Raw genomic sequence first — 56,082 nt, forward strand, 5'->3', positions numbered from 1 at the left:
TCCTCGTCGTAGCCGTAAAACGGCGAGTAGTCCTCGCCGATCATCCCCGCCGCAAAGGAGTGGCCCATCTCGGGTAACTCCTCGAAGTGCGTGTGAACGCGCTCTGCGAGCCCGCCGTAGGGACCCTCGTCCCAGTGCCAGATCTCGGAGATCAGCCCGCCTTCGATCGCCGACTGGTGGGTCGTCGAGATGTGGTAGTCGTCTCCACCGAAGTTCTCACAGGGCTGCTTCCAGTCGACCGGCAGCACGTAGCGGTACGGTTCCCCGTAGACCTCCATGCCGTTGGTGGGGAATTTGAAGTTCATGTCGATGTACCACTTCATATCCCCGAGATGCTCCTCGAGCGAGGGGGAGTCGGGGTTCATCGTCGCGAAGACGAGTCCAGCGTAGCTGTCGACTTTCGCCGGCTTCGGCAGCTTCCACTCGTCGGGATCGATCTCCTTGTACGCCTCGTGTTTGAACGTGACCCCGACTAGCTCTCCCTTGTTGTTGTACGTCCACCCGTGGTAGGGACACCGGAAGTGGGAGGTGTTACCCTGCTCGGCGCGACAGAGCTTGGTGCCGCGGTGTCCGCAGCTGTCGAACAGCACCTGAACGTTCCCGTCCTCGTCTCGCGTGAAGATGAACGGATCGGAGCCGCCGATGTACCGCCGCGCGTAATCACCAGGCTCGGGAATCTCGGATTCGTGTCCGATGAAGACCCAGTTGTCGTTGAACACTCGGTCCTGTTCGAGTTCGAACACTGCCTCGTCGTTGCGCAACCGGATCGGGTATCTCCCGTCCATGAGGGACTGATCGAGCTGTTCGATCATTTCCTTGGTTTCGGTCGAGAGGTTTGTTGCTGCCATCTCAACTGATCCTAGCAGGCAGTAATAAAAAATCCTTATGCTCTTGTCGGCTCCGGGGAATTCCTCTCTCTGTTCAGCGCCATCCCAGCGGCCGTAACCGTCGTCGAATCGTTCGGAGCCGTCCGAGTTACAAGGAGTCGACGGTCACCCGCCGAAAAAACTGCTGGCGATCGAGCGCGCCGTGAGTTACTTGAAGAGACTTCGGACGCGATTCCGGTATCCATCCGACTGCGATTCGTCCGATTCCGGCTGGAGTCGCGACTCGAGGTCGCTGAAGAAGCGGTTGACGACCCTGTTCGCGACGGGCGTGATCAGCCGCTGTCCCATCCGCGCCAGCCTGCCGAAGACGTCCGTTTCGGTCCACCAGTCGATACGAACGCCGGTTTCGGTTTCGTGGAGTTCCATTCCCGACTCCATCTCGAACGAACTGTCGCTGGCCGATCCCTCGCCGGCCGCGTTCATGACCGGGAACTCCCGGTCGGTGATCGTGACGATCGTCTCGAAGGAGGGTTTGACGCTTCCGACGCCGAGTTCGATCAGAGCCGCGTACTGGCCTCCGTCCTCGAACGCTCGCTCGGCGACGACTTCGGGATCGGCGTTCGGTAACAAGTCCTCTTCGTCCGGGCCGTCGTCCGCCTGGGCGGCGAGCTCGTCGAAATCGGGGTCATCGCCGTCGACCTGAACGAGAAACTGACAGCCCGGCAACGCTGCCTCGATCATCCTCGGATCCGAGAGTGCGAGCCAGGCTTCTTCGATGCTGACGTCCTCCAGTTCGAACGAACCATTGAACTCCATCTGACGAATCGAACTGGGGTTGCGCCCGGTAAAAATATTGCTATACCGCGGTTCTTCACCCCTGAATCACGACGGCGATCCGCTCTCCCGATCAGAAACTCGGCATAACCTCGTCGCGAACGGTCTCGATGAACCGTTCCTGGTCGGGACTCGCGCTGTGGAAGACGACCCGGTCGAAGCCGGCATCGTTCCACTCGTCGACGATGTCGATCAGATCGGCGGGATCAGTGGTGATCGTGAACGAGTCCGCGAGCTGCTCTTCGCCGACGAGATCGCCGTGTTTCTGGAGGTAGCGGGGATCGGAAACCGCGTGTTCGAACATCATCGGGAGCAATAGGACGCGCCAGGGCTTGATCGAGCGCATCGCTTCGTTTTCGGTTTCGCCGTACGAGACGAGGACGTTGACCGATCGTTCGATTTCGTCCGGATCCTCGTTGTGTGCGGACTTCTCGACGCCCCGTTCGATGCCCGGGAACAGGTCCCCGGCGAGCGACTCCGGATCGGCCTCCGGAACGGTGAACAGCCCGTCCCCGAGATCCCCGGCCATCCGCGCCGACATCGGGCCGTTCGCCGCGACGTGGATCGGCGGCGCTTCGTTCGGCCCGTTGTACAGGTGTGCGGAGTTAAGCTGCCAGAAGTTTCCGTCGAAGTCGACGTAGTCCTCCTCGAAAAGTTTCCGTACGATGCGAATCGCCTCCGCGGTGCGCCGAGCCCGCTCACCGTACTCCGGCCATGGAAATCCGAGCGGATCCTCGTTCAACGGCGCGCCGGTTCCGATACCGAAGACGAGCCGATCGGGGTACAGCTCCGCGATCGTCGCCATGTGGTGTGCGAGGTTCGCGGGGTGATGGCGGTTCAGTACCGCGGTTACCCCCGGCCCGATCGTGATATCATCCGTCCGCTCCAGCGCGACCGGCATCCACGTCCAGCAGTCGCCCCCGTTCGCCTCGGATCCGTCCCCGACGCGGTCGAACCAGGGGTGGAAGTGGTCGTTCACCCAGACGCTCTCGAAGCCAGCCTCCTCTGCCAGCACGGTCTGTTCGAGACACTCCGCCGGAGAGAACTGCTCCAGCGACGCGTACAGGCCAATATCTACCATCGTCCTCGATTTGGGACGCCCCCTAGTTATAGTTTGGCGACCCGACGATGTCGCGTGGTATCGTCCGTTCCCCGTCCGACCGTCTCACGGGGAATCGTACGTTCCACGACCGACGGTGAATCCCTCTTCGTGTTTGATCACCTCCGGATTGACGACGTGTCGGAGCCGCTTGCCACACAGCGCGCGGCTGATCTCGTCGCGTCCCATCTCGATCGCGCGTTCGGTGGTCTCGACCGTGTCGCCGCCGTGGTGGGGCGAACAGACGATCCCCTCACACGAGAGCACCGCCCCCTCCGGCGGCTCCGTCTCGAAGACGTCCAACCCCGCTCCTGCGAGTCTGTCCTCCGTGACTGCCGCGACGAGCGCGTCCTCGTCGACGACCGGCCCGCGGGCCGTGTTGATCAGGATTGCATCGTCGTCGAGTCGCTCGAGCGCCTGCTCGTCGAACAGGTGGTGCGTTTCCGCGGTTAGCTGGCAGTGGATACTCACCGCGTCGGCTCGCGACAGGAGTTCGTCGAACCCGACGCGCTCGACGCCCAGTCGATCGAAGAGGTCGCTCGGAACGTACGGATCGAAGGCGATCACTTCGAGGCCGAGCGCCGCCGCCTTCTCCGCGAACGTCCGCCCGACCTGACCGAAGCCGACGATCCCGACCGTTTCGCCCGCGACCGACCTGACGTACGTCCGGTCTCCCCATCCCGGTTCGGAGCGCATCTGGCGATCGCAGTAGGCGACGTCACGGGCGACCGCGAGCAACAGCGCGATCGCGTGTTCGGCCAGCTCGTCGTTCATGTATCCCCTGAGCGCGGAGACGGCCACCCCGAGTCGGTTCGCGGCCGCGACGTCGATCGTGTCGTACCCTGCGCCGTTTCGAAACGCCAGTCGGAGGTCGGTCGCCGACTCGAGCATCGGCGCCGTCACCGGCGTCGTCGTCGTCACTACGACGGTCGCGTCGCGACACTCTTCGATTCGGTCGGCCTCGGTCTCGGCGTCGCTCTCGCGGACCGTACCGCCCGCGTCGCGAATCGCTTCGGCGTACGGTTTGCGCGTTCCGAACCGTCTGTCCAGGAAGAGTACAGTTTCGGCCATACACGCTCGTCTCACTGCGAGACGTTAACGCCACCGGCTCGGCGGTCCGTTCCGACGGTCGACTGCGGCCATCGTCGTCGGCCACTCGAGAAAACGCCGGCGCTGGTCGATCGGACGGCGTCGAAAAAACGATCGACCGGGCGGTCGGCTTTCGGTCTACAGCTGCGAGACGGCTCGCGTCAGCGCGCGCTTCGAGTACACCTTCAACTTCTGTTCGCGGAACTCGGGCGACGCGTCCTGATCGCTCATCATCATCGCCGTGTTTAGCGATTCACCGGCGCGTTCGGCGGCAGCCTCTACCGCCGCCTCGGTTGCTTCGCTTCCTTCGAGGGCCTCCTCGACGGCCGACAGTCGGGACGGCCGGTCCATCGCGCCGTTTGCCGTAACGGCGGCGTCGACGATCGTTCCGTCGTCGGCTTCGAGGACGACCGCGACGCCGACGATCGCGTACCCCGACGCCGGGCTGCGATCCTTCTCGTAGGTGCTCACGGCGTTCGGACCGTGTGCCGGTACCGTAATCGAGGTGACGAGCTCCGCCGGACCGACGTCGGTTTCGTACATTCCGTAGAAGAACTCGTCCGCGTCGACCGTTCGATCCCCGTCGGAGCCGGTGATCGTGACCGATCCGCCGTGTGCGAGCAGCGCCGCGGGCAGGTCCGAGGCGGGGTCGGCGTGGGCGATGTTCCCGCCGACGGTTCCGCGGTTTCTGACCTGCCTGTCGCCGATGTTCTCCGCGGCTTCCGCGAAGGCCGTCGCCTCGTCGTGGAGTTCGTCGGATTTCGCGACCGGTGCGTAGTTGGTCGTCGCACCGATCTCGAAGCCGTCGTCGGTTCGCTCGATTCCCGACAGTTCCGAGAGTCGGCTGATATCGATCAACAGATCTGGGGTAGCGAGCCCGGTCTTCATCATCGGGATCAGGCTGTGGCCGCCTGCGAGCACCTTGACGTCGCGGTCGTCGTTCGTTTCGAGCAACTCGACCGCGTGTTCCGCGCTCTCGGCCGTCTCGTGGTCGAACTGTGGCGGGTACATTACTGCTCACCTCCTTTCTCGACCGCACGCCAGACTTTCTCCGGCGTCGCGGGTAGTTCGACGTGATCGACGCCGAACGGCTCGAGCGCGTCGACGACGGCGTTGACGAGTGCCGTCGGCGCGGGGATCGTTCCCGCTTCACCGATTCCTTTCAATCCGAGCTCGTTCGTCGGCGACGGCGTCACCGTACACTCGACGTCGTAGTCCGGTAGCTGGTTCGCCTTCGGAAGCGCGTAGTCCATGAGGGTTCCGGAGACCAGCGAGGCGTTGTCGTCGTACTTGCCCTCCTCGAACAGCGCCGGACCGAGGCCCTGTGCGATGCCGCCGTGGATCTGTCCCTTCACGATCTGGGGGTTGATCTGTTCGCCGCAGTCGTCGACGGCGACGTACTCGAGAAAGTCGATCTCGCCGCTTTCCGGATCGACCTCGACGATACAGACCTGCGAGCCGAACGGAATCGTCGGCGCGTCCGGATCGAAGAACGTCGTCGCGTCGAGGCCGGGTTCCATCCCGTCCGGGATGGCGTTCGCCTGGTGGGCCTCGTGGGCGATTTCGGCCATCGAGATCGAGCGCTCCGGAGCGCCCTTGATGGAGAACTCCCCGTCCTCGAAGACGACGTCGTCCTCGTCGGCTTCGAACTGGTGGGCGGCGATTTTGGTCGCCTTCTCCACGATCTTCTCGGCGCTTTTCGCCATCGCGTTACCGCCGACGACCGCGCTTCGGCTTGCGAACGCGCCGGTTCCCTGCGGAACCTGATCGGTGTCGCCCTGGATCACTTCGACGTCCTCGTAGGGGACGCCGAGTTCCTCCGCGACGACCTGTGCGAACGCGGTCTTGTGACCTTGTCCCTGATCCGCGGTGCCCGAGTACGCCGTCACCGTACCCGAGGGGTGGAACCTGATCAACGAACTCTCGTGGAACGTCGGCAACGGTCCCGGAACTCCCGGCTTCGAGGGGCCGAGACCCGTGAGTTCGACGAACGAGGCGATGCCGATTCCGACGTAGCGGTCCTCGTCGCGCAGCTCTTTCTGTCGCTGTCGGTACTGATCGTAGTCTGCGATTTCGAGCGCTTTCTCGAGCGTTTTCTCGTAGTCGCCGCTGTCGTAGACCATGTTCCCCACCGTTTCGGCGTACGGGAACTCCTCCGGGGGGATGAAGTTCCGCCGGCGAATCTCGGCCGAATCGATGTCGAGGTCCCTGGCAGCCATCTCGAGCAGCCGCTGGATGACGAACGTCGCTTCCGGCTGTCCCGCGCCGCGGTATGCGTCGACCGGCGACGTGTTGGTGAACGTCCCGATGACGTTCACTCGCATCGCCGGAACGTCGAACGGTCCGGGGAGCATCATCCCGTACGATCCGGTGGGGATCAGCGGCGCGTGCGTCGACACGTACGCGCCGAGAGCCGCGTGGGTGTCGGCCTGTAGCCCGAGAATGGTTCCGTCGTCGTCGAGGGCCATCGACGCTTCGGTGACGTGGCCGCGGGCGTGGGCGTCCGTCATGTGTGCCTCGGATCGCTTCTGCACCCACTTCACCGGCCGCTCGAGTTCCATCGAACACCAGGACGTGAGCGCCTCCTCCGGGTAGTGGTGGATCTTGACGCCGAACCCGCCGCCGACTTCGGGGGCGACGATCCGGATCTTGTGTTCCGGATAGTCGAGCGTGTTCGAGAGCCAGAGCCGATGGTGGTGTGGGTTCTGGCTCGTCATCTCGACGGTGAGCTTCTCGGTCAGCGGATCGAAGTCCGCGATGGTCGCCCGCGGCTCGATCGCGTCCGGGATCACCCGGGGATGCTCGAGTTCGATGTCGACCGTGTGGTCCGCGGACTCGAACGCCTCGTCGACGGCCTCCGGATCGCCGAGTTCCCAGTCGAAGATGACGTTGTCGGGTGCACCTTCGTAGAGGGCGGGAGCGTCGTCCTCGGTCGCTTCGGCCGGATTCGCGACGGCATCGAGTCGCTCGTACTCGACGTCGACCAGTTCGGTCGCGTCGTTGGCGACGTAGCGGTCGGTCGCCACCACGACGGCGACCGGATGGCCCTGGTGGAGGGCCCGGTCGCCCGCGAGCAGCGGGTAATCGGGCAGGAACATCTCGGCCGGACCGGCCTCCATCGGCCAGTTCTCTTTGGGCACCATCATTCCGATCGACTCGAGCGTCCCCGGCAGGTCGCTCTCGGCGAGATCTTCCGGCGTCAGGACGAGCTCGACGTCCTCGTGGGCCTCGGCCTCGCTCGCGTCCACGCGTTCGACCTTCGCGTGCCCGTACGGGCAACGGACGACGGACATGTGGAGCATGCCGTCGTGCGTGATGTCGTCCGTGTACTTCGCCTCGCCGGTCAACAGCGACGGATCTTCGCGGCGATCGAGTGCGGCTCCGAGAACCCCTCCGTCGGGTCCCTCGTCGTCGGTCATCGTGCCTCCTCCGTCGCGAGCTTGTCGGCCGCCTCCTCGACGGCGTTGACGATGTTGTGGTAGCCGGTACACCGACAGATGTTCCCCTCGAGCGCCTCCCGGATCTCCTCGCGGGTCGGGTCCGGGTTTTCCTCGAGGAACGAGGCGGTCGAAAGCAACATGCCGGGCGTACAGTAGCCACACTGCAGTCCGTGTTCTTCCTGGAAGCTCCGCTGGATGGGGTGGAGCTCGTCGTCGTCACCCAGCCCTTCGACCGTCTGAATCTCCGCACCGTCGGCCTGGACCGCCAGAACGGTACACGATTTCACGACGTCTCCGTCCAGACGAACCGTACACGCCCCACAGAGCGTACTTTCGCAACCGACTTTCGGGCCGGTGTAACCGAGTTCTTCTCTGAGCGCGTGGACGAGCAACGTCCGGGGCTCGACCTCGAGTTCGTGTTCGGAACCGTTGACCGTTACGTCGACGGTAGTTGTGTTTTGCGCTGTCACATGGAGCAATAGCGAGAATGCGGTGATAATGTTTGTGGTGAGCGCCTGATACGGATCGTTGTACCGATTTGCCGGTGCAAGCGCGGCCCCCCTTCGGTTGACCGGCACCGACGGACAACGGACCGTCTGTGCCCGCCACGACCGATCCCGTCACCGTCACGGGGCGGCGTTATCCGAACACCGCCTCGAGACCGATCTCGAGGGCTTCGATCACGCGATCGACGTCGTCCCGGTCGACACAGAACGGCGGCGCGAGGATGAGCTGGGTCGACGGCCGGCCAGGCAGCGTGAGGACGCCTTCGTCGGCCATCCGATCCGCGACGGCGTCGACCGGATTCTCCCCGGCGTCGACTCTCGGATCGACGAACGGCCTCCCGGTTTCCGGATCGACGATCGGCAGACCGAACAGCAGTCCCCGTCCCCGAACGTCGGCCACGACGTCGTGATCCGATTCGACCCCCCGTAGCCGCCGCTCGAGGTACGGACCGACGTCGTTGACGGCGTCCAGCCCCCATTCATCGTACTCGTCGATGGCCGCGATCCCCGCCGAACAGGAGAGCGCGTGGCCCCCGAACGTCTGGCCGAGCTCGACTCCCTCGCGGCGAACCCACGAGCCGATTTCCTCGGAAACGGTGACGCCCGCGAGCGGAGCGTGTGCGCTCGTGACGCCTTTCGCGAAACTCATCAGGTCCGGCTCGATCCCCTCGGTCTGGTGTGCGAACCACTCGCCGCACCGCCCGAACCCGGTGAGCACCTCGTCCGCGACGAGCAGGATGTCGTACTCGTCACAGAGCGATCTGACGCGCTCGAAGTAGCCGGGCGGTGGCGCGTACGCCCCGCTGCTGCCGCCGACGACCTCCGTGAGCAGCGCCGCGATCGAGTCGGGTCCCTCGTTGCGGATGACGAACTCGAGGTGAGCAATCGCCCGGTCAGCGAGCTCGTCCGGATCGTCGACGTCGAACGCTTCGGGGGAGAGGGGTGGCAGGAATTTTGCGGAACCGGGCACGCCGACCGTCGACGAGAGGGCGGTTCGCGTCGCCGTGTCTCCACCCAGCGTTCCGGTTCCGAGCGTCGTTCCGTGATAGGACCGATACCGCGTGAGTACGGTCGGGGCGTCCGTCATCGCCCGTGCCAGGTGGACGGCGACCTCGTTCGCTTCGCTTCCCGACACCGAGAAGAACACGTCGCTGTGGCGTTCGGGACCGACGGCGAGTATCCGGTCGGCGAGTTCCGTTCTGACGTCGTTGTGCGACCCCGGCGAGACGAATTGCACCCGTTCTAGCTGCTCGCTCATCGCCGCCGCGATCCGGTCGTTGCTGTGCCCGAGATTGACACAACAGAGTTGCGACAGCGCGTCGAGATACGTCCGCCCGTCTGCGTCCGTGACGTACGCTCCGTCCCCGTCGACGATCGTCGGTACGTCGACGCCGGGGTGGTGCCAGTGCGATAGCACGTCCGATCGTTGGCTCGACTCAACCATGTTCCTGTGTTTCGCTCGGCTGTCAAAAAGATAGCGCCGGTTTTTCACCGACGTCTCCGCGGACGCAGGTTCCGTCCGTCAGTAGTTGACGAATCCACCGTCCACGTTCAGCGCCTGTCCGGTGACGATTCCGCTCTCTTCGGTTGCGAGGTAGCTAACCGCGCTGGCGATATCCGATGGAGTGACTCGTCGGTCGAGATCCTGTTGGTCGACGATCGCGTCCCAGAACTCCTCGCCGGCCTGTAGCGAGGCCGGTGACGTCGTCAACCCGGGCATGACCGCGTTCACCCGGATCCCGTCATCGCCGAGTTCGGTCGCCATCGAGCGCGTCAGTCCGAGCACCGCCGCCTTCGACGCCACGTAGTGGAGAAAGCCCGGCACGCCCGTTACCGCCACGTTCGAGGAGATGTTCACGATCGATCCTCCCTCCGACATCCGTGTGATCGCGGCCTTCGACGTGAGAAAGACGCCCGTGACGTTGACGTCGAACACCCGCTCCCACTCCTCGCGTTCGATCTCGTCGAAGCGCTTTTTGTCCGTAACGAGGGGCTCGAAGTAGCCCGCGTTGTTGACGAGGACGTCCACCGAGAGACCGTCGAACGCCTCCTCGAGGGACTCCTCGTTCGTAACGTCTGCTCGTCGGTACTCTGCGCTTCCACCCGCCTCGCGAATCGACTCGATCGTTTCCGCCGCGTCCTGAACGTCGAAGACGACGACGTGGAATCCATCTGCGGCGAGCGTTTCGCTGATTTCCCGTCCGATTCCAACTGCACCGCCGGTAACGACTGCCGCTCGATCCGACATACGGCTATAACTAGTGATGGGTGACGTATTATCCTGCCGAAAAGGGTGTTCGTCCGTCGGCGTTTCATCCCCCTCCACGATCCGAGGGACGCAGTTCGTGGTCGATTAGGATCCTTCGGAGAAGGATTCCGGCGGCGTAATTCCGCCCCAGGAGGTGAACGTGAACGTCTCTTCCCGATGGACGGTGTCCGTCTCCGGCGGCAACGCCGTCATCTCGGTGCTGAGTTCGATACGGTTTCCGGTCGGCGTCCAGAAGTACGCGAAGATGTTGTTTCCGGCTCGGTGTCGACTCATCGCCGACTCCATTTCGACGTCGTTGCGGGCGAGTTCGTCGATCATCGTCTTCATGTGATCGACGCTCGGGAACGTAAAGGAGATGTGGTGGAGGTTGTAGTCCGGAGTATCCGTGATCGTAAACGCGACGTCGTGGTGGTAGTCGCCAAAGCGCGTGAAGACGAGTTCGTAGTGTCCCTCGTCGGGATCGCGCTGAATCTCCGAGACGTCGAAGTCGAGGACGTCCTTCACGAACTCCACGTCCGACTCGACGTCGTTCGAACAGAGGTTGACGTGGTCGAAATCCGTGGGGGTGAACGCCGACCGCTCCGGAAGGCCGGTGTCGTTGACCTGAAGGTACCGCTCGACGTCGACGACGAGCAGTTCGTAGTCGATACCCGTCGGGCTCGTCACCGTGAGCCCGCGCCGGTCGCCCGGCTCCTCGTCGCCGGTGTACTCGTAGTCGACCCCGTCCTCCTCGAACCGTCGTTCGAACTCGTCGAACTGATCGTCGGTAATCCGAATCGCGACGTGGTCGAGGCCGGTGCCCCCCTCGGTCACACCGAGGTCGAACCGGTCGTCGAGTCCGCAACCCAGGTAGACAGTGTCGTCGTTTCGATCGATCTCGATCAGTCCCAGCTGTTCCGTGTAAAACTCGACTGCAGCGTCCAAATCGGTCACTCGGACGACTGCGTGCTCTGTCATCTGAACCATGGTCTGGTACGAAGACGATTCGTCGGTTCGTATATAAAACTCCCTGTCTCGTCCCGGATCGGTAGAACCGATCAGATGTTGAGAAGGATCTCCTCGAGGTTCTCCGACATGAGCGCGGCCTCGCTCTCGGCCGAGAGCTCGAGTTCCGCGATCTGATCCTGGGTGGTGGCCGGGCTGTCTTTGGGTCCGAACGGGAAGTCCGAGCCGAAAACGAGACGGTCACCCACGAGGTCGTGGGTCATCTCCATCGCTCGCGGGAACGTCATGGCCGTGTCGTACCAGAAATCGTCGAGGTACGACGGCGGATGTCGATCGAGCGTCGTGATCTGGTGTTCCGCGAACGCCGGATCGTTCTCGCTGTAGAGGAACTCGAGGCGGCGACGGATGTACGGCAACGTTCCACCGAGGTGCGAGAGGATGATCTCGAGGTCGTCGTAGGCTTCCATGAATCCCGAGTAGATCATGTACGAGGCGACGAGCGCGGTGTCGGTCGGGAACCCGACCATGCTCTCGGTGTAGTAGCGGGTCATTCGCTCTTTTCCTGCCGGGTTCGTCGGGTGGATGAACACCGGCACGTTCCGGTCGTTCGCGTGCTCGAAGAACGGGCGGAACGGTTCCTCGGAGAGGTACTGTCCGAAGACGTTCGAGTCGAGACAGACTCCCTGCAGTCCGAGATCGTCGATCGCCCGATCGAGTTCTTCGATGGCCGCGTCTGCGTCGACCAGCGGAACGCTCGCGTAGCCGTACAGTCTGTCGGGATGTTGTTCGTGAATCTCCGCCAGGTTATCGTTGACGATCCGTGAGAACGCACCGTACACCGACGGCTGTTTCAGGTACTCCGCGTCGATGAACGACTCCGGGGACGGGAACGAGAGGACGGCGCTCTCCTGTCCCCACTCGTCCATCATCTCGACTCGCTCGTCGGCTTCCTCGGTCGTAAATCCGAGATCCTCGGATTCGTAGAAGGATTTGATCGACGCGTGCGAGCCGATCTCGTCGACGATCATCTCGTTCAACTCGTCCATCATCGACTGGCCGAAGTAGTGAATATGGGTATCCATTACCATATATCGCAAGAGGCAGGTTCTGACCGTATAGTTTTTTCGGGCCGTGGCGATCCTACCGACGATCGACTCGAGGAACACCGTTATTATCACCCACTCGAAACGGGTAGCGCATGACGGCTCTGCTCGAGCGCCGCTGGAGAGTGATGGTCGCCCTCTGGCTCGTATTGGTGTCGATGTCCGCCTACGAGATCGTTCCCGCGAGCGTTCTGTTGCTCATCATCGAGGACCTCTCGATTTCGGCGTCCGCGGCGAGCTGGCTCATCAGCGTACAACTGCTCGCGATGGCGCTTCTGGCTATTCCGGCGGGAATGATCCTCGATCAACGGGACAACCGCTTCATCTCGCTCGTCGCGGTCTGTGCACTCTTCGGGGCCGCAGTCTGGTCGTGGTGGGCCGCGGTCGGCGGGGAGTACTACTCCCTTTTGGCCTCCAGACTCTTCGGCGGCGTCGCCGCCGTCGTCCTCTGGACGGCGAGCGTGAACGTCGTCAGCGGCGTCTTCGCCGACGATCGACAGGCCACTGCGGTCGGCTTCGTCTCGACGGCCATCCCCGCGGGATTCGTCTTCGGGCAGCTGTTCGGTCCCCAGATCGCGACCGCCTACGGATGGGAGATGACGTTCCCGATCCTGGCTGCTCCCGCGGTCGTCATGATGGCCGTGTTCGCTCTCGATAGCCGATCCGTTTCGCCGGCGGCCACCGGCCGCCAGGCACCGGTCTGGAGCGAGTTCAGAACCCTCTTTCGTAACCGCAACGTGCTTCTCGTCTCCGTCATGGGGTTTCTCGCGCTCTCGCTCAGTATGTTCTACAACAGCTGGCTCCCGAGCTTTCTCGTCGACCAGTTCGGCTTCTCGCTCGCCGGAAGCGGAATGCTCGCAGCAATTTTTCCCGCGATCGGAATCGTCGCCCGCGCCGCGAGCGGCCCCATCTCGTTTCGCCTCTTCGGCGGCCGGCGTCAACCCGTCGTCGTCGCTTCGTTTGCGGTTCTCCTGCCGACGACCGTCGTCATCGCGTACGTCGGGCGGGGGGCGATTCTGTACGTACTGCTCGTGCTCGCCGGATTTTTCACCCAGTTCGGCATCGCGTTGATGTACACGTACGTCCGGGAGTTCGCGGCAAAAAACGTCGTCGCGACGGCGCTCGCGATCCTCAACGCGCTGGGGTTTTTCGGCGCGTTTACCGCCCCCATCATCGCCGGCGTTCTCATCGATCAGACCGACTCGTACGTCGCAGCGTTCGGCTACGCGAGTGCGCTCGCGTTACTCGGCCTCGCCCTCGCCCTCCGGACCCCCGAACCGGTGCGATGACGTCCGAAAAACCGCAACCCGGTGGCGGCGTCCGCCGCCCGGTCAGGGTCGTTCGAAGACGACGTCGAGCGAGTCGGCGGCCAGTGCCACGATCGTCTCGATCCTCGTCTTCTGCACGTTTTCCGACGCGAAATAGCAATCCAGCTTCCGAAGCGTCTCTTCGCTTCCCCGGAATCCGTAGGTGTGTCGTGCGAGACGCCCCTCGGGACAGCGCGTCGTCGCGATCAACGGGACGCCGTTCCCGGCGACCGACTCGAGCGGTTCGATGATCGACGGTGGAATGTGGCCCGCCCCCGTCGCTGCGAAACACAGCGCCTCTGCGTCGGCCGCCGCCTCGATCTGTGCGATCGGCATGTCCGCCGTCACCGTCACCGCGTGGACGTCGTTCGTGATCCGATCCGGATCGGGGTCGAGCGCCGGCGGTCGACTCGCGCGTTCTCGAAACCAGACGACGCGATCCTCGTCGATCGCGCCCAGCGGCCCCACCTCGGGAGAGCGGAACGTGTCGACGTTCATCGAGTTCGTCTTCGTGACGTCCGCAGCGGCGTGGATTCGGTCGTTGAAACAGACCAGCGCACCGCGCTCTTCGGCGCTCTCGTCGGCGGCCGTTCGAACGCTCGCCAGCAGATTGGCGGGACCGTCCGGACTCGGGAGCGACGGGTTGCGCATCGCACCGGTAAAGACGACCGGCGTCTCGCCGTCGTACCAGCAGTCGACGAAGTACGCCGACTCCTCGAGGACGTCCGTACCCTGTGTGACGACGACTCCGTCTACCTCTTCGTCGGCGTCGTACGCTTCGATCTCGGACGCGAGTTCGGCCATCTGCTCGATTTCGAAGTAGGCGCTCGGAACGTTCGAGAAATCGCGCGTACGCAACGACGCGACGTCGCCCAGCTCCGGAACGCTCGCGATCAAGTTCTCCGCCGTCAGTTCGGGCGCAGCTCCGTCCTCACCGTCGTCTTCGGTCGATGCGATCGTGCCGCCGGTCGAGACGATTACGACTGTCACGACTCCGTATCGGTGGGATTCGACAATCAACGTTGCGGATTCGGACTCTTTCGACCCGGACGCGACGTCGGACACCGGTGGCCTGCAGGCTCGCACCGATTGCTATAAGGTAATTCAGCCGACTTGTAGCGTATGGCCGGACCACCACTCGCGGATCGAGCCACCGGGTTCGAGGGATCGCAGATTCGGGTCATGTTCGACCTCGCAAACGAGTCCGACAGCGACGATCTCGTCCGACTCGAGATCGGCGAACCGGACTTTCACACCCCTGAACACGTCGTCGAGGCCGCCTACGAGGCGGCGATGGCCGGCGAGACTCACTATACGTCGACGCTCGGCCTGCCGGAGTTGCGAGTAGCGATCGCGGAAAAACTCGAGCGCGAGAACGGCGTCTCCGTCGACCCCGCTTCCGAGCTACTGATCACCATGGGCGGTATCGAGGCGGTCTACCTCGCGTTACTGGTTTCCGCGAATCGCGGTGACCGCGTCCTCATTCCGGAACCGCGCTGGCCAAACTACGAGATGCAAGCCGAACTGATCGGCGCGACTCCCGTCCGGGTCCCGCTCTCGGGCGATGACGGGTTCGCGCTCGATCCCGATCGACTGATCGAGGAGATCGACGACGACACGGGTGCGATCGTGTTGACGACCCCGTCCAATCCGACCGGGCGGGTGTACGACGCCGACGCGGTTCGCGCGGTCACCGAAGCGGCGGCCGACCACGACGCGTTCGTCATCTCCGATGCGATCTACGAACGGCTCGTCTTCGACGAGGCGGCACAGACGGTCGCCGCGGCGACTGACAGTCCGGCGAACGTCATCGAGGTCAACTCCTTCTCGAAGGGGTACGCGATGACCGGCTGGCGCATCGGCTGGCTCGCCGCCAAACCCGAGGTCGTCAGCGCCGCTCAGCAGCTCCGTCAGTGTCTGAGTCTCTGTCCCAACACGATCTCACAGTACGCGGCGATCGCGGCCCTGACCGGCCCCCAGGAACCGTTCGACGAGATGCGCGACGCGTACGCCGAGCGTCGCGACGTCGTCGTCGATCGAATCGCGGACATCCCCGAACTCTCGTGTGCGCGTCCGGAGGGTGCGTTCTACGCGATGGTCGACGCGACGGCACTCGAGCGCCCCAGTCTCGAGATGTCCAAGGAGTTGTTGACGGAACACGACGTCGTAACGACGCCCGGTTCCGCGTTCGGTCCCGCCGCAAACGGATACATCCGACTGAGCTTCGCAAACAGCATCGAGCGACTCGAGACCGGCTTCGATCGGATCGAGTCGTACGTTCGCTCACGGCGATAACCGAATATCGGTTCGATCGATCGACCGGTTCGCGCCCACGACGTCGAGTATCGGTACGAGCAGATCTGGTGAAACTCGTGTCCGACACACTCGAGAGCGGTCTGCGGTCGTGGCGGTACATCGCCACACCAGTCCGTCTCAGTATAACGACTCGGTTACGGCGGTCGCGTCGAACGCCACGGTATCGACGTCGTCGACGGCGTCTTCGACCGGCCCGACGTGTTTGTGACCGCTTCCGGTAACGGTGAGAACGACGGTATCGTCGTCGCCGACGACTCCGTCGGAAACGAGGCGCTCGAGCGCCGGCACCACCGAGGCCGCCGCCGGCTCGGCCCAGACGCCGGTACGCTGGGCGAGTTCGCGCTCGCCGGCGAGAATCTCTTCGTCAGAGACAGCGACGGCGGTTCCGCCGCTTTCGCGGACCGTCTCGAGCGCGTGACGGCCGGAAAATGCGGCGTCGATTCCGGACGCGATCGTCTCCGGCTCCACCTCGACGGGCTCGTCCGTTCCGCGCTCGATCGACTCGACGAGCGGAGCGGCCCCCGACGCCTGCACGCCGACCATCCGCGGCAAGCGGTCGAGGAGGTTCGCCGACCGTAGCTCGCGGTACCCTTTGTACTGAGCCACGATGTTGTCGCCGCCGCCGACGGGCGTCACGACGACGTCCGGTGCGGTCCATTCGAGTTGTTCCGCCACCTCGAACGAGATCGTCTTCACCCCTTCCATCGAGAGCGGGCTGAGCGGCTGGTGGGCGACCGCGAGGTAGGCCTCGAGGCGGTCCGCGACGCTCTCCAGGAAGGATTCGAACGCCGTCGCGGAGGCGTCGAATAGACCGTCGACGCGAACGATCTCCGCACCGTAGAGCGACGGTTCGAGTAGCTTTTCGTCGGGGGTATCCCCGTCGACGAGGAGGAGACAGGTGAGATTACCTCGAGCGGCGTAGTGGGCACAGGCCGTTGCGGCGTTCCCGGTCGAGGCGGTGAGAATGCGGTCTTCCCCGCTCTCGGCGGCGGCGGAGAGCATCGGCGCGAACGCCCGGTCTTTGAAGCTTCCGGTCGGATTCCGACGCTCGTCTTTCAGATAAATGGTTGCGTCGGTGCCGACGCTCGAGGCGAGACGGTCGGCCTCGATTAACGGCGTTCCTCCCTCGACTCCCGCGAGCGAGCCGTCGGAGGGGAGTCGATCCGGATACTTACCGAACAGCGTTCGGTTGTTGAGAATCCGACCGAGCCGTAACACGCCGTCGAACTCGGTTTCGAGAACGGTTTCACATTCCATACACCGACGTTCGCCGGGCCCGTCGTAGTGAACAGCACAGCGTCGACAGTACAATCGCATTGATTGTCGATATTGGTGAACCGGGTGAAAGCAATTTCGGTCATCCGCTTCTCTCGTCTCGAGAGATCCCCGACGACTACTATTAAATAGGTGTCGTGACAATTGTCTTCGACAGCGCACTCATGACAGAGACAACTGTTTCAGTCGAGACGGCCGCCGAAGGCATCCTCGAGGCGCTCAACCTCAACGGGATCGACTACGTGTTCGGTTCGCCGGGCTCGGACGACGTCCCGTTCTGGAATCACCTCGAGCAGTTCGAAGACGAGGGGCGAACGCCCGGATACGTCCAGTGTCGCCACGAAAAATTGGCGGTCGACATGGCGCGCGGATACGCGATGATGACCGGGGATCCGCAGGTCGTCAAACTCCACGTGACGGTCGGCCCGCTCAACGCTGCACTCGGTATCTGGGGTGCGTACGCGAGCGAGACGCCGATGGTGATTCTCTCGTCGTACGTTCGAGAGCACGAAGGCGAGACTGCAGGCGGTCCGTACGACCTCGATTTCCATCAACCGGGCGGACACGAGAACAACTTCCAGCGGTATCTCAAGTGGATGAGTTCGGTTGAGACGTCCGAAAGTATTGCTGACTACGTCGCCCGCGCCGTTCGTCTCGCGCGCTCGTCGCCCGGTGGACCAACCATGCTGACGCTCCCGAAGGAAGTCCCGTTCGAGGACGTCGGAGAACTCCGCATCTCCGCCGACGAACCCGCGGCGCCGACCGTTCCGTCACCGGGGACGCTGTCCGAGATCGCCGAGATCCTCGAGTCGGCCGAGCGCCCGGTCGCGATCGCCGGGGGACTCGGAAGCGACCGATCAGCGGTCGAGGCACTCGTTTCGATGGCGGAACGCCTCGAGATGGGCGTCTTCGAAACGCCGAAACTCCGCCACAGCTTCCCCATGGATCATCCGCTCTACCTCGGCAACAGCGCCTACGGCGTTCGTCACCGCGGCGACCAGGTGCTCGAAGACGCCGACGCCGTCTTCGTCGTCGATTCTCCGATTCCGTGGTATCCGCCGCGCGGGTCCGCGCCCGACGCCGACGTCGTCTTTCTCGGTACGGATCCCGTCCAGCAACGACGCGCAAACTGGGGGTATCCCGCGGACGTCGTCGCGACCGGCGATTCCGCAGCGACGCTTCCGCTGTTGCTCGATCAGCTCTCGGACGGAACTGCGGACGGCGACGGACACTGGCGGAGCCGTCACGACGAGTGGCGGGACCGATGGGCCGACAGGGTCGATGCGGGCAGCGATACCGACGCGATCGATCCCTTCCGCGCGGCGTCGACCGTCGACGAACTCGTACCCGACGACGCGATCGTCGTCAACGAGACGATCGATCACGGCTCGTGCGTATCAAACCTAATCGACGACGGCGACGACCGGCGGTACCTCTCGCCGGAACGAGAGAACGCCGGCGGACTCGGCTCCGGACTCGGTCTGGCGCTCGGTTCCAAACTGGCCGAACCGGACCGAACTGTGACGCTGCTGACGGGCGACGGCTCGTTCAACTACAACCCCGTCCAGGCGGCGTTTGGCGCGATACAGGAACACGACCTCCCCATCCTCGTCGTCATCTTCAACAACGAGGGTTACCAGGTGATGAGCGCGGCGTTCGCCAAGGATTACCCGGACAGAATGAACGTCACCGAAACGCACGGTACGCCGATTACGCCGACGCCGGACTACGCGCTCCAGGCCGAAGCCTGGGGAGCGTTCGGCGAGACGGTGACGGAACCCGACGACGTCCGGCCGACGCTCGAGCGGGCGCTCGAGGCCGTCGCGGCGGGCCGACCGGCGCTCGTCGATCTGCGGATGCCGTCGCGTCCGATCGAGGATCACCCTTAATGGGCATGCCCGTGCGGTACAGACCCGCGTCGTGCTGTTGAGCTCGTGGTCGCCGGTCTCGATCGATCCGCTTATCTGCTGGTCGATCACGTGGTTTTCGTTGGCACGGACCTTACTTACGGGAGTATGCGCGTAAAAGAAATGCACGTAATAGATCGTCATACACACCGTGAACCGCGGCAACTGCTATCAGTAAACGCGTGTCGCCCTCCCAAGAATACAAATAGAATGACGACAATCGGATGGTATGGATCTCGTCGAGATCGATCGAAGTGACCACGCTTCGGAGACGGAGCTGACGCCGGAATCGGGTTGGGAACATTGCTACATCGACGGCGAGTGGGTGCCGGCCGGCGATCGGGACCTGATCGAGGTCGAAAATCCTGCCACCGGTGAGACGATCGCGAGGGTTCCCGCTGCGACCACCGACGACGTCGACGCCGCGTACGAGGCGGCCGCATCAGCGCAGGCCGAGTGGGCCGACACGCTCCCCCAGGAGCGAGCCGAGGTTCTCGGGAAGATCAGCCACCTGATGGGCGAGTACGCGGAGGATCTCACCCACTTGATCGCCATCGAAGCCGGCGGGGTACAACTCAAAGGCGAAGTCGAGGTCGAAGTCACCCAGGGAATGATTCAGGTCAGCAGCGGATTGCCGTTCAAGGCGAGCGGTGATCAGCACGACTCGGTCATCCCGGGACGGGAGAATCTCGTCGTCCGAGAGCCGGTCGGCGTCGTCGGGATCATCACTCCCTGGAACTATCCGCTGAATCTCGCGCTCCGAGCCGTCATTCCGGCGATCGCGCTCGGAAACGCCGTCGTCCTGAAACCCGACGAACACACGCCGGTCGTCGGCGGGCTCGCGATCGCCGCGCTGCTCGAGGAGGCGGGCGTTCCGCCGGGACTGTTCAACGTCGTCACCGGCCGCGGCTCGGAGATCGGCGATCACTTCTCGTCGCATCCGACGCCCTCGGTCGTCTCCTTTACCGGCTCGACGGCGGTCGGTCGACGGGTCGCGAAAAACGCCGCCGAGCAGCTCCACCTGCCACAGCTCGAACTGGGCGGTAACTGCCCGCACGTGGTTACGGAGCAGGCCGACCTCGACCTCGCGGTCGACGCCGCGATGCTCGGAACCTTCATCAATCAGGGCCAGGGCTGCATCTCGATCAACCGCCACCTCGTCCACGAGTCGCTGTACGACGACTACGTCGACCAACTCGCGAGCCGGGCGGCCGAACTGCCGATCGGCGATCCGCGCGATCCCGACGTCGTAATCGGTCCCATCAGTTACGAGGAGCAACACGCGACCGTCGGCGAGTTCCTCGAGCGAACGATAGCGGAGGGTGCCACCGTCGAGACCGGCGGAACTGCCGAGTGGCCGTACATCGAACCGACGGTCCTCTCGGGCGTCACCAACGAGATGTCCGCGGCGTGTAACGAGCACTTCGGCCCGATCGCGCCGGTCATCCCGTTCGAAACCGACGACGAAGCGGTCGAACTGGCGAACGATACCGAGTACGGACTCGCCGCGTCCGTTCACTCGCGCGACCTGGGTCACGCACGCGACATCGCCGATCGGATCGACGCGGGAATGGTCCACATCAACGATCAGCCGACGAACGACGAGCCCCACATGCCCTTCGGTGGGACGAAGGCGTCCGGCCTCGGTCGATTCAACGACCGCTGGGTCATGGACGAGTACACCGAACCCAAGTGGATCTCGGTCCAGCGGGAAGATCGGGACTATCCGCTTTAACCGAGCCGACCGCACCTCTAGGATATCAAATAGAAATGTTTATTTGATCGCTGTTGATATCTTTTCCCGTTGTATGGTAGCACAATCCACAGGGTGGTGCCATACCGAGACATCGAGGTGATTACCCATGGGAACGATGCAATCGACGACGACGGAGCAAAGTTCGACGGAACGACGACTGCGAGCGATACTCCCCATCGCGTGCGTGATCCTGTTTTTTCTCCCGGCGATCGGGCATTATACGGGCGGGATCTTCGCGATGCGAATCGCCGGCGTGGAACTCGCACTCTTTCTGGGATGGATCTCGCTGATCATCATCCCAGCCGCCTGCGTCGCGTACGTATACACGTTCGAAGCCAACGGTGAGAAGGCATGAGTTTACTTTCAACCGAGTTCATCATCGTTGCGCTCTACCTCCTGGTGATGGTCGGCATCGGCGTCTTCTACAGCAGTCGGGCCAGCGACCGAACCGGGTTCCTGGTGGCCGACAGGAGCATCGGTGCCATTCTCGGCGGCGGCGCGATCGCCGTCACCTATACGACGGCGTCGTCGGTACTGGCTCTCACCGGCTTCGCCGTCCTCGTCGGTATTTCGTATGCGATCCTGGCGTCGATCGGGACCGTTCTGGCGTTTCTCATCGCGATGTTCTGGCTGGGCCCGAGACTACGGGAAGTCGACGCTGAGACGCTTCCCGAGTACTTCGACATTCGATTCGGCGACGCCTCGAAGAAGATGAGCGCGCTGATCATCGGGATCATCTACACCGTCTACCTGGTTGCCCAGCTGACCGGCGGTGCGTTCATCGCGACGTTCCTCCTGGACGTCAGCCACGGACAGGCGGTCATCCTCATTGCAGCCGCGATGATCGTCTACACGTTCCTCGGTGGCATGTACTCGATCACCGTGACGAGTTTCATCCAGTACTGCATGGTGATGGTCAGCATCATCATCGTCGCCGCGCTCAGCCTCAGCGAGGTCGGCGGGAGCGTGGCCGCGTGGGGTTCGTTCGTCAGCACGGTCAACTCCGGCAGCGAAATCTACTGGACGAACGCCGGCGGCGGACTGCTGTTCGGAATGTCGTTCGGTCTGATCATCTTCCTCGAGACGACGGCCCGCCCGGACGTGCTCTTCCGATACTTCGCCCTGCGCGACGTCGTGACGGCCCGGAAGACGGCCGCGGTGGGAATGCTCGCCGCCGGTATCTTCTATTTCGTGATGGCGATCCCGGCTGCGGGATTCATCGGCATGGAACTGGAGATGGTCGACGACAATCCCGACACGGCGTTTCTGGTACTGACCGAGACCATCGTCGGGAGCGAGATCCTCGTCGGGCTGATATTCGCCTCCGTTCTGGCTGCAGCGATGTCGTCCGCTGACGCCATGCTCGTCAACGCGTCCTCTGCGTGGGTCCACGACATCGGTGGGGACTACCTCCCCGAAGAGCACCAGACCGACAGGCGGATGACGCTCTACCTCCGCATCGTGACCGTTCTCATCGGGATCGTCGCGGTCGCGTTCGCCTTCGAGCCGCCGGGGCTGATCCTCGAGATCGTTATCGTCGCGTTCGCGCTCTTCGCCGGCGCGTTCGTCACCCCCCTGATGATGTCGATAATCTTCGACAAGAGTTCGGATTACGCGGCTGCCGGTGCAATGTTGCTCGGAATGCTCGCCGCGGGAATCTCACATCCGTCCACGCCGCTTCTGGCCGTTCCGGAGGATCCGATCGCCGGCGGCGTCGGCGTCGTCGTCGCGATCGTCGCGTTCCTCGTCATCTCGACGCTCGACTGAGCGTTCGGCGTCCTGAACTCCCTTTTCGTTGCCGGAGAACCAAACGCTTATACTTCCCTAGTCGAACCGTTTCGGCATGGTTCGGAAGATTAGCAGGCGGTCAGCCCTCGGAGCAGCAGGTGCAGCGATCGGAACGACTCTCGCCGGCTGTGCCGGGGACACGGACGACGACGGCGGGGAAGCGTTCCGTCTCGGATACGCGACCTTTCAGGCTGGACCGTACGCGGTGTACGGCGAGGAGATCATTGCGGCGGTCGAACTGCTGGTCGAGGACTGGAACGACGACGGCGGCGTCCAGGGACAGCAGATCGAGCTATCGACGGTCGACACCCGCGGAGAACCCGAAGAAGCGATTCAGGGTGCTCAGGAGCTGGTTCAACAGGAGGACGTCCACGCGATGGGACACATCGTGAGCACGCCCGAAACGCCGGCGCTCGCCGGAGTGACCAACGAGAACGAGGTCCCGCTGCAGACGTGTACGACCACCGGCGTGCAGGCGTACGACGACGTCTGTAACGATTACTTCTTCCAGGGCAACCGCCTCACGACGCCGGTCGCGAGACTCGGTGCCCCGTTCGCCGTCGAAGAACTCGGGGGCGAGGTCTTCCAGCTGAATCCCGACGATTCGTTCGGTCGATCCGTTCGCGACGACTGGCGGGAAGCGATCGAGGATGCAGGCGGCGAAGTCGTCGATAGCACGGAAGCGTCCCTCGACCAGGAGGACTTTTCGTCGCACATCTCCCAGATCCTCTCGGCGGACCCCGACTGGGTCCAGATGGGACAGTCCGGCGGCGACGCGCTGTCGTTCATGAATCAGGCGAACGAGGAGGACTTCACGTACCCGATCTACGCTCACTTGATGTTCGAGCAACTCATGATGGGCGTCGACGAGAGCTTCTTCGAAGACGCCCCCATGTACTTCACGACCGATTACACCCACAGCATCGACACGCCGGAGAACCAGGCGTTCGTCGAGTCTTTCGAGGACGAGATGGACGTCAAACCGAGCGGCGTCGCCGGCTGGGCGTACTACCACATGGACGCGATGCTCCAGAGCATCGACGAGCAGGATTCGTTCGACGCCGATACCATCGTCGAGGGCTTCAAGGACTACGAGACGACGTCGCTCACCGGCGAGTACTCGATGCGCGGCTGTGACAATCTCGGCGCGAGTCCGATGGTGTACGCACGCTCGTCCGGCTTCGCCGACGGCATTCCCGAGTGGGACATCGTCGACGAGGTGAGCCACGACGAGGTGCTCGACGATTGCGGATCGTATGGCTGCGAGCTATAATATGGACGATATCGTCGTAAACAGCATCAGGGCGCTCTTCAACGGGGTCTCGTACGGGATGATCCTCGTTCTGATGTCGATCGGGCTCTCGCTCGTCTTCGGGCTGATGGGCGTCGCAAACTTCGCTCACGGCGAGTTCTACGCGCTGGGCGCCTACATGGGCTTTTTCGCCTTCGGCCTCACCGGGAACTTCATCGTCGCGATGCTCGCGTCCGTGTTGGCGGTCGCTGCCGTCGGCGGCGCCATCGAAGCGACGACGATTCGTCCGCTCTACGGTCGCGATCCCCTCATCCAGATCCCAGCGACGTTCGGTCTCGCGATCGTCATGGTGGAAGTCATCAGATACGTCTGGGGATCCACGAGCCACCCGTTCCCAGTTCCGGAGTTGCTCTCGGGAACGTACCTCGTCGGCGGAATGGCGTTCTCGACGTATCGATCGTTCCTGATCGTCGCCGGAACCGCACTGACGATTCTCATGTGGCTCTTTCTTGTTCGAACGCAGTACGGGCTCGTGATCCGCGGAGCGATCTTCGACAAGGAGATGGTCGAATCGATGGGATACCGCGTCTCGCGTGCGTACACCCTCCTGTTCGGACTCGGTGCAGCGTACGCCGCGATCGCTGGCGTCCTCATCGCACCGCTGTTCGGGGTCTTCCCCGGAATGGGTACTCAGATGATTCTACTCGCGTTCATCGTCGTCATCCTCGGCGGAATGGGTAGTTTCAAGGGTCCGATTCTCGCCGGGTTACTCATCGGCGTGCTCTTCGGGTTCGGACAGATGTTCGTCGGTGCCTGGGCCGAGGTCGTTCCGTACGCACTGATGATCCTCGTCCTCGTCTACCGGCCACGCGGGCTGTTCGGAACCAAGGGGGTGTTCCAGTGATTCCGAACACCGTCGCCGCTGCTCGGACCGAGCTGCTGGAACGCGGATCCACGCTGGTCGATCGGTATCGGTCGGTGAGCCCGCTCGGGATACCTGGAACAGTCGGTCTCGCGCTGATCATCCTGGGTGCGGTCATCCAGCCGTTTCATCTGACGCTCCTCACGCGGATCGTCATCCTCGGCATCTTCTGTATGGCGTACGATCTGCTGTTCGGATACACCGGCGTCCTGTCGTTCGGACACGCGATGTTCTTCGGCGGCGGCGCCTACGTTACGGCAGTGACGCTCGGCGAGCTGGGTTCGGTTCCACTGCTCGGGGTGCTCCTCATCGTCGCCGTCGCGGCGATCGCGTTGAGTCTCGTCGCGGGTGCGATCGCGTTCCGGACGAAAGGCGTCTACTTCGCGATCGTGACGCTCGCGATCGGCCAGTTCATCTACCTGGTGGCGATCCGGTTACAGTACATCGGCGGCTCCTCGGGCTATCCGGTTCCCGGTCGGCCGTCGACGATACTGCCGATCGACATCAACGACCCGTACGTCTTCTACGTCATCACCGTCGTCGCGCTCGTCGCGACGTACCTGTGTTTCCGGCGGCTGCTCGATTCGCCGGTCGGCCAGGTGTTCCAGGGAATTCGCGAGAACGAACAGCGGGTTCGGATGGTGGGGTACAACGTCTTCCACTACAAGCTCCTGGTGTTCACGATTTCGGGCGTCGTGTCGGCGCTCGCTGGATCGCTCTACGCACAGTTCGTGCTCTTTGCGTCCCCGAGCAACCTCGACTGGATCATGTCCGGCGAGGTTCTGATCATGACGCTGATCGGCGGTGCAGGTACGCTCGTCGGACCGGCGCTCGGTGCTGCCTTCTTCATCCTCATCGAGGTCCTGCTCGAGCCGATCACCGGCCTCTGGTACATGTTCGTCGGGCTCGCGCTGTTGCTCGTGATCATCTTCTTGCCCCGGGGGATCGTCGGACTGGTCACCGACGACTAGTCCGTCGTCGTTACCTCGAGTCGTTTTTCGCCGTTTTCGGCTCGAGCGAGCCGCTCGGTGGTGGTTCGGTTTCGTCCGCAACTGCTAGAGTAGCGTTCGTGCTCTTCCCGTCGCCCGTCGACCGAGACTTCACTCCGCGTCGGCCGGCCGCACCCGAACGCTCCAGAGAACGCTATCGCTGCGAACCGATCCGATCGAAGCGAACGTTGATCGCGCTCGTGCCCCCCTCTGACTGCTTCTCAGACACGCAAACATCCCCTCCTCGTCCGTGACGAACGCGTTTCATACGTTCTATCGTGCCGATTTCCGGTGAGACCGGGGACGGGTCGCGGTCCCACCGGCAGTGACGTCCGATACTCCGTCTCACTGGTCGGGTCTGGCGTGTGGGGGTTCCGTCTGTCCGACGACGGTTCGCTCGACCTCGCGTCGGCTCCGTTTCGTCAACCGCCGTCGATCTTTGCACTGTCTTCGATCTACTCGAGGTACGGTGCTGTCATCCCTCGTTCCGCCGCCTGTCCAATAGCCGCGTTCCGTCGCGGCCGTCGGCGAGTTCGCCACCCGCGTCGGACACAGACTGCTTGTCCACCACACGTGACGTTCCCTCTCCGTGTGCGATGGCGCTGGCCTATCCGCTTCTGGCGGTTCTGAAGCGACGTCCGCGAGCCACGCAAAAAAGCCGACCGCCGGTTGATACGGCGGAGTCGCTCCCGTGACCGATCTTCGCTATTCGTTTGCCCCTTCCACCTGCTGCTCTGCGGATCGTGATCCGCTCTCAAGCTCCTCGAGCGCCGCCTCACCCGCCGCGGTAAGCTGGTGTTTCTGTCGGATCCAGCCGGAGCCGTCGATGTACTCGAGCTGGAGGAGTCGCTGGATGATCGGGACGACGTCCGAGTTGGGTTTGCTCATCCGGTTGGAGATGTCGTCGACGATGATTCCCGGCTCGTCGTTCACGATCCGAATGACCGACTCCATCTCCTCGTTCACCTGGAACTCGGTGAACGCTTCGTCCGTGTCGACGACCTGGGCGTCGACGAGCGCTCGTTTCCCTCTCTCGGTCAGTTCGAAGTCGTAGAAGTCGTGCGATCGCATCCCCTTTCGGTGGATGTACCGGGCCCGGTCCAGTTCTTCGACGAAGTCGTTGACCTCGTTGCTCGGCAGTCGGAGCGTATCGAGGAAGTCGGCAAAGCGCGTTCCGCCGGTCGCGATCGATTCGAGGATTTCGAGTTGCTCGTCGGCGAGTTCGACGTCGTCTGCGCGTTCGACCGCCTCGCTCGAGGGAACGACCTCCCAGCCGTCTTCGGCGTAGTACTTGTTCGAGGTGACGAGTCCGCCCAGGACGCCGATGCCGACGGTCAGCCCCAGCGCGATCCACACCTGGTGGATACCGGTCGACGCCGCGAGTCCGCTGAAGGTCCAGCCGAGAACCCCAAGAATTCCGGCCACCGCCGCGAGGAACGCCGAACGGGACGTCATCACCTTCCAGTGCATGTCGATGAGGATGATGACGCTCGAGATGCCGAGCATCGTCAGGAACAGCTCGACGAGCCCCTGGACGTCGAGGATCAGCGTGAAGATGAACGCCACGACGATGACGAGCACCGAGATGACTCGAGACGGCATGAGGAGTTCCTCGGGGTCCGCCTCGGGGGCGACGAATCGCTGGTAGAAGTCGCGCAGGACGAGCGCGGCGGACGCGATGACGTCGGTCGTGTACGTCGAGATCGACGCCGCGACGAATCCGATCGGGATCAACACGCCGAGTGCGAGCGGAATGCTCGTCGCGAGAACACCGTAGGCTCCTTCGGGCGGAACCTCACCGCCCGCGACGACGTACGCCTCCGGCGCGAGCGCGAACGCGTACATCGCAAGGAGCGGCATGACGATGGTCATCAGCAAGAGACCGAGTATACCTGCGATGACGTATCCGTCCCGTGCGACTTTATCGCTTCGTGCGGACCCCGCACGCGTCCAGTAGTACGTGGTGCCGTACACGAGCGCGACGAACCACATCACGCCCCAGGTGATGTAACTCGTCTCTCCCAGCGAGGAGAAGTCCCAGCCTCCAGGGAACGAGAATCCGTGAGCGTCCGCCGGCACGTTCGCGACGAGCCAGTCGAACCCGCCGACGAACACCATGAGGTAGACCAGCACCGCCGGGAAGATGACGAGCCCGTACACCGTGAGGACGATGTTGCTGATCGTCACTCCCCAGAGGCCGCCGAACAGGACGACCAGTCCGACGACGGCCAGCAAGAGGATGACCGTCGGCACGATCGGCCATCCGGCGTACCCGTTGAGGATCGCCGCCGCTCCAAGGCTTCCCGCCGAGATGATGAAGATCACGCCGAACAGCTGTGAGATCGAGATCGCCGCTCGAGTCGGGTAATCGAAGCGCATCTCGTACCACTCGGTGATGGTCGACGTGCCCACGTTTCTGACCATCTTGACGAGGATCAGCCCGTAGACGATCCACGCGACGTAGACGATTCCCATCGACATCGCCGGGAAGAACCCGTAGACGATCGCGAAGATCGCGAACAGGACCGAGATGTCGGTCGCGAATCCGAACGCGAGGACGCCACAGGCCAGCAGCGACGCGGACACCTCGCGACCCGCCAGAATGTAGTCCCCGGAACTCCCGATCCACTTTTTGGTCAGTAAGCTCAGCACCGTGATGCCGAGTAACATCGTACCCACTCCCACCGCGAGTAGCACTTGCTGTGTCATTCTGACTCACACAGGACGCGAGAGAATAATAATACTACCGGAATTGCTCCGCTCGTTGACCCAAATCTCTCGATTTCACGCGCTGGATTCGGAGACCGAAACGCCGAGGTACTCCCGAACGAGTTCGGAATCCGGGTCCAGTTCGGCGGTTTCGGCGACGATCTGTCCCTTGTCCATCACGTAGAATCGATCGCCCAGCTCCCGGACGACGTTCAGATTCTGCTCGACGAGCAGAACCGTCGTTTCGGTGAATATCTCCGTCAGTGCGTCGACGACCTGTTCGACGATCATCGGAGCTAATCCCTCCGTGGGCTCGTCGATCAACAGGAGATCGAACTCCCCGAGCACGCCGCGAGCGATCGCGAGCATCTGCTGTTCGCCCCCGCTCAGATTTCTGCCCTGATTCTGGGATCGCTCCTCCAGTCGCGGGAACAGCTCGTAGGCCGTTTCGATGGACTCGTTCCCGCCTCGAAGCGAGAGCTGGAGATTCTCCTCGACGGTAAGCGACGGCAGGATCCGCCGCTCCTCCGGGACCCAACCGATCCCGCGCTGGGCGACGTCCGACGGCTCCGCACCGGTGATGTCCGAACCGTCGTACGTGATCGTCCCCCGTTCGGGCGGCGTGTGGCCGAGAATGCTTCGCAGCGTCGTGGTCTTTCCGACGCCGTTCCGACCGACCAGTACGGCGATTTCTCCCCGTTCTACCTCGAGCGAGACGTCGTGGAGAATGTGGGATTCGCCGTAGAACGTGTCGATGTCCTCGACGGATAAAAGCGCCATTCAGGCACCCCCCAGGTAAACCTGCTGAACCTGACTGTCCGTCTGAATCTCCGACGGCGTTCCCTCCGAGACGACCGCGCCGTCCGCCATCACCGTGATCCTGTCTGCGGTTTCGGTCACCAGATCCATATTGTGATCGATGAACAGTATCGTATACTCCTCCGCGAGCCGCTCGAGGAGCGTTCTGAGCTCCCCGACCTCCGCCTGGGACATACCGGCGGCCGGTTCGTCGAGCAACAGCAGTTCCGGATCGCAGGCGATCGCGATGGCCAGTTCGAGCTGACGTTTCTCGCCGTGGGAGAGATTTTTCGCCACCGTCTCCGGTTGCTCCTCGAGTCCGACCTCCGCGAGCACCTCGAGTGCGGTCTCGGTCAGCTCCGGAAGGTCGTCGGTCTTCGACCAGAAGTTCCACTGGTGGCCCTCCTGGCGCTGTCGCGCGATCTTCACGTTTTGCAACACGGTGAGCTCCGGAAAGATGTTGGTTATCTGGTACGATTTCGCGAGTCCGCAGTGAACTCGTTCGTGGGGATCCAGTCCGACGAGATCCGTCCCGTCGAACGAGATCGTTCCCGTGTCGGGAGTGTGCGTCCCCGCGATGAGCTTGAAAAGCGTCGTTTTCCCCGCGCCGTTGGGTCCGATCACCGCGTGGACTGAGTCCCGATCGATCTCCAGGGACAGATCGTCGACGGCGGTGATCCCGCCGAACGTCTTCGTAAGCGAAGCTATCTCCAGCAGCATACGTGCGAACTTATTCCTGGTCCCATTATACCTTTCGATGGTCCCTTTCGGCGGGTCCGCACGTCGTTCGGCCGCGAGTCAGCGCGGACCGTTTGCGTGCGCCAATCGTTTACTGTTTCCTGTCATCGATCTTTGGGATAGATTTGTCTGCCTTTCACACCCGTGGTTCTCGGTACGTGGTGATCGTTACCAGTGAGCAGTACCTTTATCACCAATGAGCTTGAGGTGGGACTATGCAGCCCGGTGACAGCAATCTGAACCGTAGAGACTTCACAAAAGCAGCGACGCTGGCAGCTGGTGGTGCAATGGTGGGACTCGCTGGATGTGCAGGCGGCGAGAACGGCGGGAATGGGATCGAACTCGAGATAACGGTCAACAATCCGTCGTTCGATCCGTTCCGGTACGAGTACGCACAGATGGTCGCGGATAGCTGGGAGGAGCTCGGGTTCGCCGTCGAGGTCAACTCGATGGACTGGAACGCGGTCGTCGAGGAGGCGCTGATCGCCCAGGAGTACGACACGTCCGTCATCACCTGGGACGGATCGCCCGAACGGATCGATCCCCACACCTTCCTGTACGATCTGTTTCACTCCTCGAACTCGGTCGAAGGCGGTCGAAACGAGGTCAACTACGACAATCCCGACTACGACGACCTCGCGGAGGAACAGGCCCGGATTTTCGACGACGACGAACGTCAGGAGGTCGTTTACGAGTGCCAGAAGGTCCTCGCGGAGGAACAGCCCCGGACGCCGGTCGCGAACCGAACGCAGATCATGCCGTACAACAACGAGCGCTTCTCGGATCCCGAGGTGTTGATCGGGGAATCGTTGTTGAGCTTCTGGAACATGATCGGCGTCGAGCCGGCCGACGGCGTCGAAGATCTCCGGTTCGGTTATCCGGAGGAAGTTGGCAGCCTGAACCCGCTCGACTACGTCGGTGCTCACGACCGAACGGCGATCCGGCTCATCTACGATCGACTCGCGCGAATCGATCAGGACGGGCTCCCGGCGCCGTGGGCGGCCGAAGAAATCGACATTCTCGACGAAGACGGCGAAGTTGCCGTTACGATCCGGGAAGGAATGACCTGGCACGACGGCGAGGACGTCACGGTCGAGGACGTGCAGTTTTCTTTCGAGTTTGCCAACGAGCACTCGCCGATCGGGTCCGACTGGACGGACATCATCGACGAGATCGAAATCGTCGACGATCGAGAACTCGTATTCCACCTCGAGGAGCCGTTCGCCCCGTTCGTTTCGAACACGCTGACGCAGGTCAACCTGATTCCGATGCACGTCTGGGAGGACGTTCCCGACGAGATCGACGAGGAACCGGTCGACTGGGACGAACCGGATCACATCGGCAGCGGCCCGTTCCAGCTGGATTACTGGGAACTCGAAGAGGAGATGGTGATGACCGCGTTCGACGATCACTTCGAACCGCCGAACGTCGAACGACTCATCAAGGTTCCGGGCTCGGATATGTCCTCGCTGGTCGGATTCCTCGAGGAAGAACAGATCGACATGATCGGCCAGACGCCGGAACCGAACACGATCGACCGGCTCGAGGACGAGGAGTTCATTTCGTTCGCGGAGGTCGACGATCACGGCTTCCACCACGTCAATTATCAGATGGAGCGCGAACCCTTCGACGACGTCGCAGTACGTCGTGCGCTCGCTCGGGCCATCCCGAAGGCGGACATCGTCGATGCGCTGTTGGACGGCCGTGGCACGGTCGCCGACTCGGTGATCGCGGAGGTCAACGAGTTCTGGCACAATCCCGACGTCGAACGGCTCGAGTACGACCTCGACGCCGCCCGGGCCGAACTCGAGGAGGCCGGTTACACGTGGAACGGAGACGGGCAGATTCAGTACCCGGAGTAAGCGAACATCGATGGAGCTACGGACTCACTACGAACGAACGGAGTTTGTGCCACTCTCGGCAGAGTTACCGGCCCGTCTCGCGTCCACGTGCTCGACGGTTTCGACGGACGGTCTCCCCGTCGAATCCCGGATCTCACCACCGGAGGGGGCCCGATAATGAGCTTCCAGTCGTACGTAATTCGTCGAATCGGACAGGTAATCGTCACGTACTGGGCGTTTCTGACGATTCTGTTCGTCCTGTTTCGCGTCGTTCCCGGCGACCCCGTTTCGATGCACGTACAGGATCTGGGTGCGGAGGCTCGCGAAGAGCGGATCGCAGAACTCGGACTCGACCAACCGTTGTACGTCCAGTACGTCGAGTATCTCAGACAACTCGCTCGAGCGGATCTGGGCCAATCGATGATCTACAACGAATCGGTCTGGAACATCATCGTGGTGAAGTTCTGGAACACGATCATCCTGATGGCGGCTTCGTTGATCCTCGCGTACGCGATCGGAATTTTAGGTGGCGCGTTGCTCGCCTGGTATCGTGGAACTGCCTTCGAGAAGGGTGGTATCGTGCTCACCCTCCTCGCCCGCTCGTCGCCCGAGTTCTGGACCGGGATCGTGTTGCTCGGCGTGTTCGTCTTCTGGCTCGGTCTCTTTCCGGTCGGGGGTATGCGATCGATCGGGAGCGAACTCGCCACCGGCGTTGGACGATATCTGTCGTGGGATTTCGTCTATCACGCCGTGTTGCCGGCGCTTACGGGGGCGATCTACTTCCTCGGGACACCCGCGTTGTTGATGCGAAACTCGATGCTCGACGTGCTCAACGCCGACTTCATCGAGATCAAGAAAGCGGAGGGTCTCCATCCGTGGAACGTCCTCTACAAACACGCCGTTCGAAATTCGATCCTTCCGCTCGTGACGATCGCGGCGATCGCGGTCGGAATGGCGATCGGCGGCTCGGTCGTCATCGAGACCGTGTTCAACTGGCCGGGAATGGGGCGAGCGATGGTGGATGCGGTCAACAACAACGACTATCAGCTCGCGATGGCGGCGTTCTTCCTGATGGGGAGCGTCGTCATCCTGATGAATTTCGTCGCGGATCTGCTCTACGTCTATCTCGATCCGAGGGTGACCTATGAGTAACCGACAGCACGAACCAGCGTCGACGACGAATAGCCTTGCCGACCAGGTTCGACGGGGTTGGTCGACGTTCACGGCGCTGTTCGGGAACGATCGCCTCGGACAGATCGGATTGCTTCTCCTCCTCGGCTTCATCTTCATCGGCGCGTTCGCTCCGTTTCTCGCCCCCTATGATCCAGGTGAGATGAATCGTGACGATCAGGGTGATATCTTGCGTCTGGACGGTCCCTCTACGGATCACCTGTTCGGAACGACACAACTCGGCCGTGACGTCTTCTCGCAGGTGATCGTCGGTACGCGAGTGTCGCTGCTCGTCGGCGTTTCGGCCGCCACGATGTCCGTCTTCATCGGCACGAACGTCGGCCTGATAAGCGGCTACAAGGGGGGATACGTCGACGATGTCCTGATGCGGATCACGGACATCGCGTACGCGCTTCCGTTCCTTCCGTTCGTTATCGTTCTCGTCGTGATTCTCGGCGCGGACATCATGAACATCATCATCGCTATCGCGTTGATACAGTGGCGGTCGACCGCACGGGTCGTCAGATCACAGGTCCTCTCGCACAAGGAACGTCCGTACGTCGAATCGGCGTACGCGGCGGGAGCAGGCGATCTTCGGGTGATGTATCGCCACATCCTTCCCAACGTTCTTCCGCTCGTTTTCCTCTATGCAGCGCTGGCGATCGCCTGGGCGATCATTGCGGAGGCGAGCATCGCGTTTCTCGGGTTCGGCGACCCCGAACTCCACTCGTGGGGCCAGATGATCTACGACGCGTACAACGTCGATGCGATTCGATTCGCGTACTGGTGGGTCATTCCGCCGGGAATGTCGATCGTCTTGCTCGCGATGTCCGTCTTCTTCGTCGGCCGAACGCTCGAACAGATCACGAACCCGGAACTACGACACAGAGAATGACACTGCTCGAAATCACCGACCTTCAGACGCAGTTCGAAACGTCCGAGGGACGGGTTCACGCCGTCGATGGCGTAAACCTCTCTCTCGAAGCGAACGAGTCGCTCGGTATCATCGGCGAGAGCGGAAGCGGGAAGACGACGATCGCCAAATCGATCGTCCGGCTGTTGCCCGACAACGGAGAGATCGTCGACGGCGAGGTGCGATACGACGGTGACGACATCACCGAGTACTCGGACCGACAACTTCGGAAACAAATCCGCTGGAACGAGATCGCCGTCATCCCACAGAATGCGATGAACGGTTTCGATCCGGTATACACCGTCGGCGATCAGATCGTCGAGGTGATCACGGCCCACACCGACACGCCGAACGACGAGGCGATGGAGCGAGCCAAGTCGCTGTTCCAGACGCTCGGAATCGACGAAGACCGGGTTCACGACTACCCACACCAGTTCTCGGGCGGAATGGCACAACGGGCGATGATCGCGCTCGCGCTCGCGCTCGATCCGTCGTTGCTCATCGCGGACGAGCCGACGACGGCGCTCGACGTCATGATCCAGGATCGGATCCTCCACCGGATTCAGGAACTCCAGGACGAACTCGACACCGCGATGATCTTCATCACCCACGACATGTCGGTCGTCTCGGAGACCTGTGACAAAATCGCCGTCGTCTACGGTGGACGAATCGTCGAGTTCGCGGATACGGAGACCATCATCAAAAATCCCCGACACCCGTACACGCTCGGTCTCAGGAACGCGTTTCCGAGCATCATGACCGACGATCAGGACCTCGTTTCGATTCCCGGAACACCTCCACCGCTGCTCGAACCCGATGAGGGCTGTCGATTCGCTCCCCGCTGTCCGTTTGCGGAGGAGCGGTGCTGGTCCGAGACGCCCCAATCGGAGCCCTACGGCGACGGCAATACGATCGAGTGTCATCGCGCGGACGAACACGAACGGATCAGGCCCGAGGCGTCGAAAAGCGAAACGTGGCGAGAACAGGAAGAGGTGATCGAAGCCGATGACTGACCCGAAACTTCGTCTGGAGGACGTCGAGACTCACTTTCCGACGAACACCGGTCTGGTCGATCGACTGCTCGGCAACCAAGGAGCGTCCGTCGTTCGCGCGGTCGATGGCGTCACCGTCGACGTTCGCGAGGGCGAGGCGTTCGGACTCGCGGGCGAGAGCGGCTGCGGAAAGACGACCCTCGGAAAGACGGCGATCCGACTCCTCGATCCCACCTCCGGAACGATCTCGTTCGACGGCAGGGACGTCACGAACATTTCGGGCTCGGAGCTCAAGTCGTTTCGACGCGAGGCTCAGATCATCCATCAGGACCCGTATAAATCCGTCAATCCTCGGTTCAAGGTCTACGACTGGGTCGTCGAACCGCTCAAAATCCACGGCATCGGAACCAAGGAGGAGCGACGAAACCGAGTCTACGAGACGCTCGAGGAGGCCGGATTACGCCCGCCTGGCGAGTACGTGAACGAGTATCCCTCCGAGCTGAGCGGCGGTCAGCGCCAGCGCGTGGGAATCGCGCGTGCGCTCGTTCTCAAACCGTCGTTCCTGCTCGCCGACGAGCCGGCGAGCATGCTCGACGTCAGTCTTCGCGCGAGCGTTCTCGACGTGTTCCAGCGACTCCAGTCGGAGTTCGGCTTGACGGCGATGTACATCAGCCACGACCTCTCGTTGCTCAAGCACATCTGCGATCGGATCGGGATCATGTACCTCGGAACGCTCGTCGAGGTCGGCCCCGCCGACGAACTGATCGCGAATCCGAAACATCCCTACACGAAGGCGCTCGTCTCGTCCGTTCCGATCATCGATCCGGACGTCGATCGAACCCCGGTCGACGTCGACGGCGAAGTGCCGGATCCGACGGACGTCCCGAGCGGATGTCGGTTCCATCCGCGTTGCCCCGAGGCGATGCCCGAGTGTCGAGAGCGCGATCCGCCGACGTTCGACGTCGGTGCTGGCCGACGCACGAACTGTCTGCTCTACGAAGAAGACGCCGCGACCGAGACCGAGCCGACTCGCGCCGAGTGACCCTTTCGGGCCGTCGAAACGCGTTGGGCCGTCGACGTTCGACGAATCTCCGTTCGAGAGCCCTAGCTGCGTTTCGTTGCCGTGCTAGACGGTCACAACTTTCAATAGCGTGGACCGAAAGGTGAACGAAGATGACGCAGTTACCACACTCCGTGGTGGGGAAGGCGTACACCAGCACGAACGCATGGGAGACGCTCGTCGATCTGGTGGAGATCGGCAATCGAATGCCGGGACACGAGGGTGAGAAACGGGGGGCAGAGGTGATGGAACGCGTCTTCACGGACGTCGGACTTCGAGGAGTCTCCGTCGACCCGTTCGACATTCCGGGCTGGTGGCGCGGCTCGTCGTCGCTTTCCGTCGACGGCGCTCGCTCGTTCGACGCTCGACACGAGATACTCGCACTTCCTGGCTCACCGTCCGGAACCGTGGCTGCTCCGATCGTCGACGTCGGAGACGGGCTACCCGAGGAGTTCGAACGCACAGACGTCTCCGACCGAATCGTCGTCGCCTCGAGCCAGACGCCCGACTCCTACGGTCGCTGGGTCCACCGGATGGAGAAGTACGCCTGCGCGGCGGAGGCCGGTGCGGCGGGATTCGTCTTTCGAAATCACATCGACGGTTGCCTCCCGCCGACCGGCGAGATCGGCTATCACGACAAGCCCGATCCGATCCCGGCCGTCGGCGTCTCGAAAGAGGTCGGTTCCCGCCTCCGACGTTACTGCGCGGACGGTGGCCCGGAGGCGACGCTGACGGTCGACTGTCGCAACGAACCGGCGCGCTCTCGAAACGTCGAGGGCGTTCTCGGCCCCGACACCGACGGTGAGATTCTCCTCACCGCTCACGTCGACGCTCACGACATCAGCGACGGGGCGATCGACAACGCCGTGGGCTGTGCGATCGTCGCGGAGGTCGCACGACTGCTGACTCACGTCGAGTCGTCCCTCGGGACCCGCGTCCGATTCGTCTGTTTCGGCTCGGAGGAGACCGGACTCCACGGAGCCTACCACTGGCTCTCGGCCAACGATCCCGATTCCGTCGAGGCCATCCTGAACGTCGATCTGGCAGGCGACTCGCGAACGTTGCTGGCGACGACGAACGGATTCGACGCGCTCGCGGACCTGTTCGAAGACGTCGGTGAATCGCTCTCGGTTCCCGTTTCCATCGACGAGCGAACCCGCGCCGTCGGCGACCAGTGGGCGTTCGTCCAACGCGGAATTCCCTCGGTCCTTCTCGGGTCGGTCTCCGAACGCGCCGATCGGGGATGGGGTCACACCCACGCCGATACGCTCGACAAAATCGACGATCGGGACGTCCGGGCGCTGGTGATCTCCATCGCATCGGCCGTGCTCGCGCTCTCGTCGGGCTCGTACGAACTCCAGCACAAATCGCCACGGACGGTCGCGGAAACGGTCGAGCCGGACGTCCGCGAGGGACTCGTCCGGGCGGGCGTCTGGAAGTTCGACGAGACCTGACCGGGGATACGGCCCGCTCTCCCGCGTCGATCGAACCGGGGACGGGATTTATGCCGCTTCACTGCCGACGTTTTCCAGAGATGGCCCCGAACCTTTCACCACCGACGGATTCGGAGATACGATCGATCAGCGCCGAACTCGGGCTGGACCTGTCGACCGACGACGTCGAGGCGTTTGCGGATCTCGCACCCGTCCTCTTCGAATCGTACGAACGGGTTATCGACCTCGAGCCGGGGAACGACGCCGAACTCGAGCGCACCCGGAGAATGGTGCTCGAGCGCCATCCCGACGGCGACGCGGATCCGCACAACGCGTGGCTCGCTCGCTGTCGAATCGACGGCGCGACCGACGGCCGACTCGCCGGATACGAGATCGGACTGAAGGACAACGTCTCCCTCGCCGGGGTTCCGATGACGTGTGGCTGGGCCGGACTCGAGGGGTACGTTCCGGAGTCGGACGCGACGGTCGTTCGCCGTCTGCTCGCCGCCGGCGCGACGATCACCGGCAAGCTCAACATGGACAGTATGGCGTTCGCGAGCAGCGGCGAGACTTCGGATTTCGGTCCGATCGGTAATCCGAACGCGCCGGACCATCTTGCGGGCGGATCGTCCGGTGGCTCCGCTGCCGCGGTCGCGGCTGGCGACGTCGACGTCGCCGTCGCGACGGATCAGGCCGGCTCGATCCGAATCCCCGCGGCGTTCTGTGGAACGGTCGGGCTCAAACCGACGCACGGACTCGTTCCGTACACTGGCATCGTCGGACAGGGATACACGTTCGATCACGTCGGTCCGATCGCTTCCTCGGTCCGTGACTGTGCTCGGACCCTGTCGGCGATCGCGGGCCCCGACGTCGTCGACGGCGAACCCGTCGATCCGCGCCAGTCCGTCGAGACTCCCGTCGGTGACCGATCGACGACGGACTTCGAGCGAGCGCTCGACGATCGCGAGGGCCGACTCACGATCGGCGTCCTCGAGGAGGGCTTCGGGTGGCCGAGGGGTGAGCCCGCGGTCGACGACACCGTCCTCGAGGCGCTCGAGATCGCCGACGACGATCAGGCGATCGAAACGCTCGAGCGGTCGGTGCCGATCCACAGCGACGGAATGCACGTCTGGGCGGCCGTCATCGCCGAATCGAACATGGCGCTGCTCCAGCACAACGGCGTCGGCTACTTCGTCGACGGCGCCTACGACGAGTCGTTCGCCCAGGCGTTCTCGGCCGCCATCGAGAACGAGGCTGCCTCGCTCTCGAAGTCGCTGCAACTCACCCTCGTCGTAGCCAGATACGTCGCCGACCGACACGACGGGCTGCTCCACGCCAGCGGACAAAACCTTCGACGGCGGCTGCGACGCGCTTACGACGAGGCGCTCGAGGACGTCGACGTCCTCGCGCTGCCGACGACGCCGATCACGACGTTCGAACGGCGTGATGGGCTCTCGACCGGCGAAATCGTGCAGCGAGCCTACAGCGCCGTCGAGAACACCTCGCCGTTCAACATGACCGGCCACCCCGCGATTTCGATTCCCTGCGGAACGGCGGGCGGGTTGCCGGTCGGGCTGATGCTGGTCGCAACCCGCCACGACGAGTCGACGCTGCTGTGGGCCGCCGACCGACTCGAGGGCCGTCTCTCGGCTTCGTCACCCTCGGACGGTCGGTCGTGATTCGTCTTCGGCGGATGGAGCGTTCCGCGGGAGCACCGTCGTCCGTCCCGCTCCTGCCATCACAACACTAATCGGAACGCTACCCGACGTGACGGACATGACGGAATCGTTCTCGCCGTTTACGTACGACTACGACGGCACCGACATTCTGTACGGCAGGGGTTCGATCGACCGGATCGGCGACTCGCTGGACGACTTCGAGTCGGACTCGGTCCTCGTCGTCTGTGGATCGAACGTCGGTTCGAACGCCGCGGTGATGGAGCCGCTTCACTCCGCGCTCGCCGATTACGAGGTGTCCGTCTTCGACGAGACGACGCCCGCCAAATCCGTCGCGACCCTCGAGAACGCCGTCGATCGACTCGAAGTCGAAGATCCCGACGCAATCGTGGGTATCGGTGGTGGAAGCAGCCTCGACATCGCCCGACAGCTCAGCGTCTTCGCCGCCGCCGAACGGGATCTCTCGACGTTCAGAGCAGCGGCGCTCGAGGGCCGAACGCTCGAACCGGTGCCCGCGAGCCCGCTCACGCCCGTGATCGTCGTTCCGACGACGTTCGCCGGTGCGGGCCTCTCGAGCGGTGGCTCGATCGAATTACTCTCCGCTGAAGACTCCCCGACGGGCCACGCCCTAAGGACGTGTGGGACGTGTCGTCCTCAGACGGTCGTCTACGATCCGGCGCTGTACGAGACGACGCCGAGAGGGACGCTCGCGGGCTCCGCGATGAACGGATTCAACAAGGGAATCGAGACGCTCTACGCCCGGAGCTCGAATCCGATAACGCGGACCCTGGCGGGCCGCGGGCTCGGAACGGTTCGTCGCGCGTTTCCGACGGCGGTCGACGACGCCGGGTCGATGGAATCGGCGGTCGTCGGCTCGATCCTCGTCCAGTTTCGTCGTCAGACGTCCGTTATCCACGCATTCGGGCACGGGTTCTCGTATCACTACCCGATCCAGCAGGGCCTGATCCACGCCGTCGTGACGCCGCACGTCCTTCGATACGTTTTCGATCGCGCCGACGGCAATCGACGCGCGACCGCAGACGCCCTCGGCATCGACGTCGGGCCGATGAACGACGACGACGTCGCGGCGGCGATCGTCGACGACGTTCGAGCCCTCCGCGACTCTTTGGACCTTCCGACGCGTCTGCGCGATATCGACGCCGTTTCTCGCTCGGACTTTCGCCGGATTGCGGCGTTCGTCCGCGACGACGTTCCGGACGAACGAGCGCCGCCGGGGCTCGAACCGACTACCGACGCCATCGAACGAGTGCTACACGACGCCTGGTGAATCCCGTTACGGAGTTCGTGGCTCGAGCGATTGCTCGCCGCTGTCCTTTCGGACACGTCGCGAACGGGAACGAGACTCGAGTTCGATATCGGCCGGACTGTGATCATCGCCGATCGATGTCCTCGAAGCAGTAACCGAGCGGGGTATCGTCGAACGCGCCTCGACGCCTCGGTTTCGGCTTCAACGTCCGGCGCTCCCGCAGTCGCGACACGAACGATCGCTCGCCGTTTCGACCGAGAGTTACCGGGCTTATTCGGCGTCTGCCAGCGGATGATCGTCCGGAATTTCGCAGCTACCCGGCCGCAAATCCATACTGGTGACGAACTTTTCTCCCGCATCCTGTAAACTTACGAACCACACTAGCTCGATTATCTCTCCGTCGTCGAAATGCTCGTGAAGCTCGTCGTACTGGTGCTGGTTGTTGTAGAACGCTTCTGCAAATCTGATCGCGACGCGTTCTTCTTCGGTGAATAGATCACACGATTCGAACTGCGCGAGTGCGCGTACTTTTTCGTCGGTAAGACCCTGTTCGCGGGCGACGTTCGAACCGACCGACGAGCAGTACTCACACCCGTGCAAGTTTGCCAGATGGGCTCGAACGAGTTCTTTCAGGGTGTGATCGATCGTCCCCTCGTAGAACGATGCGTTCCAGTTATCGACGAACGTCCGCGCGACGTCCGGTCTGTGTGCGAGAATTTTGATCGCTTTCGTCCCCGGTGTCCCGCGTTCCTCGCACTCTTCCAGTACGTCTTCGAGATCCGAACGGACGCTCGCGTCCGTGACGGGATCGATCTCCGGCATATCCGGTACGACGGTCAGGAACGGTAAATACGTTGGGCTAGGGAAACCGGCTTGCTCGACGCGGCACCTGGAAAGAATCTCGTTGTTTTGCTCGAGTCTTCTAGTTTGGATGGTGACACAACTCGATTCGAAATCACCGAAACTTTCATAGTGGGACGTTTGTATTTCTCTATCATGCCAACCGACGAGTGCAGTCGTCCATCAACGACAGTTAGTGCTCCCAACACCACCTCTCGACGAGCTTTTGTCTCTGCGGCCGGCGCTGGAGCGACTCTCGGTCTCGCCGGCTGTCTGGGTGGCGATGAGGACGACACGATCAAAGTGGGATTCGTGTTCGCAACCTCGGGACCGTACTCGCTGCTCGGGGAAAGTCACATCAACGGTTTCCAACTTCGGATCGACGAGGAACTCGGAGGGGAACTAGACGGTCGCGAAGTCGAATACGTCCAGCGCGATACGGGGGGTGATCCGGAGACGGGCGTTACGATCGCAGAGGAGTTCATCCAGAGCGAAGACGTCGATTTCCTCGTCGGCCCGGTATCCGGTGCCGTCGCGTTCGCAATGGAACCGATAGTTGGTCAGTACGAAGACGAGGTCGTCTGGCTCAGCACGAACTCCGCAAACAACGATCTATCCTACGCACGTGGTGAGTACCAGACGAGGAATATGTTTTTGGGATACCAGGCGTGGCAACTCGCTGCAGCAACTGGAGAGTGGGTTTACGACAATCTCGGTGAAACAGCAGCCCTCTCTTACGCAGATTATGCGGCGGGCATCGAATACACGGAGGATTTCCAGGACGGATATGAAGAGGCCGGTGGTGAAGTGCTCGGGGACGTTGCGATGCCCCTCGGCGAAGACGATTATTCGCCGTACCTCTCGACGATCGAGGACACCGATGCCGAGGTCGTCTGGTCGTTCTTTGCGGGTGCAGACGCGGTCAACTACATCCGGGACTTTCACGAGTTTGGTCTCGACGAGGAAATGACACAGGCGGGAGCGGCATTCTTGTTGTCTGCCGATACCCTCGAGGCCCAGGGAGAAGCGGCCGAAGGAAAGTATTCGAGTTCGATCTACACCCTCGATTACGAGAGCGAAACGAACGACGAATTCAAATCGAGCTACGAAAGCGCCTACGACACCGATCCGAACATCTATGCGGTCCTCTCGTACGACGGTGCACAGATGATGGAGACTGCGGTCGAGGAAACGGGTGGGGTCAACCCGCCGGAGCTAATCGAGGCAATGGAGGGAATGGAACTCGATAGCCCACGTGGCCCCTTCGAAATGGATCCGGATCTTCACGTTCCGGTTCACGACGTCCACATGCGGGAGGTCCAGATGGACGACGATGGCGAACCGTACAACGAAGTGGTAGATACGATCGAATCTGTTCGCCCACCGTGGTAATTTGGACGAATCTATCCAGAGAAAATATATAAATCAATCAATATGCTGTTCAGAGAGAGTCAAAACGTTCCGTACAATGCGGAGGGTGAGTAATGTCTGTCCAAGCTACGCTACTCGGACTGCAAATTGCAATGGCGTACTTTCTCATCGTCGCCGGGTTGGTAATCATTTACGGAATGATGGACGTCATCAACGTCGCTCACGGCTCATTGTACATGCTCGGTGCTTACATCGGGCTTACGTTGTACGACGTCGTCGGCAATTTTTTCGTCATACTGGTGGTGGCACCGCTACTCGTCGGGATCATCGCAGCCGGTCTCGAGACACTCACTATTCGGCCGCTTTACGGGAGACATCCACTGTATCACATCCTGTTGACCCTCGGTCTCGCGTTGATCATCGAAGAAGTGGTTAAAATCGTCTGGGGAGTTGATACGCACCGAATTCCAACTCCGGAGGTACTCAGCGGTCAAATCGTCGTCGGATCGGTGAACTTTCCCCGCTATCGGTTGTTCGTAATCGGCATCAGTCTCTTGGTCGCAGTTGCCATGTATCTCGTCTTCACTCGGACGAAATTTGGAATTATCATGCGTGCGAGTTCGAGCGACGCCGAAATGGTCGATGCACTCGGAATGGACGTTTCGAAGGTGTACACTGCAGTTTTTGTCGCAGGATCGATGCTGGCCGCGTTCGCAGGCGTGTTAATGGGTGTGACGAATGCGGTCACCCCGACGATGGGAATCGATATCATCATTATCGCCTTCGCGATTCTGGTGATCGGGGGCGCAGGCAGCCTCCTCGGTGTCGTAATAAGTTCTCTGATCGTCGGAATGCTAGTCGCGTACGTTTCGTTGTTCGCTCCAGCGATGTCAGAATTAATCATATACTTGCTAATGGCGGCTGTACTGATCGTCAAACCGTCCGGATTACTCGGTGAATAACATGAGTGAAAAATCGATTCCGACTGATCGCGCTGCTACCAAATCGGATGGCGTCCTCGGTAAACGAGGAAAGTACGGCTTGCTCACGCTCGGTATCCTCGCCGTGATAATCGGGCCGATCGTCGACGTGATCGACCCGTTCTGGTTTCGGTTACTCGTGAACGTGCTCGTATTCGCCCTGTTCGCGGCGAGCCTGGATCTGGTGTTTGGATACACCGGATTACCCTCGTTCGGTCACGCAGCGATGTTCGGTGCGGGTGGATACGCAGCAGCGCTGTTACTACTCAACGGTTTCGCTAGTGCTCTCGTCGTCCTCCCAATCGCCATCCTAGTTACGATTTTCATCTCCGTAATCATCGGCTGGATCAGCGCACGGACGAAAGATCTCTATTTCTCGTTTATCACGCTCGCCTTCGCTCAAATTCTGTTCATCGCCGCGTTTATCGATCTACCGGCGAGGATTCTCTCTCCGGATCGAATCACTCGCGGAGACGATGGTCTGGTTGGTGTCCCCGCATACGATCTCGGCGTCACTCTCACCGATCCGATGTATTACTACTTCTTTACGCTCGTGGTGGTTGCCGCTGGTGTGTACACGATAATCGCCGTTGCTAACTCTCCGTTCGGTCGTGTGCTTCGTGGTATTCACGAAAACGAAGAACGGATGCGGGCGATCGGGTACAACGTCACGAACTACAAAGTTCTCGCGTTTACGATAAGCGGTGCACTGACCGGCCTTGCGGGGGCCCTGTACGTCCCACATAGTTCCGTGGCCCATCCGAACCTATTCCACTGGCTCGTCAGCGGGGAGCTAGTGATCATCGTTCTCGTCGGTGGAATGGGGTCCATCTGGGGCCCAATGGTTGCTGCAGGTCTCTTCGTCTATCTGGAACACGTTCTCTCGGCGTTCGCAAATTGGCTCCTGATTCTCGGACTAATTTACGTCGTGTTCGTTATCTTCGTTCCGGATGGCCTTTCGGAGTTGTTGAAACGGGCTGTCAGAAATCCTCGGGATGTACCGAATAACGCAAAACGCTCGATAAAAAGCTACATAAACAGTGTTCGATACCGATGACACCAAACCCAGATAAACCGACGTCACGGACGAGTCAAACGATGAGCGCGGCCGGTGGGTACCGAACCGATTCAACCGATTCGATCAGCCGTGCGATCCGACCGCCACGGCGGAGGGACGAATATGTTGTCAACGAATAATCTCGAAAAACGTTTCGGACCGGTTCGTGCTGTCGACGACGTCACGCTGACGTTTGCCGAAAACGAAGTCACGTCGATCATCGGGCCGAACGGGGCGGGCAAGACGACGTTTTTCAACCTCATCACGGGTGAACTCGAGCCGACAACTGGACAGATATCATACAATGGGGAGCGGATTGATGGAATGAACCAACACGAAATCGCTCAGAGTGGACTTATCCGGTCTTACCAAATAACAAATATATTTCCCCAGCTATCCGTGCTCGAAAACGTTCGGCTCGCCGTCCAGGCACACCGAGACGTTGCTTCTCTGAAAAAATACGTGTTTCACTTTTCGAAATTCGACGCCGTCGTCGACGACGCATACGACGTCCTCGACCGAGCCGAGTTGACGGAGGTTGCAGACCAGAAAGCGGCGAACCTCTCTCACGGCCAGCAACGGCACCTCGACATTTGTATCGCACTGGCGACGGACCCCGAGATCCTGCTACTCGACGAACCGACGGCGGGGATGAGTCCGGAAGAAACGAACAACACGCTCGAGCTCGTAAGACAGCTCGCCGAAGAGATCACGGTGATCATCATCGAACACGATATGAACGTCGTCATGGACCTCTCAGACCGTATCATCGTCATGAACGATGGATCGGTACTCTCGGACGGGAATCCGGACGAGATCAGAAACGACGAAACGGTACAAAAAGTGTATCTCGGAGGTGGCGTCTAATGGACGCACCCCAACACGAAGAACGCGCTGGCGAAGCCAGATCGCGAGTCGACGATCCGATCCTCGACGTTTCGAACATCGATACGTACTACGGTCTCAGCCAGGCGTTACACGACGTGACGATCACCGTTGGTGAGGGCGAAGTCGTTTCTCTCGTTGGCCGTAACGGTGCCGGAAAAACGACGACCCTTCGAAGTATTATGGGCATCACGCCACCCAACCGCGGGACGATCGAATTAAACGGCCAGGAGATTCAGGGCAACAAACCACATCAAATCCGCCACAGCGGAGTCTCGTGGGTTCCAGAGGACCGTCGAGTTTTCTCGGAGCTTTCCGTCGAAGACAACCTCGATATGGCGTTGACAACGGGAACGAACGATCGGGACAAAGCGGACATCTACGACCGATTTCCGCGACTCGAGGAACGACGGACCCAGGCCGCGGGGACGCTGAGCGGCGGCGAGCAACAGATGCTCGCCATCGCAAGGGCGTTGCTTGGACCTCCAATCGAGTTGTTACTTCTCGACGAGCCGAGCGAAGGGCTCGCACCGATGATCGTCGAAGAGATCACCGACATAATACGATCGCTTAGCGACGACGATGTTACGCTGTTGCTCGTCGAGCAGAACGCCGAACTCGCACTCGAGCTCTCGGACTGGGCGTACGTTATCGAAACCGGACGGATCGTTCACGAGGATCACGCCGACGCGCTGCTCGGGGATCGCGAACTACTCGAGCAGTATCTCGGTGTCAAGTGATCGAGGGCATCGAAATCTCCCGGTTTCGGTATCGTTAAGTTGGCCTGTGGTACCACTACACACATGGTAGACATTCGTCCAGACTGGCAACTATTGATCGACGGTGGAAAAAAGGACAGCGACGGCGACGGGCAACGAGCCGTGGTAAATCCCGCAACGGGCGAGGAGGTCGCGACGGTTCAGGAGGGGACGGCCGCCGACGTCGATCACGCCGTCGAGGCGGCCCGAAACGCATTCGAGGAGTGGAGCGATACCTCGTCGGAGGAACGAGCACGGCGGTTGTATGCGATCGCCGACCGAATCGACGACCACTTCGACGAACTGGCGGAGATAGCGACGCTCGAAAACGGCAAACCGAAGAACCAATCCGGCAACGACGTGTTCACAGCGGTCGAAACGTTTCGCTACTACGCCGGTGCAACTGACAAGTTCTACGGTGACGTAGTGGAGAACTCGAAAGACGAGTTGAAGTTGAAGGTGTTCGAGCCGTACGGCGTCGTCGGCGTCGTGATTCCGTGGAACTGGCCGCCGATGCATACCGCTGACTTCATCTCTGTGGCGCTCGCCACCGGAAATACCGTCGTTCTCAAGCCTGCACCCCAGACGCCCATGAGTTCCATCCGAATGGTCGAGCTCATGCTCGACGTCCTCCCGGATGGCGCGGTGAACGTCGTTCCGGGGGGAGTCGAACCCGGCGTTGCGCTTACGAACCACGAGGACGTGGACATGGTCGCGTTCACTGGGCACGACGTCACCGGTGAGGCGGTCATGAAAAGCGCCGCCGAAAACATCAATCCAGTAATGCTCGAACTCGGCGGGAAGAATGCGGCCATCGTTTTCGACGATGCCGATCTCGAGAAAGCAGTCTCGGGTGCAATTCTCAATGCCTTCTATAACAGCGGGCAATCCTGTGCTAGCATCGAGCGACTGTTGCTTCACGAAGATATATTCGACGACTTCCTCGCGGCGTTTCTCCCGGCGATCGAGGAGCTGAACGTCGGAGAGGGGATGGATCCGAACTCACAGGTCGGTCCGATTATCGACGAGGCTCAGTACGATAAAATCCAATCCGCTATCGACGGTGCGGTCGACGGCGGAGCCGAAATTGCGGCGAAAGCGGAGTCGCCGACCGATGAGCACCTCGCCGGCGGTCACTGGGTTCCACCGACGGTCCTCACGAACGTCGACCCCTCGATGCCGATTATGAACGAAGAGGTCTTTGGGCCGGTCCTTTCGGTGACCTCCTTCAGGAACGACGACGACGCGGTCGAAATCGCAAACGACGTCGAATACGGACTAACGGGTGGAATCTGGACGTCGAACCTCGAACGCGCACATCGGGTGGCGGCGCGATTGGAAACCGGAATGGTCGGCGTCAATCGTCCAAGTTTCGTCAGTCTCGGTCTGCCGTTTGGTGGATATAAACGAAGCGGGATCGGTCGCAAGCGCGACCTCACTGAGACGATGCGCGAGTACGTCCGAGTCAAGAGTATCCAGATTGACCACACGGATGCCCGGTACTCCCTCGACCTGGATCTCGCGGAGCAGCGAACGTACTAATCGACGCCTGAGCACCGTCCACGCTTCCGATCTTCGATAGCATCGGTAGCACGTGCGTGTGTCCCCATCGTCGATGTGCGATCGATCCGGTTCGAGAGCTATGACCGCTCTCGCGTCGAATAGATCGGCGCTGTCGAGACAAATTGTCAAACCGGTGCGGACGACGCCGAGGAGACCGAGTACGTGCAAGTCGATCTCTTCGAGTTCGGTGAGACGTTCAGACAGCTAGCCGAACTATCGGACCCGCTCGGAGCCGTCACTCGAGTATCGTGACCAACCGCAGTGAATCGTCTCGCCGAGATCTCCGTCGAGAAACTGCACGACGCCCCGAACAACGCGGGAACGTGCCGGCACAACGGCTGTTAGCGGTAATTACGGAGAAAGTTGGTGCCGCACAGTCCAAACACGTCGAGTGGTACGGTGCTCAGCGACGGACGGACTACCGCTGGCTCGAGCGACGGACGCCCACGAGTCGCTCGAGCGGACTGTTATTATATCGAAAGTCTACCAATAGTGAAAACACATAATTTATAGGGAATACCTCCGAAGGTTCCGCTTACGAATATCGGCTTTGGCACGCAGGCGCCGCGGCTGCTCGTCCGGGGTTCCTGGCGAGACGTACGACGTCGAGTCCTCGATTTCGAGCCCCGCCGATCACTCAATGAAGCGGCACCGAGCGATCAAAGCCCACGTCGTACTGACGCCGAAGCTGACGAAGATAGCCGAAAACCGTTCCGCGATGCGGTCACAAAAGCGGCGGCGGACTCGAACGCGACGGTAGCCCGTACCGAACAGGCACGGACCCTCCCGTTCGGCTGCGAGTCTCGTGGTTTCTGCACCGTACGAAATCGCTCGTCAATTTGGCCCGACACCGTGACTGAGCGCGTCTACCGGTCCCGTTCACCGCTGTCGATGCTCGCTTTTTATCGTCCGCCGAACGCGCCACCGCCGACTACACAAACATATCAGACTAAATTTGTAATACCAAATTTGCCATTTGGCCCCACTCCGGATGAACGCCGTCCGTTCTCGCGCAGGCCGTCACGAATTCTAGCCGCTCGTAACCACCTCGCATTCGCCATATTTCCGGCGTAGTAATCGTTTGCAATCGCGTACGTCGTTTCGACGCCCTCCTCGACGATCCAGTCACCGATTACGTTCCTCTTTTTGTTCCCTGCCGCAGGATTCGTCGCGCTCCCGTTGGAACCGCCAAAGAGCCGTCTTCCGGGCTCTCTACCGGAATAACGCCGAATGCCCGCGAGGATCCTGTTGGTGGATCGGTGTACGAGGCTTTGTCACTTCGAATGTTCCTCTGAAACGTCTCTTCGATTAGACACTTACCGACCGGTTTCGATCGGTGACCGTATACCCCAGCAACTCCAGCATCTCCGACTGGTACCGCGAGGCGGCGACGAGCTGGGTGAGTCTCGCGATTTCGAATCGTCGGCTGGACTCGAGTTCCACCGTGACGCTCGTCGGTCCGTCCCGGTCGGTGATCGAAACGACGTACGTGCCCCACCGGTGGTCCCCCGCTTCGCTCGTCAGTTTGACGATCCCGTTTTCGCGGTCCGATTCGACCTCGGTCGTCATGCTAATCGAGCGACGCCCGAACAGATACGAGAAGTCGTAGACGACTCCGTTCGACGTCGAACGGACGTCGTCCGCTATCGCTCACTGAAACGCGAGCACCGGTGGGGTGTCGCCCTCGAAGTCGGCGAGCACCGCTTCCGGATCGGCGTTCGTTTCCAGCTCGAGCGTCCCCGAGACTTCGAAGCAGGGAATCCGCAGGAATCCGAGGAGGAGTACGACGAACGCCACTGCGGCGAGAAACGGAGCAGACACGATCACGGCGACGGCGGCGACCACCGCGACGGTCGCCAGAGCGATGCTGAGCAGCCGCTCGAGTCGTCGGTACCGGTGCGCGATCGCGGCGACCGATGGAGGGACTTCGCGATCACTGCTGGCGGAGAGCATCTTCGTGTTACCGATCCGACGGAAACGTGTTATATTCGTTGATTTTACCCTCACCTTCGGTGATGCACAATCGAATCGCTACCCAAATTGGCTGACGAAGAGGCGTGACCGAGACCGATGTTTCTGAAGCGGTGGCCGAGTCCGCGAGCAATCGCAGCGTCGTGTCGAGACGAGCTGGCGATCGTCCCCGCCGCGACTCGACTGTAACGGAATACGTCAGTCGAACTGCACGGCCGTTACCCGTTCTGAATGTCGTAGGTATTCCACCGCTCTTCTCACCCCTGTAGTACCAAAATACGAACTATAATTCAGCGCCATCCGAGCCCATTCTCGCGTTGATGGCTCGAAATGCCATCCGTCTTTAGCTAAGCCAAGAACCGCATGACTGCGGCGGCTTATCGGAGCTACTTTTCGGAAGGAATGAGGAGGTGACAGCTGTGCACACCGAAACCTCCTCACGTCACATTGAACGCCGTCTCACTAACCTCCTTCCCTCTGAAGCGCTCGAAGACCACGCCGACGGCATCGGCGTGGTCGAGCGCGAGGGGAAGCTTCAGATCCCGCCACTTGTCTGGTCGTTCGCGTTCGGCTTCGCCGCAGGCGAAAGCCGAACGCTTGCGGCGTTTAGACGCACCTACAACTCCACTGCTGACGAGTCGCTCTCACCGGGAGGCTTCTATCAGCGGTTGACTCCGACGCTCGCAGAGTACCTCCGCAACCTCGTCGAATACGGGTTCGACGAGGTCGCTGTCCCTCACACCGTCTCTGATGAGTTCGACCGCTTTCGGGACGTGATGATCGCTGATGGAACCGTTCTGCGCTTGCACGAGTTGCTCTCTGAAGAGTACAAAGCACGTCACGAGGAGCAGGCTGGAGCGAAGCTCCACCTGCTCCACAATGTCACCGACCAGACGGTTGAACACTTCAGCGTCACAGACGAGAAAACGCACGACAGCACGTTGTTCAACACAGGATCGTGGCTGGAAGGACGGCTAGCGGTCTTCGATCTCGCTTACTTCAAGTACCGGCGCTTCGCGTTGATCGACGAGAACGACGGCTACTTCGTGAGCCGGTTGAAAAAGAGCGCAAATCCGGTTGTAACGGAGGAATTACGGGAATGGCGCGGCCGCGCCATTCCCTTGGAAGGCAAGAAGATCTTCGATGTCGTGGACGATCTCTCCCGCAAGTACATCGATGTGGAAGTCGAGGTTGAGTTCGATCGGCGAGAGTACGCGGGCACGCAGTCACGAGGTACGAAACAGTTCCGCGTCGTCGGCGTCCGCAACGAGGACGCCGACGACTACCATCTGTACATCACGAACCTGTCTCGGAATGAGTTTTGCCCGGCTGACCTAGCAACGATCTACCGTTGTCGGTGGGAGGTAGAGTTGCTGTTCCGGGAACTCAAGACACAGTACGAACTGGACAAGTTCGACACGGCGAAGAAGCACGTCGTAGAAATTCTGCTGTATGCAGCGTTGTTATCCTTGGTTGTAAGCCGTGATTTGCTCGGTCTGGTCATAGAACACGCTGATGATGGGATCGTGTTCCCGCCGGAACGCTGGGCGGCGACCTTCCGGTCGCACGCCCAGCTCATCCTCCTTGAACTGAGGGAATATCTCGCCTACTCACCGCCGCCACTGCTACAACGACTGATCGAAGACGCTCAAAAGATCCACAAGCAACGACCAATCCTCCGAGAACAGCTCGCTACTACCATCCAACCGGCTGCTGAGGCTTAGCTAAAGACCAATGGCTCGAAATGCATTTGAGCACAAATCATATGTATCCTATATAACCTCTCTTCGATATGGATACCTCCGTTTTTGGGGTCGATTTGTCGCGGAGACGAGTGCTGGAGAGTTCTGTTGCAGTCGTCGGGTACGACGCCATTCCAATTTCCGATCCAGCAATCGTAGATAACAGCGAACAAGATTGGCCGACCTCTCTTCGGGATACTCGTAACAGTGGATTCACCGACGTCAGCGTCGATATTCAGGAGTCGACGATCGGTAAACGCGACGTCGCGACTTTCGATGCTGAGGTGGTGACTGGTCCAGTACTCGTAGATGATACGTACTACGTGTGTGCTTACGATACCGAACGATACTCTATTTATGAAATTGACACTGAGAAATCACTCGTAGCTACTTCCGAGTACGAAAACGATAATCGCCATCCGAGTTACGGTAATGCAACGACTCCGACCGTAGCCAGCGGTGTGGTGTACGTCACTACGGCGTACGGAATCAGTGCATTTGACATCGGTACGGGTGAGCGGATCTGGTTCACACCGATAGCTGAAATTCACTCACCTCCGACCGTTCTGGATGGAAGGGTGTACTTGGCGATACCTACGCACTCGTTCGGAGGCGGCTTTGTGTCACTCGATGCTGAAAACGGAGACATAGAGTGGGAGTCCGATACCGGAGCACCGTCACAAATCAACAACGATTTTCCAGTAGCTGTGACGGAAAATACTGCGATATTATCCGATAATGACGGGAACATCACATCCGTTACTGCTTCTACTGGCGAGGAAGGATGGAATTTCACATATGAGGTAGATAGCGATGGTTCTGCCTCCCCTGGAATACCAACTGTTCGGGACGATATCGCTTACTGTAATATCGCGGGGAGGATGGTCGCACTCGATTTGCATTCCGGTGATCGGAGGTGGGAACTCTCCTACGACGCTCGGCACTCGATGGGGGCTCCTATCGTCGTCGACGACGTCGTTCTCGGCTTCGATGAGGTTGGGAAGGTATACGCAGTATCTCGATCGGACGGGTCTCTCGTCTGGTCTACGGGCGCATTAGGTGGCGGCCCCAAACGTCTACTTGCAACTCCGAAAACGTCGTTCCTGCATAGACACGAGAGTATAACTGCTATTGATATTGAAAGCGGATCGGAACTGTATTCGATAGAAAGCACCGATGAATACATCATTCAATCCACGGGGCCGATCACGTCTGACGGAATAACTGCGATTACTATTCAGCCAGACGCACTGGCTCTCAGTATCTTCGGCCGACGACCAGCGGAAGATAATTCGGAGCGGAGTGAAAGAGAGAGCGAATCCAGCGAAAGAGGGGGAACGGAAACGGAATCTACGGATCGAACTGATACGCTCAGGCTACTGATTGCGCTCGCAGGAGGTGTCGGACTGGGGGCTCTGTACGGAGGCTACAAAAAATTCGGCCCGTCCGATGATGACGAGACAACGTGAACATGCTAGGGCACCCGTCTTCTCAAGACGAGCGTCTTCGCGCCGGCATCACTGATGTCGATTCCTGGCGCTAGGGCGTTAGTCTGCAGATCCCCTCGAAGCGGCCGCTGGGGGCGGCGACGGTCTCTTCCAGCAGTAGGTGCCGTTGTCGAGCGGACGTTGAGATCGACTTTTACGAGCGGAGCGGCGGCTAGTGAATCTTGAGTTCGACGCGCCGACCGTCGGGATCGCGGACGTACACGGCCCACGCGCGACCGTAGGCACCGTATCGCTCGTACGGTTCACCGTCTTCGACCTCGATGTCGTGCTCACGAAGGTGCGCTATCAGCGCCTCGAGTTCGTCTCGCGAGTCCGTCGCGTCGGATCGGACTAACAGACAGAGGTGTTCCCCGCCGACGTCGATTTCCTCGTCGGTCGGTACGAGGTGGACGTGTCGCCCGCCGGCGACGACCGCGACGTACGGCACTTCGCCCGCGTCGTATCGCTCGCGATCTCGGATCGCCAATCCGAGGAGGTCGTGATAGAACTCGAGGGCACGCTCGAGATCCGTGACTCGAATCGCCACGTGGTCGATGTCGACGACGTTCATGACGACCCATCCACGGTCACGAACTTAGTAACTGCTGCTCTCATCCCGTCCAGACGCTATCGACATCCCCTCGGCGAGTCGAATATTTCGACGTCCGCTCTGTCACGCGTGGTGTGCCGGAACTCGCGTCTCACTGCGGGCCCGTTCCCAGTCGCCGTCTCGGTGCGTCGTCATCGGTTCGATCTCCGTGATCATTCGGGATCGACGTCTTTGCTGGCGCTCGAGTTCATTCGGCGGTGACGAACGTTGGCCCGTCCACCAGCCTACTCAGGGAGCCGAAAATACGGCTGTCTGCCATCAAGCTTATAATACGTCCAAGCGAACCAATTATCTGCGAGGGGATGGGGGCATTCAGTCGTTGCCAGCGCTGACGATGCATCCGGACTAGACATCACCCCTCGCGATCACCGCTTTGGTCTATCGAATAACCGCTCAATCCCGTCCGTGTTCTCTCGAGCGGCTACGGTTTTACGACCAGCTGTATCGCTTCGATTTCTCGAATCGGTCCTATAGCTCTTTGAGCGGTTGTCTCGGCTCCCCCAACTGGAACACTCCTCGAACGATACCGTAGGCGACGCCAAACGTCGCTCCGTAGACGACGAGCGCGACGAGACCACCCCAGTGTATGAACGGAATCGAGAGATTTCCCTCCGAAAGGAAGCGGTCCCGGAGCGGAACACCGATTCCGACGCCCCCGAGCCAGACCATCACTCCGAACGCTCCTCCGCCCAGCGCGGTCACCGACGGCCGAGTTCGTCGTTTATCTCCAGGAATTCCCTCTAGTCCGAGTCCACAGAGCAATCCGAGCCCAATACCGATCGCACCGACCACGATCCCGCCGACGAGTGTGCTGTCGTTCCCGACGATTGTGCTCACCGACCGAAATCCCTCCTGGACGCTCACAGCGACGCCCATGGCGACGGTCGCGTAGCTGGCTGCGATGACCGTCGTTACGCCCGCACCGATCACTCGATCCAGTCCGGTTCGAATCTGGTACGCACCCGGCCGAAGCCGTCTCGTTCCCCAGAAGATAGCGACTGCGCCGATGAACAGTACGATCGAGACGAAGATGCGCTCGAGGGAGAATGTGCGTACCGCCTGTCTGTCTAACGTGTAGTGGAACGCGAACAGATCCGCCCACGGTGAGTTGTGGATCGCGTACAGTTCGCGTTCGAAGACTGGTGCAACGTGGTGTACGTCGAGGACGAGACCCCAGAGACCGCCGATCGGGATCAACCAGATCGCGTGATCGCGGTCGGTTTCGTACCGAACCGCGATCGGTGTTACCAAAACCAACAGGAGGGACGCTCCAACGAGAAAATGTGTGATCGCGGGAGCCATCTCTGGCGCAGCAACGGTGGCCGGACATAACACGGTGTCGCCTCCAATCGACTGCACCACTCACCCCGATTTTCACGCCCTTCTGTCGAAATATTCACCGACTTATCAATTCCAGACTGGCGTTTGCTCTTCGGATACGTCTCACCGTCGAACGTGCTTTCAGGAAATACGATCTGCTTCAAGCCGGTTTGTACCGAACCGATTCAATATCACTACTCGCTTTCGCCACAAAGCACCGGTGAGAAACCGGCGCTTCTCTGGGTGTCAGTTAGCGGGGCGAATGAGGTCGTCGAAGGTGTGGCTAGTAACGAGAACCCCCAACCCCGCTACGAACTGATTCTCACCCCCTCTACCTAAAACTGTCGGACAATTAATATCATCGCCTTCCGTGGATATGTGAGACAGACACACGCCTCGCAACGAACACCCCACCGGACTCCGATCGGATTATCACGGTAGTATCGGTAGTCGATTGCGAATCTCACAGTCAACCGTTTTCCATCGCTGATAGAACTATTCGAAGGTCGGTCGTGCTACAGCGGCCGTCTCTCTGGGGATGGCCGCGAATTCGTGAACGCCTTCTCGCGAACTTTTGTCCGGACATATTGAGATACTACTTAACTTGTTAGCTGATCGAATAAGACCACGTTCCTCGTCGATCGACCACCGCCGTCTAAACCGTTTGCAGCTGTACAACTGGATTCACTAGCAAAACGTCCTTCAATCCGGAATAAAATTCTACGGTGCTGTATTAAGTAATTTGGAGTAGTAGTCGAGCAGTGCGCCTGATCGCAGCGCATGCGGTCTCGGGCGTCGGTCGACACAGCGGAGAAAGAGGGAGAACCAATGGCACCAAAACTCGAAGGAACCAACAGCGAGGCAACGCAGCGCATCTGGGAACTCATCGAAAGCGACGACCTCGACGCGCTCGACGAAGTGCTGGCCGAGGACGTCGTCCTGCGCATCCCCGGCCAAGAGGAGACCCGCGGTATCGACGAATACAAAGAATACATCCGGACGTACAAGGAGGCGTTTCCCGACACGAGCTTCGAAGTGCACGACATGTTTGTCGACGGCGACGTCGTTGTTACTCATAGGGATCAGTAGGCTAGTTCATATCTTCTGGACGCGTAGAGAGTCCCATGACGACGTGGGGCGGAAAGTTGGGTGATGTTGATGAGGAGCAGTTGCGCCAGCAACTGCGCACGGAAACTGATGCGAAGGCGATCAAACGCCTCACGTGTGCGCTGCTGTACCGACAAGGTAAATCACCGGCAGAGATCGAGCAGTTGCTC

General features: G+C 61.2%; 47 protein-coding genes (1 of these 47 cut by a window edge). 26 read left to right on the plus strand and 21 right to left on the minus strand.

All coding sequences use genetic code 11. The annotated features are described in order from the left end of the window. The 11 genes from EA472_RS14160 to EA472_RS14210 all read right to left on the minus strand — a co-directional run. Window positions 1–848 carry the 5' portion of an aromatic ring-hydroxylating oxygenase subunit alpha gene (locus EA472_RS14160; RefSeq protein ID WP_124192170.1) on the minus strand. It extends 538 nt beyond the left edge of the window, so 848 of the gene's 1,386 nt are visible here — the first part of the coding sequence; it begins with the start codon at window positions 846–848; its stop codon lies beyond the left edge, outside the window. A 186-nt stretch (window positions 849–1,034) separates the two neighbouring features. After that, entirely contained in the window at window positions 1,035–1,643 is a 609-nt protein-coding gene (locus EA472_RS14165; protein WP_124192171.1) for a CoxG family protein, read from the minus strand. A 91-nt stretch (window positions 1,644–1,734) separates the two neighbouring features. Further along, entirely contained in the window at window positions 1,735–2,742 is a 1,008-nt protein-coding gene (locus EA472_RS14170; protein WP_124192172.1) for an LLM class flavin-dependent oxidoreductase, read from the minus strand. 84 nt (window positions 2,743–2,826) lie between these two features. Beyond that, window positions 2,827–3,831 carry an NAD(P)-dependent oxidoreductase gene (locus EA472_RS14175; RefSeq protein ID WP_124192173.1) on the minus strand — a complete coding sequence of 335 codons (1,005 nt, stop codon included), beginning with the start codon at window positions 3,829–3,831 and terminating at the stop codon, window positions 2,827–2,829. A 156-nt stretch (window positions 3,832–3,987) separates the two neighbouring features. Beyond that, window positions 3,988–4,860, minus strand: coding sequence for an FAD binding domain-containing protein (locus EA472_RS14180; protein WP_124192174.1), 873 nt, complete (start codon window positions 4,858–4,860; stop codon window positions 3,988–3,990). Beyond that, window positions 4,860–7,268, minus strand: a complete 2,409-nt coding sequence (locus tag EA472_RS14185; protein ID WP_124192175.1) for a xanthine dehydrogenase family protein molybdopterin-binding subunit — start codon at window positions 7,266–7,268, stop codon at window positions 4,860–4,862. Before EA472_RS14185 ends, EA472_RS14180 begins: the two co-directional genes overlap by 1 nt. Next, window positions 7,265–7,759 carry a (2Fe-2S)-binding protein gene (locus EA472_RS14190; RefSeq protein WP_124192176.1) on the minus strand — a complete coding sequence of 165 codons (495 nt, stop codon included), beginning with the start codon at window positions 7,757–7,759 and terminating at the stop codon, window positions 7,265–7,267. The genes EA472_RS14185 and EA472_RS14190 overlap by 4 nt, the downstream gene beginning before the upstream one ends. A gap of 169 nt (window positions 7,760–7,928) precedes the next feature. Beyond that, on the minus strand, window positions 7,929–9,239 hold the full coding sequence (locus tag EA472_RS14195; protein WP_124192177.1) for an aminotransferase family protein: 1,311 nt from the start codon (window positions 9,237–9,239) through the stop codon (window positions 7,929–7,931). A gap of 78 nt (window positions 9,240–9,317) precedes the next feature. After that, complete coding sequence (locus EA472_RS14200; protein ID WP_124192178.1) at window positions 9,318–10,043, minus strand: SDR family NAD(P)-dependent oxidoreductase; 726 nt, start codon at window positions 10,041–10,043, stop codon at window positions 9,318–9,320. Between the two features lie 105 nt (window positions 10,044–10,148). Beyond that, entirely contained in the window at window positions 10,149–11,021 is an 873-nt protein-coding gene (locus tag EA472_RS14205) for a VOC family protein (protein WP_165874897.1), read from the minus strand. An 80-nt stretch (window positions 11,022–11,101) separates the two neighbouring features. Further along, complete coding sequence (locus EA472_RS14210) at window positions 11,102–12,097, minus strand: amidohydrolase family protein (RefSeq protein WP_124192180.1); 996 nt, start codon at window positions 12,095–12,097, stop codon at window positions 11,102–11,104. A 110-nt stretch (window positions 12,098–12,207) separates the two neighbouring features. On the opposite strand from EA472_RS14210, the gene EA472_RS14215 reads away from it, so the two are divergent. Then, window positions 12,208–13,401 carry an MFS transporter gene (locus EA472_RS14215; protein ID WP_124192181.1) on the plus strand — a complete coding sequence of 398 codons (1,194 nt, stop codon included), beginning with the start codon at window positions 12,208–12,210 and terminating at the stop codon, window positions 13,399–13,401. Window positions 13,402–13,443: 42 nt separating this feature from the next. Here the strand turns inward: EA472_RS14215 and EA472_RS14220 are convergent, their stop codons facing one another. Beyond that, window positions 13,444–14,409, minus strand: coding sequence for an asparaginase (locus EA472_RS14220; RefSeq protein ID WP_124192182.1), 966 nt, complete (start codon window positions 14,407–14,409; stop codon window positions 13,444–13,446). Between the two features lie 132 nt (window positions 14,410–14,541). Between EA472_RS14220 and EA472_RS14225 the strand changes: the two genes are divergently transcribed. After that, window positions 14,542–15,714 (plus strand): pyridoxal phosphate-dependent aminotransferase, encoded by a 1,173-nt coding sequence (locus EA472_RS14225; RefSeq protein ID WP_124192183.1) that lies wholly within the window; start codon window positions 14,542–14,544, stop codon window positions 15,712–15,714. 138 nt (window positions 15,715–15,852) lie between these two features. Here EA472_RS14225 and thrC read toward each other — a convergent pair whose 3' ends face one another. Further along, entirely contained in the window at window positions 15,853–16,992 is a 1,140-nt protein-coding gene (gene thrC / locus EA472_RS14230; RefSeq protein WP_165874898.1) for a threonine synthase, read from the minus strand. A 182-nt stretch (window positions 16,993–17,174) separates the two neighbouring features. Here thrC and EA472_RS14235 point away from each other — a divergent pair, with 182 nt between their 5' ends. The 7 genes from EA472_RS14235 (at window position 17,175) to EA472_RS14265 (ending at window position 25,606) form a co-directional block, all read left to right on the plus strand. After that, complete coding sequence (locus EA472_RS14235) at window positions 17,175–18,899, plus strand: thiamine pyrophosphate-dependent enzyme (protein WP_124192185.1); 1,725 nt, start codon at window positions 17,175–17,177, stop codon at window positions 18,897–18,899. Window positions 18,900–19,146: 247 nt separating this feature from the next. Next, complete coding sequence (locus EA472_RS14240) at window positions 19,147–20,652, plus strand: aldehyde dehydrogenase family protein (protein ID WP_124192186.1); 1,506 nt, start codon at window positions 19,147–19,149, stop codon at window positions 20,650–20,652. A gap of 127 nt (window positions 20,653–20,779) precedes the next feature. Further along, window positions 20,780–21,028 (plus strand): hypothetical protein, encoded by a 249-nt coding sequence (locus EA472_RS14245; RefSeq protein ID WP_124192187.1) that lies wholly within the window; start codon window positions 20,780–20,782, stop codon window positions 21,026–21,028. Further along, window positions 21,025–22,440, plus strand: coding sequence for a sodium:solute symporter family protein (locus EA472_RS14250; RefSeq protein WP_124192188.1), 1,416 nt, complete (start codon window positions 21,025–21,027; stop codon window positions 22,438–22,440). The genes EA472_RS14245 and EA472_RS14250 overlap by 4 nt, the downstream gene beginning before the upstream one ends. Window positions 22,441–22,516: 76 nt before the next feature. Continuing rightward, complete coding sequence (locus EA472_RS14255; protein WP_124192189.1) at window positions 22,517–23,734, plus strand: ABC transporter substrate-binding protein; 1,218 nt, start codon at window positions 22,517–22,519, stop codon at window positions 23,732–23,734. A gap of 1 nt (window position 23,735) precedes the next feature. Next, window positions 23,736–24,617 carry a branched-chain amino acid ABC transporter permease gene (locus tag EA472_RS14260; RefSeq protein WP_165874899.1) on the plus strand — a complete coding sequence of 294 codons (882 nt, stop codon included), beginning with the start codon at window positions 23,736–23,738 and terminating at the stop codon, window positions 24,615–24,617. Then, window positions 24,614–25,606, plus strand: a complete 993-nt coding sequence (locus tag EA472_RS14265) for a branched-chain amino acid ABC transporter permease (protein WP_124192191.1) — start codon at window positions 24,614–24,616, stop codon at window positions 25,604–25,606. Before EA472_RS14260 ends, EA472_RS14265 begins: the two co-directional genes overlap by 4 nt. Before the next feature lie 723 nt (window positions 25,607–26,329). Here the strand turns inward: EA472_RS14265 and EA472_RS14270 are convergent. The 3 genes from EA472_RS14270 to EA472_RS14280 form a co-directional block, all read right to left on the minus strand. Beyond that, entirely contained in the window at window positions 26,330–28,333 is a 2,004-nt protein-coding gene (locus EA472_RS14270; RefSeq protein ID WP_124192192.1) for a sodium:solute symporter family transporter, read from the minus strand. A gap of 75 nt (window positions 28,334–28,408) precedes the next feature. Then, on the minus strand, window positions 28,409–29,113 hold the full coding sequence (locus tag EA472_RS14275) for an ABC transporter ATP-binding protein (RefSeq protein ID WP_124192193.1): 705 nt from the start codon (window positions 29,111–29,113) through the stop codon (window positions 28,409–28,411). After that, a complete protein-coding gene (locus EA472_RS14280; RefSeq protein ID WP_124192220.1) occupies window positions 29,114–29,851 on the minus strand; it encodes an ABC transporter ATP-binding protein in 738 nt (245 codons plus the stop codon). A 305-nt stretch (window positions 29,852–30,156) separates the two neighbouring features. Between EA472_RS14280 and EA472_RS14285 the strand changes: the two genes are divergently transcribed. The 8 genes from EA472_RS14285 (at window position 30,157) to EA472_RS14320 (ending at window position 40,242) form a co-directional block, all read left to right on the plus strand. After that, complete coding sequence (locus EA472_RS14285; protein WP_165874900.1) at window positions 30,157–31,731, plus strand: ABC transporter substrate-binding protein; 1,575 nt, start codon at window positions 30,157–30,159, stop codon at window positions 31,729–31,731. 156 nt (window positions 31,732–31,887) lie between these two features. Next, window positions 31,888–32,862, plus strand: coding sequence for an ABC transporter permease (locus tag EA472_RS14290; RefSeq protein ID WP_124192195.1), 975 nt, complete (start codon window positions 31,888–31,890; stop codon window positions 32,860–32,862). Next, window positions 32,855–33,775, plus strand: coding sequence for an ABC transporter permease (locus EA472_RS14295; RefSeq protein WP_124192196.1), 921 nt, complete (start codon window positions 32,855–32,857; stop codon window positions 33,773–33,775). The genes EA472_RS14290 and EA472_RS14295 overlap by 8 nt, the downstream gene beginning before the upstream one ends. Then, window positions 33,772–34,806, plus strand: coding sequence for an ABC transporter ATP-binding protein (locus EA472_RS14300; protein WP_124192197.1), 1,035 nt, complete (start codon window positions 33,772–33,774; stop codon window positions 34,804–34,806). The genes EA472_RS14295 and EA472_RS14300 overlap by 4 nt, the downstream gene beginning before the upstream one ends. Beyond that, window positions 34,799–35,827 carry an ABC transporter ATP-binding protein gene (locus tag EA472_RS14305; RefSeq protein ID WP_124192198.1) on the plus strand — a complete coding sequence of 343 codons (1,029 nt, stop codon included), beginning with the start codon at window positions 34,799–34,801 and terminating at the stop codon, window positions 35,825–35,827. The genes EA472_RS14300 and EA472_RS14305 overlap by 8 nt, the downstream gene beginning before the upstream one ends. Window positions 35,828–35,958: 131 nt before the next feature. Then, on the plus strand, window positions 35,959–37,299 hold the full coding sequence (locus EA472_RS14310) for a M28 family peptidase (protein WP_124192199.1): 1,341 nt from the start codon (window positions 35,959–35,961) through the stop codon (window positions 37,297–37,299). A gap of 80 nt (window positions 37,300–37,379) precedes the next feature. After that, a complete protein-coding gene (locus tag EA472_RS14315) occupies window positions 37,380–38,957 on the plus strand; it encodes an amidase family protein (RefSeq protein ID WP_124192200.1) in 1,578 nt (525 codons plus the stop codon). A 97-nt stretch (window positions 38,958–39,054) separates the two neighbouring features. Next, entirely contained in the window at window positions 39,055–40,242 is a 1,188-nt protein-coding gene (locus EA472_RS14320) for an iron-containing alcohol dehydrogenase family protein (RefSeq protein WP_124192201.1), read from the plus strand. 249 nt (window positions 40,243–40,491) lie between these two features. Here EA472_RS14320 and EA472_RS14325 read toward each other — a convergent pair whose 3' ends face one another. After that, window positions 40,492–41,043: a carboxymuconolactone decarboxylase family protein gene (locus EA472_RS14325; RefSeq protein WP_124192202.1), complete on the minus strand. Its 552-nt coding sequence runs from the start codon at window positions 41,041–41,043 to the stop codon at window positions 40,492–40,494. A gap of 174 nt (window positions 41,044–41,217) precedes the next feature. Between EA472_RS14325 and EA472_RS14330 the strand changes: the two genes are divergently transcribed. From EA472_RS14330 to EA472_RS14355, 6 genes are all read left to right on the plus strand, one after another. Next, window positions 41,218–42,453 (plus strand): ABC transporter substrate-binding protein, encoded by a 1,236-nt coding sequence (locus tag EA472_RS14330; RefSeq protein ID WP_124192203.1) that lies wholly within the window; start codon window positions 41,218–41,220, stop codon window positions 42,451–42,453. A gap of 92 nt (window positions 42,454–42,545) precedes the next feature. Next, the gene (locus tag EA472_RS14335) at window positions 42,546–43,394 is read left to right on the plus strand and encodes a branched-chain amino acid ABC transporter permease (RefSeq protein ID WP_124192204.1); all 849 of its coding nucleotides are present in this window, start codon (window positions 42,546–42,548) and stop codon (window positions 43,392–43,394) included. A gap of 1 nt (window position 43,395) precedes the next feature. Further along, the gene (locus tag EA472_RS14340; protein WP_124192205.1) at window positions 43,396–44,469 is read left to right on the plus strand and encodes a branched-chain amino acid ABC transporter permease; all 1,074 of its coding nucleotides are present in this window, start codon (window positions 43,396–43,398) and stop codon (window positions 44,467–44,469) included. Between the two features lie 123 nt (window positions 44,470–44,592). After that, window positions 44,593–45,336 carry an ABC transporter ATP-binding protein gene (locus EA472_RS14345; RefSeq protein WP_124192206.1) on the plus strand — a complete coding sequence of 248 codons (744 nt, stop codon included), beginning with the start codon at window positions 44,593–44,595 and terminating at the stop codon, window positions 45,334–45,336. Then, entirely contained in the window at window positions 45,336–46,094 is a 759-nt protein-coding gene (locus EA472_RS14350) for an ABC transporter ATP-binding protein (RefSeq protein ID WP_124192207.1), read from the plus strand. The genes EA472_RS14345 and EA472_RS14350 overlap by 1 nt, the downstream gene beginning before the upstream one ends. Window positions 46,095–46,157: 63 nt before the next feature. Next, the gene (locus EA472_RS14355; protein WP_124192208.1) at window positions 46,158–47,654 is read left to right on the plus strand and encodes an aldehyde dehydrogenase family protein; all 1,497 of its coding nucleotides are present in this window, start codon (window positions 46,158–46,160) and stop codon (window positions 47,652–47,654) included. Window positions 47,655–48,983: 1,329 nt separating this feature from the next. Here EA472_RS14355 and EA472_RS14360 read toward each other — a convergent pair. Together EA472_RS14360 and EA472_RS14365 are read right to left on the minus strand one after the other, a co-directional pair. Next, entirely contained in the window at window positions 48,984–49,244 is a 261-nt protein-coding gene (locus tag EA472_RS14360) for a hypothetical protein (RefSeq protein WP_124192209.1), read from the minus strand. 81 nt (window positions 49,245–49,325) lie between these two features. Next, window positions 49,326–49,628, minus strand: coding sequence for a hypothetical protein (locus EA472_RS14365; protein ID WP_124192210.1), 303 nt, complete (start codon window positions 49,626–49,628; stop codon window positions 49,326–49,328). A gap of 437 nt (window positions 49,629–50,065) precedes the next feature. Here EA472_RS14365 and EA472_RS14370 point away from each other — a divergent pair, with 437 nt between their 5' ends. Together EA472_RS14370 and EA472_RS14375 are read left to right on the plus strand one after the other, a co-directional pair. After that, window positions 50,066–51,370, plus strand: coding sequence for an IS4 family transposase (locus EA472_RS14370; protein WP_394341348.1), 1,305 nt, complete (start codon window positions 50,066–50,068; stop codon window positions 51,368–51,370). A gap of 68 nt (window positions 51,371–51,438) precedes the next feature. Continuing rightward, entirely contained in the window at window positions 51,439–52,857 is a 1,419-nt protein-coding gene (locus tag EA472_RS14375) for a PQQ-binding-like beta-propeller repeat protein (RefSeq protein WP_124192211.1), read from the plus strand. A gap of 190 nt (window positions 52,858–53,047) precedes the next feature. Here EA472_RS14375 and EA472_RS14380 read toward each other — a convergent pair whose 3' ends face one another. Both EA472_RS14380 and EA472_RS14385 read right to left on the minus strand, forming a co-directional pair. Continuing rightward, window positions 53,048–53,446, minus strand: coding sequence for a VOC family protein (locus tag EA472_RS14380; protein ID WP_124192212.1), 399 nt, complete (start codon window positions 53,444–53,446; stop codon window positions 53,048–53,050). Window positions 53,447–53,953: 507 nt separating this feature from the next. Further along, the gene (locus tag EA472_RS14385) at window positions 53,954–54,736 is read right to left on the minus strand and encodes a hypothetical protein (RefSeq protein ID WP_124192213.1); all 783 of its coding nucleotides are present in this window, start codon (window positions 54,734–54,736) and stop codon (window positions 53,954–53,956) included. An 897-nt stretch (window positions 54,737–55,633) separates the two neighbouring features. Between EA472_RS14385 and EA472_RS14390 the strand changes: the two genes are divergently transcribed. After that, window positions 55,634–55,894 carry an ester cyclase gene (locus EA472_RS14390; protein WP_165874901.1) on the plus strand — a complete coding sequence of 87 codons (261 nt, stop codon included), beginning with the start codon at window positions 55,634–55,636 and terminating at the stop codon, window positions 55,892–55,894. The last annotated feature ends 188 nt before the right edge of the window (window positions 55,895–56,082 follow it).

It is taken from the genome of Natrarchaeobius oligotrophus (assembly GCF_003841465.1).
Taxonomy (GTDB): Archaea; Halobacteriota; Halobacteria; order Halobacteriales; family Natrialbaceae; genus Natrarchaeobius; species Natrarchaeobius oligotrophus.

Coding starts and splice junctions, on each gene's coding strand:
- EA472_RS14165 (WP_124192171.1), bottom strand. CDS start 1,643: ATGGAGTTCAATGGTTCGTTCGAACTGGAGGACGTCAGCATCGAAGAA.
- EA472_RS14170 (WP_124192172.1), bottom strand. CDS start 2,742: ATGGTAGATATTGGCCTGTACGCGTCGCTGGAGCAGTTCTCTCCGGCG.
- EA472_RS14175 (WP_124192173.1), bottom strand. CDS start 3,831: ATGGCCGAAACTGTACTCTTCCTGGACAGACGGTTCGGAACGCGCAAA.
- EA472_RS14180 (WP_124192174.1), bottom strand. CDS start 4,860: ATGTACCCGCCACAGTTCGACCACGAGACGGCCGAGAGCGCGGAACAC.
- EA472_RS14185 (WP_124192175.1), bottom strand. CDS start 7,268: ATGACCGACGACGAGGGACCCGACGGAGGGGTTCTCGGAGCCGCACTC.
- EA472_RS14195 (WP_124192177.1), bottom strand. CDS start 9,239: ATGGTTGAGTCGAGCCAACGATCGGACGTGCTATCGCACTGGCACCAC.
- EA472_RS14200 (WP_124192178.1), bottom strand. CDS start 10,043: ATGTCGGATCGAGCGGCAGTCGTTACCGGCGGTGCAGTTGGAATCGGA.
- EA472_RS14205 (WP_165874897.1), bottom strand. CDS start 11,021: ATGACAGAGCACGCAGTCGTCCGAGTGACCGATTTGGACGCTGCAGTC.
- EA472_RS14210 (WP_124192180.1), bottom strand. CDS start 12,097: ATGGTAATGGATACCCATATTCACTACTTCGGCCAGTCGATGATGGAC.
- EA472_RS14215 (WP_124192181.1), top strand. CDS start 12,208: ATGACGGCTCTGCTCGAGCGCCGCTGGAGAGTGATGGTCGCCCTCTGG.
- EA472_RS14225 (WP_124192183.1), top strand. CDS start 14,542: ATGGCCGGACCACCACTCGCGGATCGAGCCACCGGGTTCGAGGGATCG.
- thrC (WP_165874898.1), bottom strand. CDS start 16,992: ATGGAATGTGAAACCGTTCTCGAAACCGAGTTCGACGGCGTGTTACGG.
- EA472_RS14235 (WP_124192185.1), top strand. CDS start 17,175: ATGACAGAGACAACTGTTTCAGTCGAGACGGCCGCCGAAGGCATCCTC.
- EA472_RS14240 (WP_124192186.1), top strand. CDS start 19,147: ATGGATCTCGTCGAGATCGATCGAAGTGACCACGCTTCGGAGACGGAG.
- EA472_RS14245 (WP_124192187.1), top strand. CDS start 20,780: ATGGGAACGATGCAATCGACGACGACGGAGCAAAGTTCGACGGAACGA.
- EA472_RS14250 (WP_124192188.1), top strand. CDS start 21,025: ATGAGTTTACTTTCAACCGAGTTCATCATCGTTGCGCTCTACCTCCTG.
- EA472_RS14255 (WP_124192189.1), top strand. CDS start 22,517: ATGGTTCGGAAGATTAGCAGGCGGTCAGCCCTCGGAGCAGCAGGTGCA.
- EA472_RS14260 (WP_165874899.1), top strand. CDS start 23,736: ATGGACGATATCGTCGTAAACAGCATCAGGGCGCTCTTCAACGGGGTC.
- EA472_RS14270 (WP_124192192.1), bottom strand. CDS start 28,333: ATGACACAGCAAGTGCTACTCGCGGTGGGAGTGGGTACGATGTTACTC.
- EA472_RS14275 (WP_124192193.1), bottom strand. CDS start 29,113: ATGGCGCTTTTATCCGTCGAGGACATCGACACGTTCTACGGCGAATCC.
- EA472_RS14280 (WP_124192220.1), bottom strand. CDS start 29,851: ATGCTGCTGGAGATAGCTTCGCTTACGAAGACGTTCGGCGGGATCACC.
- EA472_RS14285 (WP_165874900.1), top strand. CDS start 30,157: ATGGTGGGACTCGCTGGATGTGCAGGCGGCGAGAACGGCGGGAATGGG.
- EA472_RS14290 (WP_124192195.1), top strand. CDS start 31,888: ATGAGCTTCCAGTCGTACGTAATTCGTCGAATCGGACAGGTAATCGTC.
- EA472_RS14295 (WP_124192196.1), top strand. CDS start 32,855: ATGAGTAACCGACAGCACGAACCAGCGTCGACGACGAATAGCCTTGCC.
- EA472_RS14300 (WP_124192197.1), top strand. CDS start 33,772: ATGACACTGCTCGAAATCACCGACCTTCAGACGCAGTTCGAAACGTCC.
- EA472_RS14305 (WP_124192198.1), top strand. CDS start 34,799: ATGACTGACCCGAAACTTCGTCTGGAGGACGTCGAGACTCACTTTCCG.
- EA472_RS14310 (WP_124192199.1), top strand. CDS start 35,959: ATGACGCAGTTACCACACTCCGTGGTGGGGAAGGCGTACACCAGCACG.
- EA472_RS14315 (WP_124192200.1), top strand. CDS start 37,380: ATGGCCCCGAACCTTTCACCACCGACGGATTCGGAGATACGATCGATC.
- EA472_RS14320 (WP_124192201.1), top strand. CDS start 39,055: ATGACGGAATCGTTCTCGCCGTTTACGTACGACTACGACGGCACCGAC.
- EA472_RS14325 (WP_124192202.1), bottom strand. CDS start 41,043: ATGCCGGAGATCGATCCCGTCACGGACGCGAGCGTCCGTTCGGATCTC.
- EA472_RS14330 (WP_124192203.1), top strand. CDS start 41,218: ATGCCAACCGACGAGTGCAGTCGTCCATCAACGACAGTTAGTGCTCCC.
- EA472_RS14335 (WP_124192204.1), top strand. CDS start 42,546: ATGTCTGTCCAAGCTACGCTACTCGGACTGCAAATTGCAATGGCGTAC.
- EA472_RS14340 (WP_124192205.1), top strand. CDS start 43,396: ATGAGTGAAAAATCGATTCCGACTGATCGCGCTGCTACCAAATCGGAT.
- EA472_RS14345 (WP_124192206.1), top strand. CDS start 44,593: ATGTTGTCAACGAATAATCTCGAAAAACGTTTCGGACCGGTTCGTGCT.
- EA472_RS14350 (WP_124192207.1), top strand. CDS start 45,336: ATGGACGCACCCCAACACGAAGAACGCGCTGGCGAAGCCAGATCGCGA.
- EA472_RS14355 (WP_124192208.1), top strand. CDS start 46,158: ATGGTAGACATTCGTCCAGACTGGCAACTATTGATCGACGGTGGAAAA.
- EA472_RS14360 (WP_124192209.1), bottom strand. CDS start 49,244: ATGACGACCGAGGTCGAATCGGACCGCGAAAACGGGATCGTCAAACTG.
- EA472_RS14365 (WP_124192210.1), bottom strand. CDS start 49,628: ATGCTCTCCGCCAGCAGTGATCGCGAAGTCCCTCCATCGGTCGCCGCG.
- EA472_RS14375 (WP_124192211.1), top strand. CDS start 51,439: ATGGATACCTCCGTTTTTGGGGTCGATTTGTCGCGGAGACGAGTGCTG.
- EA472_RS14380 (WP_124192212.1), bottom strand. CDS start 53,446: ATGAACGTCGTCGACATCGACCACGTGGCGATTCGAGTCACGGATCTC.
- EA472_RS14390 (WP_165874901.1), top strand. CDS start 55,634: ATGGCACCAAAACTCGAAGGAACCAACAGCGAGGCAACGCAGCGCATC.